This is a genomic window from Streptomyces corynorhini (assembly GCF_003346515.1).
GTDB lineage: Bacteria > Actinomycetota > Actinomycetes > Streptomycetales > Streptomycetaceae > Streptomyces > Streptomyces corynorhini.
The window spans coordinates 1-48483 of record NZ_QQNA01000084.1 but is presented as its reverse complement, the minus strand read 5'-3'; the positions used below and the strand labels follow the sequence as shown (position 1 = coordinate 48483).

General features: G+C 71.5%; 31 protein-coding genes, 1 tRNA gene, 1 other RNA gene and 2 pseudogenes. 10 read left to right on the top strand and 25 right to left on the bottom strand.

Annotation, left to right across the window (positions count from 1 at the left end; genetic code table 11):
* Positions 1-334 precede the first annotated feature (334 nt).
* Positions 335-1000 carry a TetR/AcrR family transcriptional regulator gene (locus DVH02_RS12430; RefSeq protein ID WP_114623842.1) on the top strand — a complete coding sequence of 222 codons (666 nt, stop codon included), beginning with the start codon at positions 335-337 and terminating at the stop codon, positions 998-1000.
* 101 nt (positions 1001-1101) lie between these two features.
* The gene (locus DVH02_RS12425) at positions 1102-2175 is read left to right on the top strand and encodes an MASE1 domain-containing protein (RefSeq protein ID WP_114623847.1); all 1074 of its coding nucleotides are present in this window, start codon (positions 1102-1104) and stop codon (positions 2173-2175) included.
* A gap of 19 nt (positions 2176-2194) precedes the next feature.
* Here the strand turns inward: DVH02_RS12425 and DVH02_RS12420 are convergent, their stop codons facing one another.
* The 12 genes from DVH02_RS12420 to DVH02_RS12365 all read right to left on the bottom strand — a co-directional run bounded on the left by DVH02_RS12420 (position 2195) and on the right by DVH02_RS12365 (position 26163).
* Entirely contained in the window at positions 2195-3037 is an 843-nt protein-coding gene (locus DVH02_RS12420) for a triphosphoribosyl-dephospho-CoA synthase (protein WP_114623846.1), read from the bottom strand.
* Positions 3038-3590: 553 nt separating this feature from the next.
* Positions 3591-6914: a glycoside hydrolase family 2 TIM barrel-domain containing protein gene (locus DVH02_RS12415; RefSeq protein ID WP_114623841.1), complete on the bottom strand. Its 3324-nt coding sequence runs from the start codon at positions 6912-6914 to the stop codon at positions 3591-3593.
* Positions 6915-7036: 122 nt separating this feature from the next.
* Positions 7037-8965, bottom strand: coding sequence for a hypothetical protein (locus DVH02_RS12410; RefSeq protein ID WP_114623840.1), 1929 nt, complete (start codon positions 8963-8965; stop codon positions 7037-7039).
* Positions 8962-11088: a protein kinase family protein gene (locus DVH02_RS12405; protein WP_233518185.1), complete on the bottom strand. Its 2127-nt coding sequence runs from the start codon at positions 11086-11088 to the stop codon at positions 8962-8964. The genes DVH02_RS12410 and DVH02_RS12405 overlap by 4 nt, the downstream gene beginning before the upstream one ends.
* A 23-nt stretch (positions 11089-11111) precedes the next feature.
* Entirely contained in the window at positions 11112-13871 is a 2760-nt protein-coding gene (locus DVH02_RS12400; protein ID WP_114623839.1) for a hypothetical protein, read from the bottom strand.
* Positions 13868-17434, bottom strand: a complete 3567-nt coding sequence (locus DVH02_RS12395; RefSeq protein ID WP_114623838.1) for a tubulin-like doman-containing protein — start codon at positions 17432-17434, stop codon at positions 13868-13870. Before DVH02_RS12395 ends, DVH02_RS12400 begins: the two co-directional genes overlap by 4 nt.
* Before the next feature lie 145 nt (positions 17435-17579).
* Positions 17580-19853 carry a VWA domain-containing protein gene (locus tag DVH02_RS12390; protein ID WP_158575873.1) on the bottom strand — a complete coding sequence of 758 codons (2274 nt, stop codon included), beginning with the start codon at positions 19851-19853 and terminating at the stop codon, positions 17580-17582.
* A gap of 195 nt (positions 19854-20048) precedes the next feature.
* Positions 20049-20600: a Pycsar system effector family protein gene (locus DVH02_RS12385; protein WP_114623836.1), complete on the bottom strand. Its 552-nt coding sequence runs from the start codon at positions 20598-20600 to the stop codon at positions 20049-20051.
* Positions 20597-21760, bottom strand: a complete 1164-nt coding sequence (locus tag DVH02_RS12380; protein WP_114623835.1) for a hypothetical protein — start codon at positions 21758-21760, stop codon at positions 20597-20599. The genes DVH02_RS12385 and DVH02_RS12380 overlap by 4 nt, the downstream gene beginning before the upstream one ends.
* The gene (locus tag DVH02_RS35560) at positions 21753-24425 is read right to left on the bottom strand and encodes a hypothetical protein (RefSeq protein ID WP_199566255.1); all 2673 of its coding nucleotides are present in this window, start codon (positions 24423-24425) and stop codon (positions 21753-21755) included. Before DVH02_RS35560 ends, DVH02_RS12380 begins: the two co-directional genes overlap by 8 nt.
* A 5-nt stretch (positions 24426-24430) precedes the next feature.
* Positions 24431-25285 (bottom strand): nucleotidyl cyclase domain-containing protein, encoded by an 855-nt coding sequence (locus tag DVH02_RS12370; protein WP_114623834.1) that lies wholly within the window; start codon positions 25283-25285, stop codon positions 24431-24433.
* Positions 25286-25389: 104 nt separating this feature from the next.
* The gene (locus DVH02_RS12365; RefSeq protein WP_114623833.1) at positions 25390-26163 is read right to left on the bottom strand and encodes a Crp/Fnr family transcriptional regulator; all 774 of its coding nucleotides are present in this window, start codon (positions 26161-26163) and stop codon (positions 25390-25392) included.
* Positions 26164-27301: 1138 nt separating this feature from the next.
* On the opposite strand from DVH02_RS12365, the gene DVH02_RS12360 reads away from it, so the two are divergent.
* A complete protein-coding gene (locus tag DVH02_RS12360; protein ID WP_114623832.1) occupies positions 27302-28528 on the top strand; it encodes a DNA sulfur modification protein DndB in 1227 nt (408 codons plus the stop codon).
* A gap of 249 nt (positions 28529-28777) precedes the next feature.
* Here DVH02_RS12360 and DVH02_RS12355 read toward each other — a convergent pair whose 3' ends face one another.
* The 10 genes from DVH02_RS12355 to DVH02_RS37100 form a co-directional block, all read right to left on the bottom strand.
* Positions 28778-30073, bottom strand: coding sequence for a serine hydrolase domain-containing protein (locus tag DVH02_RS12355; protein WP_114623831.1), 1296 nt, complete (start codon positions 30071-30073; stop codon positions 28778-28780).
* Positions 30070-30981 (bottom strand): aKG-HExxH-type peptide beta-hydroxylase, encoded by a 912-nt coding sequence (locus DVH02_RS12350; protein WP_114623830.1) that lies wholly within the window; start codon positions 30979-30981, stop codon positions 30070-30072. The genes DVH02_RS12355 and DVH02_RS12350 overlap by 4 nt, the downstream gene beginning before the upstream one ends.
* 108 nt (positions 30982-31089) lie before the next feature.
* Positions 31090-31236, bottom strand: a complete 147-nt coding sequence (locus DVH02_RS35555; protein ID WP_199566254.1) for a hypothetical protein — start codon at positions 31234-31236, stop codon at positions 31090-31092.
* Between the two features lie 114 nt (positions 31237-31350).
* The gene (locus DVH02_RS12345) at positions 31351-32202 is read right to left on the bottom strand and encodes a protein kinase domain-containing protein (RefSeq protein ID WP_158575872.1); all 852 of its coding nucleotides are present in this window, start codon (positions 32200-32202) and stop codon (positions 31351-31353) included.
* Between the two features lie 11 nt (positions 32203-32213).
* Positions 32214-32861 carry a nucleoside/nucleotide kinase family protein gene (locus DVH02_RS12340; protein ID WP_158575871.1) on the bottom strand — a complete coding sequence of 216 codons (648 nt, stop codon included), beginning with the start codon at positions 32859-32861 and terminating at the stop codon, positions 32214-32216.
* A 4-nt stretch (positions 32862-32865) separates the two neighbouring features.
* Positions 32866-33516, bottom strand: a complete 651-nt coding sequence (locus DVH02_RS12335) for a hypothetical protein (protein WP_233518184.1) — start codon at positions 33514-33516, stop codon at positions 32866-32868.
* An 80-nt stretch (positions 33517-33596) separates the two neighbouring features.
* Positions 33597-34229, bottom strand: a complete 633-nt coding sequence (locus DVH02_RS12330) for a hypothetical protein (RefSeq protein ID WP_114623827.1) — start codon at positions 34227-34229, stop codon at positions 33597-33599.
* Complete coding sequence (locus tag DVH02_RS12325; protein ID WP_114623826.1) at positions 34226-36115, bottom strand: radical SAM/SPASM domain-containing protein; 1890 nt, start codon at positions 36113-36115, stop codon at positions 34226-34228. The genes DVH02_RS12330 and DVH02_RS12325 overlap by 4 nt, the downstream gene beginning before the upstream one ends.
* Positions 36116-36153: 38 nt before the next feature.
* On the bottom strand, positions 36154-36588 hold the full coding sequence (locus DVH02_RS12320; protein WP_114623825.1) for an NUDIX hydrolase: 435 nt from the start codon (positions 36586-36588) through the stop codon (positions 36154-36156).
* Between the two features lie 181 nt (positions 36589-36769).
* Positions 36770-37249, bottom strand: a complete 480-nt coding sequence (locus DVH02_RS37100) for an ATP-binding protein (RefSeq protein WP_114623824.1) — start codon at positions 37247-37249, stop codon at positions 36770-36772.
* A gap of 324 nt (positions 37250-37573) precedes the next feature.
* Here DVH02_RS37100 and DVH02_RS12310 point away from each other — a divergent pair, with 324 nt between their 5' ends.
* Both DVH02_RS12310 and DVH02_RS12305 read left to right on the top strand, forming a co-directional pair.
* Positions 37574-38791 carry a helix-turn-helix domain-containing protein gene (locus tag DVH02_RS12310; RefSeq protein WP_114623823.1) on the top strand — a complete coding sequence of 406 codons (1218 nt, stop codon included), beginning with the start codon at positions 37574-37576 and terminating at the stop codon, positions 38789-38791.
* Between the two features lie 28 nt (positions 38792-38819).
* Positions 38820-39302 (top strand): NUDIX domain-containing protein, encoded by a 483-nt coding sequence (locus DVH02_RS12305; protein ID WP_114623822.1) that lies wholly within the window; start codon positions 38820-38822, stop codon positions 39300-39302.
* Positions 39303-39406: 104 nt separating this feature from the next.
* Here DVH02_RS12305 and DVH02_RS12300 read toward each other — a convergent pair.
* Positions 39407-40111, bottom strand: a pseudogene (locus DVH02_RS12300) (mobilization protein); the annotation flags it as partial.
* On the opposite strand from DVH02_RS12300, the pseudogene DVH02_RS12295 reads away from it, so the two are divergent.
* Positions 40001-40579, top strand: a pseudogene (locus tag DVH02_RS12295) (tyrosine-type recombinase/integrase); the annotation flags it as partial. The pseudogenes DVH02_RS12300 and DVH02_RS12295 sit on opposite strands and share 111 nt — an antisense overlap.
* A gap of 125 nt (positions 40580-40704) precedes the next feature.
* Here the strand turns inward: DVH02_RS12295 and DVH02_RS12290 are convergent.
* Together DVH02_RS12290 and DVH02_RS12285 are read right to left on the bottom strand one after the other, a co-directional pair.
* Positions 40705-41643 (bottom strand): restriction endonuclease, encoded by a 939-nt coding sequence (locus DVH02_RS12290; RefSeq protein ID WP_233518182.1) that lies wholly within the window; start codon positions 41641-41643, stop codon positions 40705-40707.
* Between the two features lie 323 nt (positions 41644-41966).
* A tRNA-Ser gene (locus tag DVH02_RS12285) sits at positions 41967-42054 on the bottom strand.
* Between the two features lie 72 nt (positions 42055-42126).
* Between DVH02_RS12285 and ffs the strand changes: the two genes are divergently transcribed.
* The 4 genes from ffs (at position 42127) to DVH02_RS12265 (ending at position 48131) form a co-directional block, all read left to right on the top strand.
* Positions 42127-42225, top strand: an RNA gene (ffs, locus tag DVH02_RS12280) — signal recognition particle sRNA small type.
* Between the two features lie 51 nt (positions 42226-42276).
* Positions 42277-44517 (top strand): DNA polymerase III subunit gamma and tau, encoded by a 2241-nt coding sequence (locus DVH02_RS12275; RefSeq protein WP_114623843.1) that lies wholly within the window; start codon positions 42277-42279, stop codon positions 44515-44517.
* 72 nt (positions 44518-44589) lie between these two features.
* Positions 44590-45849: a phosphoribosylamine--glycine ligase gene (gene purD, locus DVH02_RS12270; protein ID WP_114623821.1), complete on the top strand. Its 1260-nt coding sequence runs from the start codon at positions 44590-44592 to the stop codon at positions 45847-45849.
* A 437-nt stretch (positions 45850-46286) separates the two neighbouring features.
* Positions 46287-48131 carry a M48 family metalloprotease gene (locus tag DVH02_RS12265; protein ID WP_114623820.1) on the top strand — a complete coding sequence of 615 codons (1845 nt, stop codon included), beginning with the start codon at positions 46287-46289 and terminating at the stop codon, positions 48129-48131.
* The last annotated feature ends 352 nt before the right edge of the window (positions 48132-48483 follow it).

Here is a 48483-nt window from a genome sequence, read left to right as displayed (position 1 = left end):
CACCCGTACCGGCACCCGTACCCGTACCCGCACCCGTACCGGCACTCGTACCTGTACCGGCACCCGCATCCGCACCCGTACCGGCACCCGCATCCGTACGAGCACCCGCATCCGTACCGGCGCCGGACGGGGGCGCGGCGCCGGGGGCCGCTTCGTTCTGGGGACCTGTTGTGCTCATGGGTGTGCCTTCCGGGCCGTCGGCGACGTAAGTTGAGGAGGTACCTCCGATTGCCGGATTCTAGGGAACGGCGAGGCAAAAGTTGAGATGCCCTCTCCACTTTGTGGTGCGGGTCACTAAATTGAGATCCCTGCTCCACTTGTTAGGATCGCGGTCATGACGAGCGAACCGCCCTCCCGCCCGCTGCGTCGCGACGCGCGGCTGAACCGCGAGCGCATCGTCGATTCGGCCCGCGAGGTGTTCGCCGTACGCGGTATCGCGGCGACCCTGGACGATGTCGCCCATCGCGCGGGCGTCGGCGTGGGAACCGTCTACCGTCGCTTCCCCACCAAGGAAGCCCTCCTGTGGGCCGCCTTCGAGGAGCACCTGGACCAGCACGCGAAGGACATCGAGGCGGCACTGCGGGCGCCCACCGGATGGATCGGACTGGTGCGCTTCCTGCACCGTGCCGCGGAGATCCACGCCGCCAACCGGGGAATCCGCGACATCGTCCTGGGAGCGGACCTCGGCCAGCGGCACTTCGAACAGATCCGCCGACGGATCTTCCCGCTGGTGGAGCAACTCGTCGAACGGGCCCGCGCGGAAGGGGCGCTCCGGCCCGATTTCACCGCGGGTGATGTCCCGATGCTGCTCATGATGGTCAGCGAGGTCGCCCACCACAGCCGCGACGTCCGCCCCGACGCCTACGCCCGCTACATGCAACTGCTCATCGACGGCCTGCGCCACGCACCGGACAACGGCGACCTCGGCGACCCCTTGTCGAGATCCGACGTCAACACCCTCACCGCCCAGTGGCTGCCCGGCACCCAGCCACGGGGCTGACACGGACCAGCGAGCCGCCCGTCCCGGCGGCGGGCGCGGCGACGGCCGCGACGGCCGCCCGGCAGCGTGTCACGGCCGAGTCGGGCGACGCGCGTTGTCTCATGGCCGGTGTGGAGCGCACCGAGGAACCCCGAGATCCGTCGTCCCGTTCGCCTCATGCCCGTGGTGACCGGCGTGGTGACCGGCGTGGTGACCGCCGTGCCGACCGCCGTGCCGACCGCGTCCGCCGTCTGCGCGCGGACGCGGTATGGATCCTCGCCGTCGCCGCCGCCTACTGGGCGGTCGGACAGCTGGGGCTGCTGCGCCAGGTGGTCATCGAGGGGACGGTCATCACCCCGCTGTGGCCGCCCACGGGCGTCGCGCTGAGCAGTCTGCTCCTGCTGGGCCTGCGGGTCTGGCCGGGCATCGCGCTCGGGGTGCTGCTCTCCATCGCGACGATCGGCCCGCTGCGCCTCACCGACCTCGGCATCATCGCGGGCAACACGCTCGCGCCCGTCTGCGCCTGCCTCCTGCTCCGGACGGTCGGCTTCCGGATCGCCCTCGACCGGTTGCGGGACGGGGTGGCGCTGGTGTTCCTGGGCGCGCTGGCCGGGATGCTGATCAGCGCGACGACCGGTACGGCGGTGATGGTGCTCAGCGGCAGGCTGCCGCCCGAGGGGCTCTGGCCGACCTGGTCGGCGTGGTGGACGGGCGACGCGATGGGCGTACTGATCGTCACCCCGCTGATCCTCGTCCTGCGCAGGGCCAGGCTCCCGCTGCCCCGCGATCCGCGCCGCTGGGCCGAGGCGGCGGCCCTGACGGTCGCCGCCGTCGCCGTCATCCCGTGGGCCACCAGAAGCCCTCTCTGCCTGCTCTTTCTCGTCTTCCCGCTCCTCGTCTGGGCCGCCCTGCGCTTCCAGCTGGCCGGCGCGGCGCCGTGCGCGCTGCTCGTCTCCGTCCTGGCCATCTCGGCGGCGATCGACCGCGTCGGCCCCTTCGCGCACCACACCTTCGTCGAGGTCATGGTCAGCCTCCAGGCCCTCAACGGCTCCGCCGCCCTGACAGCCCTGCTGCTCGCGGCGATCGTCACCGAGCAGCGCAACATCCGGCACAAGGTCGAGCAGGCGTGCCTGGAACTGGCGGAGGTGGTGGCGCGCCTGGCGCCGTCCGGGCCGAAGGACCGCCCGCGCGGGTAGGGCGACCGGCCCGGCCGTCTCAGGCCGCCAGGGCGGTGGGCCGGGCGGCCCGCGCGACGGATCTGTCGCGCAGGATGTCCAGGAACAGCGCTCCCGCCAGCAGGTGGGCGCTGCCCCGGGGCCGTAGCCCGTCGGCGCGCAGCCGTACGTCCAGGGCGTGCAGGGCCGCGCCGCCCCGCGCGCTGCCGACGCCGCCCGCTTCGAGCACCTCGCGGGCGCCGTTCTGCGCCTCGCGCAGCCCGTGCGGTCCCGCCGCGTGCAGCAGGCCGGTGTCCTGGAGGGTGCTCATGACGGTGAGCAGCGCGTCGAGCCGGGCCTCGGGTTCGCGGGCGCCCGCCGCTCTGGCCGTACGCAGCGCCGTCAACGCCCGTCGTACGTGCGGGAATCCGGCGCGCGCCTCGCCCCGCGCGCCCGCCGCGCCGTAACGGGACGCCGCCGCGGATCCGGGGGAGGGGATCCGCGGCGCCGCCCCGTCGGGGAGGGCGGCGAGCCGCCTGGCCTCGGTGGGAAGCCGGTCGGGGGCGAGCGTGGGGGCCAAGGCGGCGGCGGACACCAGCAGGCCGAGCGGCCAGACGGCGCCGTGGTGCAGCGCGCTGCCCGCGTTGGCGCGCGCCATGGTGCGCTCGGTGCAGCGGCCGATCGCGCCGAGTTCGCGGCGCAGCCCGCGGCCGGGCTCGCCGCCCGCGCGGCGGGCCGCCGCCGCCATCGCGGTGAGGCCGGGCGTCAGCGAGCGCGCCGACCAGCGCAGGGCGCCGAAGTCGGCCTCGCGGGCGTCCGGGAGGCCGGGCTTGGGGGTCAGCTCGGCCTCGGCCAGCAGGGCGTCGACCGCCACCTCCGCGAGCACCTCGTCCGCGCGGCTCATACAAGTCCCCTTACCGAGTGCGTAGTGACGAGTCAGGAGTCGTCGTGCGTGGCGATGTCCTACGACGACGAAGAGCGGACGACGAAGAGCGGACGGCGCGGCAGTGGACGACGAAGCAGCGGACGACGAAGCAGCGGATTGCGTCCCGTCCGCCTTCTGCCCGCCGGTGTGGACCCTGACGTGGATGTGGCGGGTGCGCGGGGTGTACCAGCCGGGCACGGTCGTCGTGAACGTGACGACGACGCCGTCTGTGTCGGCGACCTGGTGGCCGCGCGAATACGTCGCGTCGTCGGCGGTGGAGCCGAGCGCGGCCACCGCGGCCACCGTGGCCAGCGCGCCCGCGCCCGCCACGGCGCCGCCGCCGTCGATGGCGCGCGTCCGCCGCCCGCTCCCCCTCTTGACCACGTGTTTCGCTGTCATGTACTGGACGGTAGGGGGCGAGCCTGAGAGGAACCCGGCTCTGGGCTGTGCGCTTCCTGTGCGGCCGGGCGAGCCTCACAAGGCCCAGCCCGGCCGCCCGGCCGCCCGGCTCTCGCGCGGAGACCGCGGAGAGCTACGCGGGCCGCAGCCGGTATCCGTACGTATAGGTGCGGCCCGCGTGCAGCAGGTACGCCGCCAGCGGGGCCGCGCCCCACGAGTTGATGCCGCCGACCCCCGTCTGCCGGTGGTTGACGCCGAGTACGGTCTCGTCCCGGCGCTTCAGGTCGTGCGGGTGCCGGGGCCCGTCGAGGTCGAAGGGCGAGTAGTGCAGCGCGCTGGTCTCCAACAGGTCTGCGGCGCGCACCCGTTCGCCCTCCTGGGCCGGGTCGGCGGTCACCGACAGTCCGTCACCGAGCCGGTCGGTGAGGGACAGCCGCCGTACGTCCGTCATGTTGCCCGTCTGCTGCGGGCGGATGTACGGAGCGACCTGGTCGTCCACCGTCGAACGGTAACGGCCCACGAGGGCACCGGTGTTGCGGTCCCAGTAGTTCTCGTGCGGTCCCCGTCCGTGCCAGTCGAGCCGCTCCAGCCCCGCCGGTACGGTCAGCAGCGCGCCCACCACGGGCAGGTCCGGCAGACCGGCGGGCGCGGTGAGGGTGTGCCGTACGCGCACCTCGCCGCTGCCCAGGACCCGGAAGACGGTGTGCCAGGTGGCGGCGGTGGGCGCGGTGGGGAGGGTCGCCGCGACCTCGATCACCACCTCGCCGGGCGCGGGATGCGCGGTGGTCACCGAGGTGACCGTCCGGTCGGCGCCCGCGTCCCGCCAGGTGCGGGCGGTCTTCTCGAAGCCCCGGCCGATGTCGTTGTCCGTCGGCGCGCGCCAGAAGTTGGGCACGGGGCCGCCCGCCAGCAGCAGCCGCCCCCGGAAGCGGTACGAGTCGAGCGTGCCGGTCCGCCGGCCGAGGACCACCTCGACGTTCCGCCCGGTGACGCGGACGAGGGTGCCCGACGCGTCGAGCGTCAGGGCGGGCGGAGCGGGCGGGGCGGCCGGGGCCGGGGCGTCCCAGTCCAGGGCGAACTGCTCGGCGGCGACGGTGTGTCCGGCGTCGGCCCAGCGGGTCCTCGCGCGCAGGACGAGGGAGACGCTCAGCCCGTACTCCGCCCCCGGCGCGAGCGCGCCCGGCCTGCGGGAGGGGATCCGTACGGTGGCCTCCCCGCCCGGCGCGGCCTTCGGCGCGGGCAGTGTGCCGCGCTGCACGGGATCGCCGTCCCGGGTGAGCGCCCAGCGCAGCTCGTACGCGTCGAGCCCGCTGAACAGGTGCTTGTTGCGTACGGTGAGGACCGGCTGCCCGGCCGCCGCGTCCCGCACGGTGACGGCCACCGGCTCGTACACCTTCTTGAGTTCGAGGAGTCCCGGATGGACCCGCCGGTCGGCGTCCACCAGGCCGTTGGCGCAGAAGTTGCCGTCGGAGGGCATCCCGGGGTGCCAGTCGCCGCCGTACGACAGATAGGTGCGGCGGGGGTCGCCGGGCACCGGGAGCCGCACCGACTGGTCGGCCCAGTCCCACACGAAGGCGCCGTGCAGATTCGGATAGCGCTCGAAGGCGTCCCAGTACTCGCGCAGATTGCCGCCGCTGTTGCCCATCGAGTGGGTGTACTCGCACAGCAGATACGGCTTCGGGTTGCCCGACTTCCCGTACGCCTCGACGCCCGCGGGGCTGGTGTACATCTCGCTGTGGATGTCGGTGACGGCGTTCATGCCCTCGTAGTGCACCGGCCGGGAGGCGTCGCGCGCGTGCGTCCAGTCGGCCATGGCACGGAAGTTGTCGCCCTGGCCGGCCTCGTTGCCGAGCGACCAGGCGACGACGCAGGGATGGTTCTTGTCGCGCTCGACGAGCGAACGCATCCGGTCCACGCAGGCGTCGGTCCACTCGGGGAGCGAGGCGGGCACGCGGTCGCGCACGCCGTGCGTTTCGAGGTTGGCCTCGTCGATGACGTACAGGCCGTACTCGTCGCAGAGTTCCAGCCAGCGCGGGTGGTTGGGGTAGTGGGAGGTGCGCACGGCGTTGATGTTGTGCCGCTTCATCAGCCGGATGTCCTCGACCATCCGGTCCTCGCGGACCGCCTGGCCGTGGTCGGGGTCGTTCTCGTGGCGGTTGGTGCCGCGCAGCATGATCGGCCGGCCGTTGATGGTGTACGTACCGGGGCCGTACGCGATCTCCCGGAAGCCGAACCGGGCCCGCTGGATGTCGACGGCCCGGCCGGAGCCGTCGGTGAGGGTGACGACGAGGGTGTAGAGGTGCGGGGACTCGGCCGACCAGAGGGCCGGGGCGGGGACCTCGGCGGTGAGGGTGAGGGCGGCGTCGCCGGACGGCGGGAGGGTGACCGGGCCGGTGAGGGGGCGCTTGAGGACGCGCCGCCCGTCGGCGTCGTACAGCACGGCCTCGACCCGGTGGCCGCGCGGTGCTCGGCCGCTGGATGCCCGCGCCTCGGCCGCCGCGCCGCCCCGGTCGCGGACGTCCAGCGTGACGCTGAGGGTGGCGTCGCGGTGGGCGGCGTCCAACTCGGTGCGTACGAAGAGGTCCTGGAGGTGCGTCGGCGCGATCGCGTACAGATAGACATCCCGGAAGATGCCCGCCAGGTCGATGAGGTCCTGGTCCTCCAGCCAACTCCCGTCGGACCACCGGAAGACCTCGACGGCCAGCGTGTTGTGCCCCGGCCTGACGTACGCGGAGATGTCGAACTCGGCCGGTGTGTAACTGTCCTCGCTGTAGCCGACGCGCTCGCCGTTCACCCACACGAAGAACGCGGACTTCACGCCCTGGAACGAGATCAGCGTGCGCCGTCCCTGCCAGTCGCGGGGCACGGTGAAGTCCCGGCGGTAGGAGCCGACCGGGTTGAACGTGTGCGGCGCGTCGGGGGGTTCGGGCGTCTCGTAGCCGACCCACGGGTACTTGATGTTGAGGTAGATCGGCTCCGGATAGCCCAGCATCTCCCAGTTCGAGGGCACGGGGATCTGGTCCCAGGCGCTGTCGTCGTAGTCCACCGCGTGGAAACCGACGGGCCGCCGCTCCGGATTCTCCGACCAGCGGAAGCGCCAACTGCCATTGAGGGAACGGTAGTACGGCGACTGCTCCAGCCGCCCGCGCAGCGCCTCGGCGGCGCTCGCGTACGGTACGAGCCGGGTGCGCGCCTCTTCCCGGTTGACCTGGAACACCTGCGGCCGGCCGTCCCACTCCGGACGCTCCTCGGCGGCACCCCCGGCGGCACCTCCGGCGCCGGCGGCGCGCCCGGCGGCACCCCCGGCCCCGGCGGCGCGCCCGCCGCCGGGACCCGCGTCCGCCGCGAAGGCGCTCTTCTGCCCGACGAAGGCGGCCCATCCCGCGAGGGCGGCCCCGGAGACCAGGAGCGAACGGCGGCGCGGATGTTGGTTGTTGCTCGGACTTTCTCCACTCATGCGGCGACTCCGAACCGAAGGCAACAAGAACAACCAGCATCGGACGTAACCGAGCACCACACAAGACTCCCGACGCCCCGCGCGGCTCCCGCGTCCCGCCGTGGCCGACGGGCTGCGCGCCCTCAGAGGAGCAGAAGCGCGGTCGTGATGAAGATGACGATGAGACTCCCCGCCACCCCGAGCACACAGCCCGGACTGTTGCTGAAGTCGGAGAGGCGCGCCGCGAGGGTGAGCGGGGGCATCCGGGCGGGAGGCGGGGCCGGGCGGACGTTGACCGGTGGGCGTGATGCCGTCGGCGCGGCGCTGGGTCCGGCGGTCGGCGCGGCGGTCGGTGTGGCGGATCGCACGGTGGCCGCCGACGGCTTCTGGCTGATCACGTCGCGCAGGATCTGCTGCCACAACGCCGGCGGGAGATCCGGGACCACGCCGTCGGCGGGTTGGATGATGGCCTGCCGCAGCCAGTTGACCGCGGTGGGAGGGCGGTCCCGGCTCATACGGTGCAACAGCTCACCGAGATCCCGCAGGTAGCGTTCGTCCCTGGCCAGCGGGGCGACGGCCCAGGCGAAGAGGTCGGCGGCCCGCTGGGTCGATTCCGTGCGGGAGAGCAGCCCGTTGCCCGGTCGGTGCAGGTCGTCGGGGCCGTGAGGGCCGTTCGGGGTGAGGTAGAGGTCGTTACGGAGCACCTCGGCGCACAGCCTGTGCCGTACCTCGTCCCGGCGTGCGTGGCGGCGGCCGTGGCCGCCCAGCTCCCGCAGCAGCAGCTCCACGGCGTCCGAAGACGGAACGCCGGAGCACAGTTCGTTCACGAGGTGTTCGTCGGGCAGGTCGCGCAGTCGCTCCGACAGGTTCTCGGCCGACCGGTCCCGCCGTGTGGGGTCGTTGTGCCGATAGGAGCGCAGTACCTCGTGGAGCGTTCGGTCGTCGTGCGCGACCGGCGCCGGGGAGGCGACGGGCGACGGCGATGGTGATGATGGCTGCCACGTCTCCTGCCGTGGTTCCGTGCGCCGTTCCGGCCTCGGTTCCGACCTCGGTTCCGGCCTCGGCGGTGGCGCCTGGGAACGGGCCGGGGCCGTCGGCCGGCGGTCCGCGGACAGGATCCGCGTCAGCAGGTCGCGCCGCCGCGTCCAGTCCAGCGCCGCACCGTCCGGTAGCTCCTCGACCAGGTGCGGTACGCCGGGCGGGGCTGCCGGGTGCGCGAGCACGTGGTCGACGAGCCTGACCGCCATTTTGTGCTCGTACCGAGGCGTGGCCGACATCCGGCCGATGACCCGGGCCAGCGGCCCCGACTCGCCCGTGTCCGGTTCCCAGCGCGGTACGCACGTCAGCCGCAGGGGGTGCGTGTCGAGGGTGTCGTAGGTGGCGAAGGTCCACTCCCGGCCCAGCCACGGGCCGAAGAGCATGAAGAGGCCGAGATAGACCAGCGGCGCCGCGTCCTGGTCCGGCCGGTCGGGCAGCCTTACCTCGTCGGTCAGCAGCGAGATCCGCTGTGCCGGATCGCGCAGCCATTCGGCCGTGACCAGCATCAGGGTGTCCCTGACGGTCGGCAGCAGCTCCAGCATCGCGGGCAGTCGCTTGCCGGCGAGGTCCTGTAGTTCCCTTACTGTCAGCTGCCGTTGTGTCCCCGCCGCACCCTCCACCTTTTCCCGGTTTTCCCAGCCGCCGTGCGTGAGCCCGAGACACAGCCGGGTCTTGAGGATGTTCGAGTCACCGATCAGGACATGGCTGACCGTGCTGGGCCGGCCGCTCCGGTCGGTGGTGGGCCAGCGCTGGGCGAGCATGATGTCGCCGTCGCGGGAGAGGGTACGGACGAAACTGGGCCTGCGCGGGCCCTCCGTACCGGATACCCAGAGCAACGGCCCCAGTTCACGGCCCAGTTGCTCGGCACGTTCGGCCGAGCACGAGTGGGAGACGGCTGTCATGCCGGTGCTCTGGCGGCCGTGGTTGCCGTCCCACCGGAAGACCACCTGGTGCACCACGCCACTGACGCCCGTACCGGCAGGGGTCCCCTGGCCCGGCCGGCCGCACCCTTCGCTGTCCTGGAAACCCGTCATCTCGCTTTACCTCCTACTGATCCACGGAATCCCCCGGCCTCCGTCGTCGGCATCGCCTCGATCGCCGGCCCCGGGTCCGCCCCCGGGTCCAGGGAGAGCGACCGCGCGCCGTCCCGTACCTCGATCACCCCCCGCATCGCCAGCAGCGACACCAGCGGTTCGAGCACCCGCCGGGGCCGTGCCCCGGCCGGGAAGCGCCCCCTGTCCTCCTGGCCGCCGGTGGCCGACGCCACATGCAGGGTGCAGTGGCGGATCGCGTCGAACGGGCGCAGCCACGCCGGACCGGCGTGGTGGCGCAGCAGCCCGTACACGTCCTGGCTCTCCTCGCGCAGCCACGCCGTGTCGAGCGCGCCGGCCGGAGGCGGTGGCTCGCTCAGCCAGCGGTCGACCGGCGGCCGGAACCGCAGGAGGTCCGCCTTGGCAAGCACCACCGCCGCCGCGACATCCAGATACGGGCCGTTTCTCGGCAGCCGGTCGAGTACGGTGCCGAACGCCAGATCGCCGTCCCGGTTCACCTCAAGGCCCCAGCGCTCCCTGGCCCGGTCCAGCTCCGGCAGCGGGAGCGCGAGCGCCGGGTCGACGACGAAGACCATGGCGTCGACGCCCAGCAGGAAGCGGAGCGCCGCGTCCGTCCGTACGAGATCCTCGCCGCCGAGATCGAAGAAGGCGACCGGCCGCACCCGGCCGTGGGCGTCGGTGATCAGCAGGGACTCCACGAAGCGGGCGAAGCCGTCCAGCCGCAGCCCGCCGGTGTGGTCGAGCACCCGGCCGCTGCGCAGGGGCTGCACCCGCTCGCGCACGAACCGGGCGTGCTGCTCGGGGTTGACGGACTGCCAGGTCAGCCCGAACGGTTCCAGGCCGCCGTCGGTGATCTCGGCGATCATCTGGGTCAGCAGATGACTCTTGCCGGTGGAGGACTGGCCGATCATCGCGACGGTCAGCGGTCGGCCGTACATCAGATAGGGCACGGGGATGAAGTGTTCGGGGAAATCCGGGTCCGCCGCGCACTTCTGGACGGCGCCGCGCATGAGGTCCTGGCGGCGCAGCGGGTTGCCGATGGCCGCGAGGTCCAGTGGCTGGTACTGCATCTTGCTGTCGGGGACGAACAGGGCGGAGAGGTCGAGCTGGATCGTTTCCAGGCAGTACGGGCACAGCACGTGACCGCCGTCATCCTCGGCGGTCACGGGTGCGGCTGTCAGGTCGTACGTCTCCCGGCCTGGAGGCTCCTGGCTCTGTGCCTTCAGCCGCAGCGCCTGCGCGAACGCCTCCCGGTGCGGGCCCGTCTCGTCGGCGGCCACGGTCAGGGCGACGCGCCGGGCCGCGCCCGGGGCCAGCAGGTCCAGCAGCCGGTCGGGCGTCGGGCGGTCCACGGCCAGCGGGGCGAAGGCGCCGCGCAGCGTCTCGGCCAGCATCCGGTGCTGGCCGAGGTCGGCGGGGGCCCGGTCGGCGGCGCCCGGTCGGCCGGTGGCCAACTGGTAGAGCACCTGGGCCGCGCTCCACACCGCGTCCCTGGAGTCCACGAGCCCCTCGCCGCGGCGCTGTTCGGGCGAGCAGTACGGCGCCCGGCCCCACGGGGTCCTCGGCCGGCCGGTGCGGGCGATTCCGTCCAGCCCCCAGAGCTGGAGCGACGTGCCGTCCCACCGTACCGAGGCGGGCGAGATCCCGCGCGGCACCAGGCCCTGACCGGCCAGCAGGCACAGGGCCAGCAGCAGATCGCGGGCGAGGACGCGCTGGTCGGCCGCGCCCATCACATGCCTACGGGCGGCAGCGGTGCCGCGCGGCGCCTCGTAGAGCAGGAACGGCTCGGCGCTGTCCAGGTCGTGGCCGATGACCCGGGGGAAGAGCGCCGCGTACTCGGTGGAGTCGAGGATCCGGTGCAGTCGCAGCGCGGTGCCGGCCTCGGTGTCGAGCAGGGCACGCGCCGCGGGGTTGGCCGCGTCGGCGGCGCTCAGGCGCACCTGGACGCACTGCTGCCCCTCGTCGTCGAGCAGGGCGTTCCGGGCCTGTTGGGGCAGCAGCGGATCGCGGCGTGAAGCGCGTCCGAGGCGGGCGGGGGCACTGCGGTGGCCCCCCGAGGGCGTGGTGAAGGCGAGCGTGGCACGCTGCGGCCCGCCCGGTGTCACGGGCCCGGAATACGAGATGTCGCTTACCACCGGTCACTGTCCCTTCGCGCGTCATAGCCGTCCGGCTCGTGGACGCCCTGTTCGGGGACGCCCGGGTGGGACGGGTCGTGCGGGTGGTGTGTGTCGTAGGGGCCGTCGGCGCCCGTACGGTCCGGCTCGGTGCTCCGGCGTGACCGCACGGTGTCCACCACGCCCATCCGCAGCGGAGTGAGCCGGATCAGTCCGGCGTACCGTCCCGACGAGGTCCACAGCGCCTCCTCGGGCGGGATCGAACCGCTCGCCTGCCACGCGTTCTCGACCTCGGCCCGCACGGCCTCGGGGGCGAACCGGACCCACACCGCCGCCGCCGGGTCGCGGCTGAGCAGCGCGCCCTGTTCGGGCGAGGAGAGCTGTACGACGGCCTGCCGGTCGGCCTCGGCACCGACCAGTTCGGCCGGCCGGTGCGGGTCGGTGCCCAGCAGGTTCGCCGAGGAGGTACGGGGGCGGTCGCCTGCCGTGAACGGCGGTGGGGCGAGCACGCCGTTGTGCCGCAGATGCCGGCGTGCCGTGGACAGCAGGTCGTGGACCCGTTCCTCGGTGCGGTGGAGTGCGTGGGCGCCTGCCTGGCCGCGTTCGACGGCACCCCAGTAGGGCTTCATCGCGACCATGGCGGCGTCCGTCAGGTCGCGGACCAGGGTGGCGACCAGCTCCGGCCCGCCCTCGCCGCTCTCGCGTTCCAGCCAGCGCGGGGCGCCGGCGGGCGCGGTGGATCGGGCGGTGGCCGTCACCGGCGCGGGCGGGGCCGCGGGCGAGTCCTGCCCCCCGTACACGTGCGCCCACGCGTCGGCTCCGCCGTCCCCGCCGCCCCTGCCGGTGCCGTTCCCCGTTGCACCCCCCGGCACTCCGCCGGGCTCCGGTCCGTACGCGGCGAAGGCGTCCAGCTCCAGGGCCGACGCCCCGGCCAGCCAGCCGTCCGCGTCGAACGGCTCGGCATCCGGCGCGTCGGCGGCCGTTCCGCCGGTCTCCATGGCGGGCACCGACACCGTCTCGGGCACCGCCTCGGCGTCGGCGGCCGCCGCCGTCGCGCGCAGCATCCCGGCGACGGAGCGGGCCGCGTCGGCGCAGTGCAGGCGTTCCTCGGCGGCCCAGTGCTCCCGTACCGCCTCGGCCAGCAGATCGTCCAGCCCCGCCAGGGCCCGGCGCAGCGCGGCCGTGCCCCGGTCCGTTGCCCACACTCCGGCGGCCTGCCGCCACAGCCGGCGCGCCGTCTCCAGCGCGAGACCGGCACCGAGCAGCAGCCCGACGGCGGACAGCCAGAGCGGATGCTCGGCCGGATACGCCAGCGCCGCACCGGCCGCGGCCCCACCGACTGCCGCGATCCGCAGAGCGAGGGCGTGCTCCGTGAGGAGCGCGCCCGACACACCCCCCGTGGCCCGGCCGCCCCGGCCGCCTCCGCCGGGCAGTCGCGCCGCGCCGAGCGCGAGCAGCCCGATGAACACCAGCGGTACGACGGTGGCCAGCGGCAGCAAAGCCCCCCGCCACGCCCCGCCGAGCAGCGCCGCGACGGCCACTGCCGTCGTCGCCCACGCCACCGGTCCTGCGGACGGGCCGGACAGCCCGTCCCTCTCGTCCACCGAGGGGGACGCGCCGGCTGTGTGCGCGTCCAGTCTCGGCACCAGGGCCGAGCCCGGCACCGGCTCCACCCGCCCGGCGAGCCCGGTGAAGCGCCGGGCCACCACGCGCAGGGACAGCCCCTGTTCCAGCAGCCGCTTGGCGAAGTCCCGCAAGCCCTCACCGATTCGCTCGCCCACGCCCTCCGCCGACGGCACCCGCAGCCCGAGCGCCGACAGCCTGGCGGCCGCCTCCGCGGCGGACGCGGGCGTACCGGCACCGGCGCCACCGCGCAGCGCCGTACCGACCAGCTCCCGGTACTCGTCGAGCGCCTGCCGTGCCGCTCCGAGATCCGCGTCGAACGCGGCCGCGCGGCCCGGACTCAGCAGCCCGGGTAGGGAGCGCAGTTCGGCCAGCGTGTACTCGGCGGAGTCGAGCGCCTCCGCGCACGCGTGGTACGCCCCGTCCGCCACCCCGTCCGGCTCCCGGTGCGGCTGGTCACGGCCGCCTCTTTCCTCCACCAACGCCCTGAGTCCGGGAGGAAGTTCGGTACCGGACCAGAAAGCCTCCGGCAGCACGGGTACCAGCTCGGTGTCCTCACCGGCGAAGCGGGTGAGTGCGTCGCGCCAGGCCCGCTCGCGTACCTCCGGCGGCAGATCCTGCTCCAGCAGCCGCACGCCGGGCGCGCCGACCGCTCCGGGCAGCGTTCCGAGCGTGTCGAGCACCTTCCGGAATACGTCGGGGACCGACAGCAGGTCCACCAGGACCGCGAGCGCCGCCGGGTCGTCGGGCGCCGCCTGCTCCAGCGCCGTACGGGCCGAGCGCAGGTCGCCCGCCCACAGCAGGGCGGTCCCGGAGGCCCGCAGCGTCGCGGGACGCACCAGCCGCCGGTCCGGCTGGAACGCCTCGTCCTCGCCCGCGTACGAGCCGGGCGAGCTGCCCAGCAGCAGGACCAGGATCCTGACCTCGCCCACGGCCCGGTAGGCGGTGAGGAGTTCGTACTGGCGCTGGTGGTCGGTCAGCCCGGCCGGGGTGTCGACCACCAGGAACCGCGGATGATCGGGCTCCGGCAGGCCGGCCTGGCCGAGCTGCTGGGCGACCCGGTGGCGCAGCGCGGGGGCGGTGGCGAGTTCCGCCGCCCCGAACCGCAGGTCCAGATGGACGACGGTGTCGGTCTCCTCGGGGGTGATCATTCCGCGTCACCGTCCCAGGGGTTGTGGCGGTCGGCGGCGCGGTCCCAGTCCTGGTTCCGGTCGAGGGCGTCGGAGGAGTCGCGGCGGCTGTCGCCCGGGTCGTCCCAGGGCGCCGCCGGGCGCTGGGCGCCGTGCCGCGGAGTGCCGTGCCGCTCCGTGCCGAACTGCTCCGCGCCGTGCCGTCCGGCGTCGTGCCGTTCTGCGCCGTACCGTTCCGCGCCGTGCCGTCCGGCGTCGTGCCGCTCCCCGGCGGACCGCTCCCCGGCGGTGGTCCGGCCACCGTCGCCCGCGTACCCCTCACCGCCCGTGCCCACCGGCACCAGCGGCTCCGTACCCCAGTCGTCCTCGTCGGCCACGGAGCGCCGCGGCTCCGGTAGCTCCTTGCGCGGGCGCGGCTCCGGCGATCCGCCGCGCACGTGCTCCAGCAGTGTGCGCAGAGTCGGCTGGACCGCGCCCTTGTCCCCGAACTCGGTGTCGAGCGCGGCCGGCAGGGTCACCGCCCAGAACTCCCACCGGGGCCGCACCCATCCCTCGGCTCGTTCCCCACCGCTCTGTCGGCGGGCCGCCAGCAGTTCCAGCTGGCGCGGCGCGATCTTCTCGACCAGTTCGACGAAGAGCGGATGCGGCTCCACGCCCTCCCCGGTGAGATCGAGCGGCTGGGCGATCATCAGGCCGTGGCAGTAGTCCTCGACGGTCCGTTCGTCGTCGAGGACGGTCCAGCGCTCGTACGAGCGCAGCAGCTCGGACCAGCTCGACAGACCGCCGTTCGATCCGGCTCCCCGGGCGTCCCCCAACCGCAGCCGGACACCCGGCACATGGCTGCCCTTCTCCGGGAAGAGCCGCAGACGTACCCGGGCCGGTGACGCGGCGTCGCCGTCGAGCACGTCCACCTGGCCGTTCCACAGGCAGCACAGCAGCCGGTGCAGGATAACGCGGCGGTCGTCCTCGCAGCTCACCATCCAGTCGTCCTTGTACCCCAGCCGCTGGCGCCACCGCAGCACGTCCTTGGCCTGCTCGGAGTCCTTCGCCCTGGCCCATTGGCGGAGCACCTTGCGGGCCTCGGGCACCTGGGTGAGGCTCATCTCGCTGCGGAACAGGACCACGGTGATGGAGTCGCTCTCCACCGGCCGGTACTCCACGGAATTCTTGCCGTCGGACGGGAGCCCCAGCGTCTTGCCGAGGAACTCCTCGACCTCGTCGACGCCCTGCACCCGCGGGTAGGTGACGAGGATCCGCAGCAGCCCGGTGCCCTCCGGGGTGAAGCCGACCGGCAGCAGCCCGGCCAGTTTGCGGCCGAACATCTCAAGTGCCTCCCTGCTGACCTGGTCGGTGGCCTCCGCATCACCCGCGGCGGCGGCCAGGAGAGTACCCATGGACGGCAGCAGCGGGCGCTCCTCGAACTGTTCGCCGCTCTCGGTGAACAGCCGGGTGACGCGGGCTTCCAACCGCGCCTTGACGGTCGCGACGGCGCTGTCCGGGTTGCGACGGCTGAGCCCGTGGACCGTGCGCCAGGTGTCCCCGTCGATCAGCTTGAGCAGGAGGGCGGCCTCGGTGTCGCCCTCGCCGAGGTCCTCGCGGCGGATCAACCGGGCGACCAGATCCTCGTAGAAGTAGTTGAGGGTGCGCTGCGGCGGCAGAAGGTACGAGATGCCGGTGCGGTCCTCGTACAGTTCGAGGCCCTTCTGCGCGGACACCTTCTTCTCCAGCTCCGCATGCTTGTGGAAGGCGTTCAGCAGGCGGGCGAGGTCGGCCCCCGCGGCATCGGCCTGCGGCTGCCAGCGCCGCTGCTGCTCCCGCCACGCCTCGTGCCATACGGCGCGGCTGCGCCACTGATACCAGTCGTCCTGCTCCTGGAGGGCCGCCTGGACGTCGTCGTCGCCCCACCGGGCCGGGGACATGCCGGCAAGCCGGCCCTTGATCCTCGGCACCTTGGGCGGCTGTGCGGTCACCCCGGGCGGGCGCTGGGGAGTGCGGGCCCGGCTGCCGAGCATGCCGAGGAAGCCGTCCCGGGCGATCGAGTCGTCGCTGTTCGGAACGCCCCTGACGACGCGTTCGGCGAGGAAGGGATCGACGGTCTGGAGGAGCTTCTCGACGGCGGGGCGGGGCGAGAACCGCTCGGCCATCGAGGCGGCCTTCCGGTCGGCGCCGGACTGGAGCACGGACAGCTGCCGCTGCATGTCCCCGAGGCGCTCGCCGAGCGCCACCTCGATGACCCGGCCGCCGCGCGGCAGCTGCTCGGGGTCCGGAACGGGCAACTGCTCCCGCTCCCACAGCTCTTCGAGGTGGGAGTCGGCGAAGAGCTGCCGGATCAGCGGCACGATTCCGCGCGCGGGCGTACGGGGCTGGTCCACCAGGTCGGAGACCGCCTCGCGCAGCAACCGGCCGGCGACCAGGTCCGCGAGCTGGTCCATCGGGGCGGTCATGGAGGCGACGAGACTGGTGGAGACGCCCTGGCGGCCGATGCCGGTGGGGGAGGGGGCACTGCGGTGGACGCCCCGGTTGATGAAGCTCGCCGCGAAGGTCTGGAAGTCGTCGGAGGCCATCGTGCGGCCCCGGGCGCCGCCCGGGGCGCGGCCGTCGCCCAGCTCCGTACCGATCAGGGACAGCACCAGGGAGACGATGGAGCGGCGCAGGTCGTCCTGGCGGATTCCTGCCGTCGGGCTGAACAGGAAGGCGGTGGGCAGGATGCCGGTGCCGAGACGGATCGGCGGGGTGCCGCCCGGGTAGCGGATGCCGTGCTGGTCGTCGGAGTCCAGATCGGCTCCCTCGGTCGGCGCGTTCTGCCCGTCCACCAGCCGGAAGAGATCGACGAGGGCGCGGGCCGCGTTGAGGTCGGCCTCCTGGCCGCCGCCGGTGGCCGAGGAGAACGAGGACGGCATGACGACGAGCGGGTAGACCTTCACCCCTTTGAAGCGGCGGATCCGGAACGCTTCGTTGATCAGGTGCAGATAGTCCAGGAAGATCCCGGCGCCGGTGCCGCCGGCCACCGAGAAGGCGACGAACACGTCGCAGCCGTTGACCTTGCTGCCGCCCAACTGGCTCAGCTCACCACCGGCCTTGGCCATCGCGTCGATCGCCTGGAGCAGGGGTTCAAGAACCGGTTGGAGGCCGTGCCGCAGGGTGGCGAACAGGGCAGCCCGCCCGACGGTGGGCAGCTGGCCCGCGCCGTCGCGCAGCGGGGTGACCTCCGGCTCGTCGGCGCGCGGTGGCAGCCAGCCGGCCACCTCGTCGCGCAGGCTCGCCCGGAGCATCTTGGTCACTTCCGGTGAACTGTCGAAGTTCGGCAGCAGGTTGTGCGTGGCGCGGGAGGTACGGGCGTACGCGGCGCGCTGTGAGGGAGGCACGTTGTACAGCGGGAGCCGCTGGAGATCGGACTCGCTGTAGTCGGCGTACACGAACTGCAGACAGTCGGGCAGTTGGTAGGGGGCATGACCACTCAGCTGGCTGAGGGCGGTGCCGTCCGGGCCGCACAGCTCGCCGCGCAGTCTGCGTTCCAGTTCGGCGCCCACCAGACCACCGGTGCCGCCCAGGCCGACGAAAAGCATCGGCTGGAAGAGTTTCATGATGTGTTTCCTCCCGCTTTCGGCCGTATCGGTGGCCGACTTGTCCTCGGTGCGTCTGGGTGCCCCGTTCGGCATGGCTGCCGGAAGGCGCTGTACGGGGCCGATGCGGTGACGGTCTCCGGGGCCGGGCGGGCCGCCCGGCCGGTCACCGGTACATGTCGTAGGCGCTGTCGCCGCCCTGACCGGTGGAGAGGGGGGTGGTCGTGTCGCCGGTGCCGGTGCCGGTTCCGGACCGGGGGCTCGTGCGGATGCGGGAGCGGATCCGGGAGCGGGACGGACTCGCGGGGGCGCCCGGCCTGGGGCCGCCCCTGGTGTCCTCGCCCAGGGACAGGCTCAGCGAGTCCGTGAGCGGCACCTGCCCGCGCGCGGGCAGCCGGGTCTGGCCGCCGCCCCGCTTCCGCAGCACGGCGCCGCCCTCGGGGCTGCGCCGTACGGCGTAGGGCCCGTTGGCGCGCCGCTCGATGCGCGGGCTTCGATGCGGCTCGACGACGGCGAACTCGTACCACTGCTTCGTCCCGTGCCCGGCCGGGTGCCGGCCCAGGATCTCCCCCTCCGCGGAGACCAGTTGGAGTACGAGCCCGAACGGATCCCGCCGGATACGGCGCTGCCGAAGCCAGGCCGCGACCATCGCCCCGACCACCGCGGCCAGGACGGCCGCGGTCGGCAGCACCCACCAGTACCGTGCCCAGACGCCGGGTTTCGGTGTCACCCGTACCGAGAGCGAGGAACGCACCAGGGGGCGGTCGCCGTCGGTGGTGTCGATGACGGTGGCGACCCCGCCGAGCCGCAGGCCCCCGTTGTCGAGCCGTCCTCCGAAGGCGCCCGCCCCGGCGACCTCGACCGTCACCTCGGGGCGCGCCGACTCGCCCGGCTTCACCACGATCTCGGACGGCGTGACGGTGAGCAGGCCAGGCGCGAGGTCGGTGACGGACAGCCGCAGGGTGTGGGGGGTGTCGCTGGTGTTGTGGACGGCGAGGGAACCGGTGACCCGGTCGCCGGGATGCGCGTCCGCGTCGGACAGGGACAGCGCAGAGGTGACGGCCGGCACGGCGGGGGCCACCCGGCCGCTCTCGCTGCGGGTGTCGGCGCGCAGTCCCGAGGCGGTCAGGGTGCCGCTCACCTTCAGCGCCCCGCCGGCGCGCTCCGGAATCCGTACCGAGCCGGTGAACGCCCCGTCACCCGCCGCCCGGTCGGGGCCCTCGCCGTCGTCGGTGAAGCGCAGCGGCACCGGCGTGAAGCCCTCCCCGGTCAGCTCGCCGCGGACCCGCAGCCCCGCGTAGTCCTTCGGGTCCGCGATCTCGTACCCCTCGCGGGTCTGCAACCGCATGGTGACGGTGGTCCGCCGGCCGGGCTCCGGCGACGGCGGGTCCATGGTGATCGAGCCGCGCAGCTCGCCCTGCCACAGCACGCTCACCCCGACCGGCAGCGAGCGGTGCCCGTCGGGTGCCTCGGCCTTCACCTTCCAGACGCCGGGCACCGGGTCGACGATCTTCAGGGCCTCCACGTTGTCACCGGCGCCGGCCAGCTCGAACCGCGATTTCTCGTACGTGCCCGAGGAGGGCACCCGGTGCCCGAGCGGATCGATATAGCTGATGGTCACCTTGGGGTCGCCCTTGTCGACGACGATGCTGCCCACGGTCGCCAGCGGCGAGATGGCGACTTCGAGGGTGGCGGGTGGCCGCTTGCTCTCACCGCGCTGGTAGCGCAGGCAGTGGGCGGCGGCGAACGCCTGCTCCAGCATCGGGCCGACGTCCTTCGCACCGGAGACCTTGCGGGCCTTGGGGCGGGCGGAGGGCAGCTCGACACAGCCCTTCTGATAGCCACCGGCGGCCATCCGGTCGAGCTGCGCCTTGTCCGGGGCAGGGCCGAAGCCCAGGGGCCAGATCTGGACCCGCTGGTCGGCGGCGTCCTTCAACGCCTGCTTCAGCTGCCGTTCGCCCTCCTCGGCGCGGTGCGAGGCGGCGCCGTACTTGGGGCTGTCGGTGACGTCCAGCACCCCGTCGGTCAGCAGAAACAGCACGCGAGGCACCGACTCGTCGGTGCCTTTGCTCAGTTCGTGCACCCCCTGCCGGATCGCGGCCGGAAAGTCGGTCCCGGTGCCCTCGCTCTTGCGGCGGCCACGCAGCTTGCCGACACAGGCACCGATCGTCTCGCGTCCCGCCGCGTCCAGCGTGGTGCGTGGGCAGACCGGGTCCACCGCGCTCTGGTCGTCGGACTCGGCGGCGGCGAACCCGAAGACCGTGACGTTCGACGCCGCCGAGACGTCGCCCAGCGCGATCCGCGCGGCGGCGGCCTTCTCCGCCCTCATGTCCTCGGGTGCGAGGCTGGCGGACTCGTCCACGGCGACCACGTAGTCGACCGCGGCGAAAGATGGTTCGGACGCGGCCACCGGCACCGGCCGATGTCCGTCCGAAGCCACCGGGGCCAGGAGTATCGCTGCGGCGCCCAGCATGCTCAGTACGCCCGGCATACCGCGCGTGCGGCGGCGCCCCCGGCCTCCTCCTGCCTTCCGTCTACTGCTGGCTCTTTCCACGGTCGTCCCCTCGACTTCGCTTCGGTACAGGTGGGTTGCGCATGCGGATGGGCTCCGCGCGCAGGTGGTGTGTGCGTGCGGTCAGAACGCGGTCAGGCCCCAGATCAGCACCAGCGCCGCCGAAGGGGCCAGGGCGCTCACTCCCCAGCGGATGGCCCGGTATTTGACGGAGAGGATCGTGCTGACGTCCACGGCCTGTATGAGCAGCCAGCCGGCCGGGTCCCGCCCGGCGTCCGCTATCTCGGCGGTCAGCCGCGCGTGGTCGAAGGGCGGCACCAGATCGGCGAAGAACGTCACTCCGTCCCGGTCGCGCACCGTCCCCGTACGGGGCATGAGCGCTCGCACGAGAGCGATCACGGCGAGCGCCCAGAGCACCCCCGCCAGGACCAGCGTGAGGTCGGCGGGGCCGTGCCACTCGGGCGCGCCGTGCCGGCCGATCAGAAACGCGGGCAGTGCCAGCGCCGCGGAGAGCAGGATGCCGGCCTTCGCGTCGGCCCGGCCCAGGTCCTCCCTGACCGTGGTCAGCAATCGGTCGGCGATGCGCTCCCCCGCCCGGTCGTGTCCGTGCAGACCCCCGTCCGGCACCGGCACGATCGGGTCGGGGGCGGCGCGTACGGTCGCGTCGTCGGTCATTGGTCCTCCTCGGCCCAGGACCAGCCGTCGTCCCGGCTCCGGCGGCGCGGCGGCCGCGATGTCGCGTCCTGGATGTCGTCCACACCGTCGAAGCGGTCGACGTGGCCGGTGTCGTCGATGTCGTCGGCCGGGCCGGGCCGTCGGTCCTCCTTGGGCAGCGGTTCGTCCGCCACCCACTCCGGGGTGAACGGCGCTCCGGGCGCCGGATCGAGGGACGGAGTGTCGCGGCGGGCGGGCAGCGAGCCGATGGGTCCCTGGATCGCGGGACGGCCCTGTACCGAGCGATGGCCCCCGTTGAGGAGGTCGAGCGCCTGCGTCTCCACGTCGGTGGAGTGGAGCTGGCCACCGGCGACCATGGCGAAGAGCCGGTCGACCCGGTCCTTCTCGTCCTGTCTGCCCTCCTGGCGGATCTTCTCCAGGAAGTCCCTGGTCACCGAGTCGGTCGCCATCATGTAGCTGAGCTGGGAGAGTTCCCCGCCCTGCAACATGGCCCGGATTCTGGTCTGGCGCACCTGAGTCAGCTCGGCCGACGCGTGCGCGTCCCGGATGCCCTCCACGTGGTGGATCGTTCTGTCGTCCACCCGCAGGCGCGTGTACAGCCGCACACGCAGACCGAGTTCGTCGCCCAGATCGTCCCAGCGTCCACCGGCGCAGTGCCGGGTGATGGCACGGTTGGCCTCCTCGGCCCGGTTCACCGGGAAGTCGGCCGACACTTCACGCAGCCGTTCCAGCGTGGGCGCGGTGAGCCGCTGGGCGACATCGGTCACCACGGCGACGGCGGCCAGATGGGGATCGACCACGGTCCAGTGGATGTCCACCTCGGCCTTGAAGAATGTGGCGCCGCCGGCGGCGGGCAACTCCATCTGGAGGGTGGTCCCGAAGGTGCCGAGCGCGATCTCGCAGACGGTGAGCGGCCTTGCCAGGGCCCGCTTGTCGTAGTGCTGGACACCGGAGACGGTGGCCACGCTGTGGCCGCCGTTCCGGTAGAACAGCACCAGGGCCGTACGGGCGCTCGGCGGTCGGACCGGGCCCGCCGGTCCGTAGTCCCGCAGATACGGACCCGCCGGCGTGGGGCTGTTGGCGGTGTCGCTTCCGACGGCGGCGCCGTCCTCCTCGGCCGCGCCGTTCGCCCGCGCGGCCCGGTACCGGTCCTCAACCATGCCTGTCCTCCTCGCCCGTCCGCTCCCGGGGCGGGGTGGCGAGCCACCACAAGGAGCGCGCCTGCGCGTCGGGGAGCGGATTGTCCGGATCGTTCATCATTCGGCGCAGCAGCCAGTCCAGCCGCCGTCTGTCGTGGTCCTGGTTCATCAGCGCGGGCAGCAGCGCTGCCAGCCCCGGCCGCGTCCACTCCGAACCGTCCGCGCGAACCGCGGAGCGCAGCAGTCCGGCCAGTGCCTCCATGGCCACGTCCTTCGACCGGGGGGTGTTGAGCGCGGTCCAGAGCAGGTCGGCCATGTCGGGGACGAGGCCGGGGCGGGCAGCCGCCAGAGCGAGCGGCAGCGGCCAGTCCGCCCGCTCGCCCAGCGCCGAGCCGATGTCGTCGTCCAGTACCTCCGCCACCACGGTCGTCGCGAACCGGACCGTGGTCACCAGACCGAGATCCTGGTAGGTCTCCTGCCGGTGGTGGGTCCAGTCGGACATGGCCCGCAGCACCGCCGCGCTGTCGGGGAGGGGCAGCAGCCGTACGACATTGAGCGAGACGATCGCCAGCTGATCGCCCTTGTCCCGGACGCCGATCCGGGCCAGCGCGGCCAGGGTGCCGTCCGTCGAGGCGGCGGCGTTCCCGTACCCCAGCGTCATCGCCGCCGTCCAGCGCAGCGGCTTCGACCCGTACCGGCTCCAGTCGTCGACCAGCTTCCGTACCGCTTTCCTGTGCGAGGCGTGGCCCGCCGCCTGGTCGAGTGCGGTGGCGGCGTAGATGCGCCGACGCGGGGTGGCCGCCTCCGCGAGCGGCCGGATCAGCTCGGCGTATCCGTGGTCGAAGTCCCGTACACACAGCTCCCCGGTGGCCACCGCGGCACGGATCCACACCTGGGGCCGGGGATCGTCCGCCAGCAGCCGCAGCCAGCGCACGACCGGCGCCCTCACGGGGAAGTGCTGGTCCCAGATCTCGGACAGAACGACGGCGGGCAGCGCGGAGCCCCGGTAGCGGATCAGCCGGGCGGGCACTTCGGCGCCCGCCACCTCGATCCGTCCCTCGGTCAGCTCTGCCCGGGAGAGCATCGCGTCGGCGGCGGGGTCGTCGCAGAACAGCGGGCGTGCGGGGGTGTGGTCCGGATCGCTCTGTACGGACAGCTCCCAGGTCAGCAGATGCGCGGCGGCGGCGACGGCGCTGTGCGGGGCCCCGCCGAGCACGGCGAGCGCGATACGGAATGCCACCGGGTGGAAGAGCACGGCCGCCCGGGGGCGCGCGGCGCCGCTCAGACCGCCGTCGCTCCCGTCCGGGCCGGCGGCGGCCGGAACGGTGAGCGCGCGGTCCACTCCGGCGAACCACTCACGTGCCTGCCCGGCCGCGAGGCTGCGGCAGCCGGCCAGGAGTTCGTCGTCGCTGACGGCCGCCAGAAGGCGCCCGGCCAGCAGGGACGCGAGCAACTCGGCCTCGACGGGGCGCAGATCCGTGAGCCCGACGGCGTCCCGGACGTCCTGGCGGTCCGCCAGCTCCTCGGCGCGGCGCAGCAGCTCCGCGACGCGGGTGCCGCTGTCCGGGGCACCGGGGTCGGCGTCGGCGTCGGCGTCGGCGGGGGAGCCGACCGGGGCGTCGGCCCAGGACCGGGTGTCCGTCCGGGCCTGGGCGTCTGTCCGGGCCTGGGCGTCTGTCCCCGAGGTACCTGCACCGGCCGGGGCGAGATGGTCCTCCACGTACTCGCGCAGCCGCGCGGCGAGCAGTTCCGATGTCGGCACGGGCGGGCAGAGCATGCCGTACCGCCCGGCGAGCAGCGGGTTCGCCGCCGCTCCCGCCGTCACGACGATCACTGCGAAGGCCAGGCAACTGTCCAGTTCTGCGGCCAGCCCGTCCAGGTCGAGCGCATCGGGCGGCGGCGAACCCGGCTGGCCGATCGGGAGTTCGAGGAGATATCCGGTGCCGTGCCGTTTCCGCGCGTCGGACCCGTCCCGCGGGCCCGAGTTGGTCAGCTCACCCCGCAACTTCCGCACTCCGTCGACCGGATCGACCCGCGACACACGGGCGCGTGCGCCGGTGCCGCTGCCGGACTCCGGGTCCGCACCGGTGTCCACCGCGTCTGCGGGCGCGAGGAGCGTGACCTCGTCGAGGAGGGAGAGGGCGGTGCTGGCACGCCCCGTGCCGGGGGCGCCGGCCAGCACCAGCAGCCGGCGCGTGCTGAGCGCCTGGCGCAGTTGCACGTACCCCTTCGGCTCCACGTGGATCCGGCGGATCCGGCGCAGCTCGTCCTCGGGAACGCGCCCGGTGCGCGTCTCCGCACCGGTGCGGCGGCCGTCCAGCCGTAAGTGGATGTCGCCGATATGGGCGCTCCCGATGAAAGAGCGGTCGATGGACGTAAGGTCCCGGCCGGTGCTGTACACGTTGCGGGTGGAGCGGCGGGCCCGTGAGGCGGCGGCGAGATCGGTGTGCCCGTCCTCGCCCTGCTCCTCGGCCAGCGGATCGCGGGTGTGCTCCCTGAACCGGCCTGCGGCGTGGGCGCGTTCGCGCTCCTGCTCCTGCTCCCTCTCCCGATCCCGCTCGGCGGATTCGGCGGATTCTGCCGTCTTCCTGTCGTCCGGGCCCGCTTCGCCGTGGTCGCGGCCCGCCTGCGGGTCCCCGGCGCCGGGCTCGGGGGCGGCGGCGCCGGCCCGCTCTTCGTCGCTCATGGCGCTCAGCTCTTCCGGCGATCGGCGGCGTCTGTCGTCCGGCCGATGTGCACGGGATGGTGGTAGACGTTGCCCCGGTGCTGGGACATGTCGCCCTGTACCGAGTAGCGAGCGCCGTCGTAGTCGTCGATGTCGATGTCGTCGTCGTCGTCGTGGTCGTGGTCGTGGAGAGCGTCGGGCGCCGCCCGGTACGCGGTCGCGGAGGCGCCCGAGGATGCCGGACCGGAGGACCCCGTCGGCTCCACCGGACCCACCGCGACCTCCGGAGCGGGCCGCCCGGGAAGGTGGAACCAGGCCGTGACCTCGCCTTCGCCCGGCTTGAGCGCCAGCAGGGCCGACGTGTAGCGCGAGGGCTCGATGAACTTGCCGCCCCCGCTGACCACGTCCGCGTACAGCGACTCCGACACCACCAGGACGAGATCGGCCCCGTCGGCCTTCAGGAGCCGCCGCGCGGCGTCGGAGTCGGCGAGTCGACAGGCGAGGTCGACCGCGCGCCCGCTGATGCCGTTGTCGTCGTGGCGTACCGGCCCGACGTGCATGCCGATCCGCAGCCCCAGCGGCAGGCGCAGCGCACGGTTCTCGTCCCGCAGCTTCTCGTGCAGCTCGATCAGCCACAGGCCGAGCAGCCGGGTCACGGGGATCCGTGAGGGCACGGACAGCAGCACCCCGTCACCGCGGTCCTCCAGGTGGAAGCTGCTCCGCGCCACCTTGGCGTGGTTGAAGGCCGTTTCGAGCACCCGATAGATGCGGGCCCGCAGCTGCGGCCGCTCCACGTCGTCGTACCGCCCGGAACTCCGCGCGTCGATGTTGATCACCAACTCGTAGCGCGCCTCGTCGACGTCCATCGCGTCGTGGTCCACCCCGTACTCCTTCTTGCTTGTTCGGTCGCCGCCCGTCCTCCTCAGCGTCGGGCGCGGGGCGGGGGCTGTCTGTAGCCGTTTACACATGCCGGAGTGGGGGATCTCTACCTCTGCTGCTCCGGTGTCCCCTGCTGACTGTTGCGGCGGTCGAGCCTGTTGTGGCCGTCATGACCGTCGTGGCCGTCCGCGAGCAGTGCGAGCAACTCCGGGTCGAGGATCTCCACCATGCGGTTGCCGGTCCGAACGATCCGCTGGGCACGCAGCAGCCGCAGCGCCTTGGCCACGGCCTCCCGGGTGGCTCCGACGGTGGCGGCCAACTCGTCCTGGGCGAGATGCACGGAGGCGCCGGTGTACGCGGTGCTCAGCACGGGAGGGGTGTACGGGCCCGCAGGCTCGGCGCGGGACAGCTCGGTGAGCCGGCGGGCGAGCCGCTGGAGGACGGTGAGGGAGGCGAGCGAGTAGCGCTCCTGGTCGGCGCTGCGGAGCCGGAAGGTGAGCTGTCGTATGACCAGGCCGCTGACCCGCGGGTGCTGGGCCAGGAAGCGCCGGAACGCGTCCCCCGGGATGACCAGGGCCTCCACCGGGCCGAGAGCGCGCACGGTGGCGCTGCGCGGATGACTGTCCAGCGCGGCCATCTCGCCGAGCAGCTCACCGGGGCCGCGCAAGCCGAGTATGAGCCGGGTCGCGCCGCGGTCCGTCGCCACGGAAACGGTCACCCAGCCGTGCAGCATGATCATGACGTGCCTGGACCGGTCGCCCTCGGTCAGCAAATGGGCGTCGGCCTGATAGTGCTTGCGGTTTCCGAGGGCCGCAACGCTCTCGTTCTCTTGAGTGGTCAGAGCGCGTGCGAACGCCGTCTCATCGCCAAGCAGCCCCATGTCCACTCCCCCCGTGGCAGTTCGGACGGCTGAATTGCATTGGCGTTTTTTCGTTGGCGTTGATGGTGACAGAGCGACGTTCCCTGGCGCCCTGATTGCGCCACTTTTGCGCTACCGACCGGTAGACGCCGAACTGCCAGGTAGACGACCCAGGACCGCCGAGCCCGAACCACACCCAGAACATCCGCAACACTGGCATCAACGACCCCTCCGTCCGGTCTCTCCGCTCCTGTCCCCTGCCGTCAGCCAAACCTGAGGTCAGCCCGTTTTGCTGGGGGGATCGGGCGCGCAGGAGGTCGAAACGGTCAGGCAGGGGGACTTGGCGCAAAGTGTGGTTTCCGCCGAGGGGCAGTGAGTCACTGTGACGGAAGTGCCTCACCGGCTGCCGATATTCCTGTAATGGAGGTGTTTCCGCCGGTCTCTGCTCCCCGGCCGACACGGGCACGTGCAGCGGCGCTCTCGGCCGCGCCCCGTCCCGAACGCTGCCCGCCGCGGGCCCGGTTGTCCCCACGGTGGTGTGCCGGAAGCGGCCATGCTGCTCTCGGCCCGAAAGGGCGATGCCGACTGCGGTATCGGCAGTGTGATCGCTGCACGACTCCGGCCGGGAGCTGCCCGGCCACGCTGTACGTGTCACCGGCCTTCGGTGCGACGAGATCGTGCCGACCGCGGCGAGTCGATCGTCACGAAGCAGGCGGATTGGGCCGTGCACGCCTGCTCCACCGGTACAACAGGCCCTTGGCCCTTGGCTCCCGGCTCCTGGCTCCTGGTGGGTGAGTGTGGCGGCCCGACGGTCCGGGTGATCGATCCGGAAAAGGATCCGCTGGTGCCCCTCGCGGCTGGAGGGGTCCGACAGGCCGGAAGCGCTGAGGGCGCGGGACGACCGGGCTGGGTGCGAGGTCGGAGACGTGCCACCGGAGACGTCTCCGTCGCCTCCGCGGACGGTCGTATGAACGAATAATGCTCGCCGCGGTTGCGTGTATGGGGGACTTTTCTCTGCCGCAGTCGAAAATAATCAGCTGCGGCATGAAGTGTGGGGGATTCCGGTCACCTCAGTTGACCCTCTGGCGGCGTGTCCGATAGCGTCCTTAAATGTGACGGTGCGTCAAATAGACGTCCGTGAGGGGGAGGGGATCCAACCATGCCCACGTCTTTGAAGCCGGTGACCACCGGTCTGCCCGCCGATCTCAGGGAGATTCGCAAGGGGGTCATGGCGAACGGCGTCATCGACTGCGAGAACCTGCTGGCCATCGTCAACGACCCTCAGGAGGTCGAGGACGCGGCCAAGCGTGCCCAGAAGGCCGGACAGCCGATCGGCGAGTACGCCCGCACGCGCGCCGAGATCCAGCGGCTCCTCGGCACTGCGAGCAGCAAGAAGGCCAAGAACGTCGGAGAGTACGCCGACTACATTGCGGCCGGTCTGCGGGGGGACCTCGATGACCATTGGTCGCTGCCGCAGATCACCCTGTGGTCGCCGCGCCCGCTGGTCATCTCAGAGGACGGCTCGTCGGCCCTGCCGATCAAAGACGGCCTCTACGCTCTCGACAGCGAGACACAGGTCACCGCCTGGCATCGGATCAAGAGAAACCCGGCCGCGTACGACCTGGAGGAGTGCGACTTCGGTGCGATCCCGTTGTCGTTCGAGATCTTCCACGGCATCAGCGTCATGGCCGCCCGCCAGATCTTCCATGACCGCAACTTGAAGGGCGTTCCGGTCGACAAGTCCTTGGCGATGTCCATGGACGGCCGCGATTTCGGCACCACCGTGACGCGCAAGCTGATGGAGTCGCTGACGGTGCCGGCCGGTGAGACGCCGGTTCCTCTGTCCAGCCTGATCCTCACCGGTAAGCGCCAGGTGTCGGACAAGGCTGTGGAGTGGATGACGATGTCGGTCCTGCGGACCCTCGTCGCCACGGCCATGCTGGGCAAGGCCGGTATCCATGCTGCGTCGACCGGTATCGAGTACGAGGACATCCCCGCCGACACGAGTGGTGACCGTCCGGACAAGGCCGTTGTCCAGCGCGAGGTCATGGAGACGGTGGGCGCGTTCCTCCAGGAGAACGCCGCGCTCTTCCACGCCAAGACTGCCGTCACTGCCCCCGCCGTCGTGGCCGGTCTCGGCGCGACCATGAACCGCAGCATGTCCTGGAGCGCCGACCCCATGCCCGAGGGGGTGACCCTGGAGCGCGTGCTGGAAGGTATCGAGTGGGAGCGCGAGGCGAAGTACTGGGGTGGTGTCGCAGCCAAGGTGACCGACCGGGGGGCCGTCTCCTGGGCCGGCGGCGCGCGTGACTCCGGCCACAAGGTCTACGAGGCGCTGAACCACCCGGAGAGCGACACGGGTAAGCAGATCCGTGGACGGTTCTGACTTCGCTGTCGCGCCAAACCTGAAGTACGTCGCAGTCTGACCGGGTTCGAGGCCCGACATTTTCAGGCGAGTAGGGATCCCCTGGCCGGTCCGTTCGGTCAGGGGTGATTCCGTTTGGGCCCGCTGTTCGTTGGCTGTTCTAACAGCGCACTGGTCCGAATCCCCATCGGTCGAGGGAGGTCAGATGCATCGCGCTCTGCCCTGGATGGGGATTGTGCTCCGAGGAGGGAGCGGCATCGTGGTCGGTAGTTATCGGCGGGTGTACGCCAGACCGGGGGCTCGGTCGAGGTCGAGGGTGAATCGATCCGCTTGGTCCGCGGCGCTGTTCAGGGTGAGGGTGTAGCCGTTGCCGGTGTACGTCGTCTGGCCGGTTTGGGTGAGGTGGTCTGCAGTTCCTCGGCGCCACAGCTGGAGGGTGCCGACGCTGCGGGTGAGCCGGAGGCTTCCGGGTGCCTGGTCGCAGGTGTAGGTGCCGAGTTCGATGTAGGCGCTCTCGACGCTGACTGCGTCCTGCCCGCAGGCGACGGCCTTGGGGTCTCGTTGTGCGGCTGCCACACGGGGGAGGAGGTCCCTCGGGTCCAGGTCCGGGTGTTCCCGCAGTTCCCGCAGGAGCGCAGCCGTGGTGTGGTCGGCTGCGGTGCCGGCGTTGTTGGACAGGCAGATCAGTCGAAGTCCTGTCGCGTCCAGGTGAGTCGTGGCGGAGAAGCCCTGTTCGTGGCCGTAGTGGAAGACGGCCGTTCGTCCGGGGCGGGCGTCGGCGTAGAGGCCGGGGCCGTAGAGGTAGGGCTGGTGGTCGCTGGGCTGGTAGCTGAGGGCGTCCTGCCACGGGAGCCGGTGTTCGCGCTGCCATTCCTGGTGGAGGTGCGCGAGCCATCGGTCGAGGTCGCCGACAGTGGTCCACAGGCTTCCGGGGCCGGGCAGGGTGACCGGGGCTTCAGTGTGCTGCCAGCCGTGCGGGGTGGCCTGGTAGGCGGCTGCGGCTCCGGGGATGACGTGGCGGGGGTCGGCCTTGAAGTAGGTGTCGTTCATGCCGAGCGGGCCGAACAGGTGGAGCCTGGCAAGGTCGTCCAGCGTGGTGCGGTGAATGGTTTCGAAGATCTCGGCGAGGAGGAGGTAGTTGGTGTTGCTGTAGAGGAAGTGGCCTTTGGGAACGGCACGCTGGGTCTGGCGGTAGGCGAGGGTTCGCAGGTCAGTGGCGGTGTAGTGGTCGAGGTCGCGGAAGCCGGTGAGCGAGAGCAGGGACTCGGCGTCGCGGATGCCCGACTGGTGGGTGACCAGTTCCGCGACGGTGACATCGCTGATCTCCAGCTTGGGCAGCAGCTCTGCGGCCTTCTGGCTGAGCGCGAAGAGACCGTCCCGGGCGGCGAGCAGGACCAGGTGTGCGGTGATCTGTTTGGCGGCGGATCCGGTGTTGAAGGTGGTGTGCGGTCCGATGGCCAGTCCGTGTTCGAGGCTGGCCAGGCCGGTGTGCAGCAGGGCAGGGTCTTCGCCGGGCCTGCGGATCAGGACGGACAGACCCGGGGCGTCGTGGGCGTCGGCGTTCATAGGTCGAGCGCCTGCTGGTGGACGGCGGCCAGACGGAGGCGCAGGCCATCGTCGCTGATCAGGTTCAGAGCGTGTGTGTGGTCGGTGGCGGTTTCGGCGAGGAGGCTTCGCTGCTGGTCGAGGTAGGCGGTCAGGAAGCGGTGCAGGTCCCCAGTGGTGCCTCTCAGCGCGTGGGCGGTGTAGAGCATGGTCAGGGGGAATGCCCAGCAGGCGTGGAGAAAGCCGAAGGCCGGCCGCATCGTCTTTTTCCAGGGTGAGCGGAAGTGCGCCTGGGTGTCGATCTTGCAGCCGGTGGCAGTGAGGGCGTCGTTGAGCCAGTTGTGCCCGGCCTCGTGGATGAGGTCGCGGGCCAGGACGACCGGGTCACCGACGTGGTCCATGAACACGGTGCCGGGTAGGCGTGTGATGGTCCAACTGTCGAGGGTGTCGCCGAGGTTCTTGGCCCGCAGCAGGCACACGACGACGGCGTGCGCGGCGAGCAGCTCGCTGAAGCCCGCGTCCGCGGCTGTGGCGTATGAGACGGCCGCGAGGTTGCGCACATCCGGCGGGGCAGGTTCGGTGCCTGGGCCGAGCACATAGTAAGGGGTCTCGGAGATCGGGGATCGGGGCAGTTCGGCGAGATCCGGAGCGACGACGACGCGTGCTCCGACGGCGGTGGGGGTGGTGCGGGTGGTGGCTTCCGCGTCGGGGTGGTTGGTGTACCAGCCGAAAGTGGCGATGTTGCCGACGCGCGCGGCGGCTTCGGCTCCTTCGAGGGTGTGGTGGGCCAGGCAGTAGTCGGCGGCTGGGCTGATGTCGGACTGAGTCGGCTGTGTGCCGGGGCGGATGACCGCGTGGATACGGCGGGTGCGGTCGTGGTGCAGGCGGGTGATCGGTGGGAAGCCGAAGATGTCGGCGAGGCTGTCCACGAAGCGACTCCTGTTCGGTGGTCGGGCCTGGGGCCGGGGCGCGATGCTGCGGCCCGGCCCCAGGTGGCTTCACCGGCGGCGCTCAGGGCGCCGTCCGGCTGTGATTGTTCAGGCGGTGGTGGTGGTGTTTGCCTCGGCGGCCGGCCAGCCCTCGGCCGAGACGCTGGAGGTGTGGGCGGTGGTACGGACGGTCTCGTCCTCGCCGCGCAGGTCCTCGACGTCGGCGAGGAAGTCGGCGATGCGGTCGTTGCTCATGGTTGTTCCGCCTTTCGGTCTCGATGACTTCGGCTGTTTTCCTGGGCACCGGCGCTTGGTTCGGGGAGTGGCGGTGATCTCGCCCTGGGCATGCGCGGGCCTCCCTTGCGTCGGTCAGCGCTGGTGGGCGTTGGCGGCGGTGCGGAGCGCGTCACGCAGGTCGTCCATACGGGGGCGGTCGGCCGCTTGGTCGGAGAGCGCGGCGGCGACGGAGATGCGCAACGGCTCGGGGACGAGAGTGAGGTTCGTGCCGCCGCCGAGGCGGGGGATATCGGCGCACAGGTAGCGGTAGATCAGGACGCCGAGGCTGAAGACATCGGCGGCCGGGGTCGCTTGGTGGTAGCTGGTGAGGTACTCGGGCGGCCAGTGGACCTCGGGTCCGCGGTGGTCGGGTCCGCGCGGGGTTGTGAGGCGCCGGGCGGCTCCCAGGTCCGTGATCAGGCCCCGGCCCTCGACTATGAGGATGTTCTCCTGATAGACGTCGCGATGGACGATGCCGCGCTGGTGAAGGCTTCCCAGCCCGTCCGCGACGTCAGCGAGGATGCTCAGGCCCTTGCCCGTGTCCTTTGAGGAAGGCATGAAGGCCCGGAAGTTTCCGCTGTCGCAGTGCGGCATCGTGTACCAGTCGAACCGCTCCGAGCTGCCCTGTTCCAGCAGAGGGACGACATGGTCGGCTCCACCGGCAACGGCGGTGAGCTCTGCTTCGTGGCGGAAATCCTCCCGGGCCAGGGCCCGTTCCGCCTCGCTCATCTGCGCGTACCAGTAGAAGCCGTACGCGGCGGGCCGCTCCGTGGGCCCCAGCTCGGCCAAGACATGGTTGCTGCCGAAGCCGGCTTTCAGGACGACGTCGTCCTGACCGGGGCGGCTCACTTTGACCAGGGTGCTGGCGCGGGTGAACGCGAGGAGGCCGCTGATGTGCCAGCCGTCCGAGCGGAGCTGATCGAGGACCCAGGCTGCGGGATGCATCGGGTGGAGGCTCATCGACTCACTTCCGTGGTCGGGAATGTGGGGCCGCTGGCCGCGCGGAGATAGTCCATGCAGGCGGCGGCCAGGGTGTCGAGGTCGGCGCGGGTCGTGCAGGGGTGGTGCAGCACCGGTAGGCCGGTGGTCTTCGTCCAGGCGTTGGCGGCCTCGTGGTAGAGGTCGGTCAGTCGGCCGGCGGCCTCGGGGTACTCGTTGAAGCGCCGAGCGGTTGCCCGTCTGCTGACGCGGGCTTGGCAGATGTCCGACGCGGTGGTCAGCAGCAACGTCAACTGCGGTCGAGCAGAATCCAGTTCGACGAGGTGATGGACGTACTTGTCCACAGGCTGCTGGTGGAGCAGAGCGAGCAGGCAGACGGTGGAGAGGGTGAATCGGTCGGCGAGTACCGGGCCCTGGGCGAGGGCGGGGGCGAGGTTGAAGCGGGCGTGGAGGACCAGGTCCTGGCGGGCCGCCTCGACAGCCTGGTCGGCGTTGCCCGCGTGACCGGCTCGCAGGCGGATCAAGGTATGGGTGGCGGGGCGGGAGAGCCAGGAGAACTGGCCGATGTGGCTGAGGGCGATGCCCTCAGTGGGGGTGTCTTTCAGGAGTCGGTCCCGGAGCGTGCTCTTTCCGGCGCCGGCTATGCCTTCCAGGGCCAGGAGCACGTACTCACCCCGCGCCGGTCGGTTCAGCGACCAGCCAGCTGATGAACTTGGCGACTCTGCCGGCGGTGACCGGGAGGGTGCCGTGGGAGAGCTGGGAGCCGTAGAGCAGGGCTGTGCCGGGAGATGGAGCAACGCTCCAACGGGTACGGGGGAGCTGCTGGAACCAGGTGGCGGAGTTGTCGGCTCCGTCGTGGGCTAGCCACATGCCGTCTGCGTAGCCGTTCGCGACGGCGTCCGGTGTCTGCCCGTTCCAGAGGCGGTCGCTGGAGGCGGTCTCCACGTAGAAGCCGCCTCCCGCGTCGGCCTGGGTGATGACGACGCTGATGCCGGCGATCTGGCGGGGCCAGGCGAGTGGGTCGGGGGCGATGCCGTCGAGGTGGCTGGTGATGTGCTGGCCCACCCCGTATTCCACGTATGTCCAGGGACGGCACAGGGTGATGGAAGGCATGACGCGGGACAGGGCGGGGCGGGCGCGTTCGAAGGCGTCGCCCAGGAGCTTGTCTGCTGCCTCGGGGATGGTGGGGATCTCGATGCGCCCGGCGGGCTCGTAGACAGCCATGGCCTGTTCGGCGCTGTGGCCGGGGATCTCATGGATAGAGGTACGACGATCTCCACCGAAGTGGGCAGCCTCCTCGGTGATAAGAACGTCGTTCATAAGCTCGGAGAGGTGAGTTCGCTCATCGGCGCTGAGGAAATTCTCGATGCTGCCGACGCCGACGGTCTCGGCGATGTGGATCACTTCGTGGTCCCCCTTTGCTGGAGCACACGGTGGATGTCATTGAGGTCCGTGCAGTGGTTGAGCCAGCTCACGACCGGGCTGCCAGTTGCGGCCAGCGGGTCCTGCCACAGCGCGAGGAGTTCTCCGGTCAATGGCAGCTCGCTGCTCTTCGGCAGCGAGTAGGCGTCGGCCGCCTCAGCTTTGGCCAGGGCATGGCAATTCATGCCGTACTGCCATGCGAAGACGTGGGCAAGGCGGGCGGTGGCCGTGGTGCGGCATGCCTGCCGGAGCCGGTTTTCGGGCGGAGGCCGGTGGTAGGCATGGTGCTCGGTGGCCATCCACGCCTGGGCGATGGCAGCGCCCGAGGCCGCGACGCGGCAGGTCGCACAGCAGCGGGCGTCGGCCTTCGGACAGGGCCGCAGGTGCTTGCCGAGGGTGCGGGCGATCTCGTCGAGGACCGTCCACGCGGTGTCGCCCAGCAGGGTGCCGACGTCGGGTTGTCCGGGCTCCGTGGTGTCCTGGTGGTTGCAGCATGTCTCGCCCGAGACGGGCGGGCCGACCGAGACGAGCGTGGGTTCGACGAACAACGTGTGGAAGTAGGTGATACGCCCCAGTAACTGGTGGATGGTTGCTTCGGCACCGGGCTTCACCGCAACACCGATTTCTTCTTGTCTGCGGCCGGGGCCGGAAGGGGACAGGCGCACGGGGTGCCCGTGTCTGGGTGCTCGGCGGCGAGGGCTGCGGTCAACATGGCGCCGGCCTTGTCCAGGCGGGCGAAGTAGATGTTCCAACTCTGGCCCGGGCCGGGGTCCAGGCTCAGGTCGAGCACTGGGGTCGTGGTGCCCGAAGTCTCACAAGTGAGTTCCGAGCGCTTGACGTTGACCTCGACGCCAGCGGGCAGCTCGCTGCTCACCGCTGTGGTGGCTCGGCACAGAGCCGCAGCTGTGCGGGCGTACTCCTCGCGGTCGCGGGCGAGGATACCGATCCGCAGACCTGTGGGCGGCAGGTCCAGGCCGGTGTAATGGTGACCCTGGCAACTGTCGTACGTGATCAGGCCCCAGACGCGGGTGACGGCGTCGACCAACGGCCAGACGCCCGGTTCGATCGCTGCTCGCCACTTCGTGTGGGCAGGGTCGAGGTCGTCGGCCTCGTGGACGCCGGTGAGTCCGACTGTATTGATGTTGCCGTGCTCGCTGGTGTGCAGCCTCACCTCGCTGCGGGCGATGGACGGGTTGTCCCAGCGGGCGAGGAAGGAGTTCACGTCGCGCATGCTGTTCGGGGTACGCGGGTGCCAGCGCAGGCTCTGGCACCAAGCGCCGACGGGGTGAGCGGGCTGGGCAAGCAGGGCAGCGACTCCGTCGATCATCCGTATCCGGTGGTCGCAGTACGCGTCGTGATCACCGGCCGGGTCCTGGCGCCAGCGGGTGGCGACGCAGCCACCGCCGCACGTGTCGCGGTAGTCGCAGGTCATGCACTTGGCCATCAGGGCCTTGCCCTGGTTCAGCAGACGGGAGCCCCGCTGGGCGAGGATTACCTCGTGCTGGTCGGCGACCGACTCCATTTCGGCCAGGCGGGCCTGGGGCCAGGGCAGTTCGTCGCAGCTCCCGAAGCGGCCATCGGGGTAGAGGGTGAAGACGTGGTCGCACTTCAGATCGGAGAAATGGCAGAAGCCGGTCTGAAGGCCCCGTAGTCGCCGGATCGTGGAGACAGCCGGTTCGAGCTTGATTCCGGCGAAGTGCCCCGCAGTGATCCAGTGGGCGGTGGTGGCGAGAACGAACTGCGCGTACTCGTCGGGGTGGATCGCCCAGGCGGGGCCGCCGGTGGCGTCCATGGCTCCCTGCTGGAGCAGGCGGCTGGCTGGTCTGTGCCGTCCAGGCAAGGCGGTGGAGCGGCGGATCGTGGAGTCGAAGCAGGGTACGAAACTGATCGCATTGACGGAACCGAAGCCGACCAGGTGGTCGAGAACCTCCTCGGCGCGGCCCAGTACCGCCGGGGTCACCGCGGCGATCACGCCGACTTTGCGGCCCCGTTCGGCCAGGAGATCCAGGGACGCGGCAACACGCGGGTAGACGGGGTGCCCGTCGTAGCCGACGCGCCAGGCGCTGCCCTGGGCGTCCCCGTCGAGGGAGACGCCGATCCGCAGCTCCGGGAAGAGGTCGTCGAACAAGTCGAGCCAGTCCCCGTCGAGCAGGACACCGTTGGTTTGTAGGGTGACGCGGACGACCTGGGGCAGGCCGGCCAGTTCCGTGAGGATTTCGGCGATGTGGTCGCGGCCTGCGGTCAGCGGCTCGCCGCCGTGGAGTTCGACGGCGAGTGGTCGACCCTTGAAGAGACCGGCCAGGCGCCTGATCTGGCCGGCGCCCACCCGGGCCCCTCCGGGAGCCTCTTTGCGTTTCTCGTAGCAGTAGAGGCAGTCGATGTCACAGGTCTCGCCGCGCGTCTTGACGATGACCGACACCGCGGTGCTGGTGTCGTCGACGTCCAGGCTCTGGTAGAGCCCCTTGATCGGATGGCGCTGTTCTGTGCTGAGGTTCATCGGCTGCCCCTCCTAAGCTGCTTTGACCGGACGAGTGACTAGTCGGACAGGTGTCCCAGCAGGGCGCCCTGGCCTGACTGGAGGATGTGGGCGGCCTCCAGTGGCATCCAGAAACACTCGAAGTGAGTGGGTTCCTGCTCGCCGTCGTGGTCCTCCTGGCTCATCCACCGCTCGGGGGTCGACTCGGTGAGCTCCAAGTGGAAGACGTGCCGGTGCTGGATCTCGAACCGATACGGGCTGATGTCGTACTCGGTCTCACCGAGCTTGCGTACGATCTTGAAGTCCGACAGGCCCGTCTCCTCACGGGCCTCGCGCAGGGCGGCGGCCTCAGGGGTCTCGCCCGGGCGGATGCTGCCCGCCGGGACCTGGATGCCTACCTCCTCGTAGGAGTAGTCGGTGTGACGGAACACCAGCAGCCGCCCGTCGTGCACGATGTAGCACAGCACCTTGGCCTTGGTGACCTTCTCGGGCATGAAGCCCTCCTCATTCATCGGAACCAGCTACGTCACGCAGTCGCACCCGGGACCATCAGTCCAGCGATGCCGACGCCGGGACGGCGTACGACGCTCTGCGTGAAGCGGCGAGTCTAGATCTTGCGACAGGGCGTCACGGGCGGGCTGATGACCCCCGAACTGCAGTTCTCCTGAAGCCACTTCATAGGTGCTCCCGAGGCGCAGAGGGTCGCGCGTGCTCATCGCGACTTGCAGCCGAAGGCGGTCCGTCAGCTCCGTTCCTGCAGTTGGAGCCGGTGCATGGGGCGTCTGTTGTCGGTACGTAGATCAAGGCCCATGTACTTTTCGTGCCGTCGCCGTGCGGCATCCAGCCCCAGTCGAGAGTCAGGGCGCGGACCAGGACCAAGCCGCGCCCGCTCTCGGCGCTGCCCGTTGATCCATGACGCAGGACCGGCGGGTCGACCGAGCCGTCATGGACCTGGATGAGGAGAAGCTTTTCGGCATACGTAGCGGTGAAGCCGATCTCGGGACATGGGACGTGCCGGACGGCGTTGGTGACGAGTTCGGAAGCAACGAGCTCGGCATCGTCGACGATCAGGGCATCGAGACCCCAAGCGTCCGCGACCCGTCTGACCGACGCCCGGATGAACGGCACGGATCGATCGGACTGGACGAGGTTCATCCGCACATGCGCATAGCGAAGATTTCGCCGCGTGCGCCAGGCGCCGCTGTGTTGGCGTCGCCCCGGCGGGGGCCGTCGGGTGCCTGCAGGGTGCGAAGTCGTTCAAAGCCGAGGCAGGGTGCGGTCTTCTCCTCGACGGTGGACGCACCGACCTCGTGGCCATGATGTCCCATCGACACTCGTCCCTCCTCGCCCCGTAACAGGCATCTCAACACGGCTGCTTGATGACAAGTCGGAACGCTAGGAGGATGAACAGAGGGGAACCCGGAAAATTCTTCCGGGGTGGGGAAACCAAGCAGCGCCAGGCTGGGGGTCATGCGAGGAATGACCGAGACGCTGAGCATCGGGGAGCGCGTCGCCTGGTATCGCCGCCGACGCGGCGTGCCGCAGGAGGTATTGGCCGGCCTCGTCGGGCGGACAGCCGATTGGCTGAGCAAAGTGGAGAACGGCCGCATCGAACTGGACCGGCTGTCCGTGATCAAGTCCCTGGCCGACGCTCTCGACGTGCAACTCGGGGACCTGCTCGCCGAGCCCTCACTACTTGACTGGACGCCCGACACCCTGGGCGGCACCGTGCCGAAACTGCGGGAAGCGCTCATGGACTACCAGCAGATGTCCCCACTGCTGGCTTCCGATTCCACCAGCCGGCCACCGGACCTGGAGATCCTGCGCACCGAAGTCGGCTCGACCTGGTCTGCTTATCAGGACGCGAGATACGCGCGAGCCACCCGTCTCACGCCCGGCATTCTTGCGGTTGCCCAGCACGCTGTCCGCGCTTACGAGGGCGAGCAACAGCGGGAGGCTCAGGCCCTGCTCGCCATGGCCTACCAGGGTGCCGCCATGGTGCTGACGAAGATAGGCGAAGCCGACCTCGCCTGGATGGCCGCCGATCGGGGGCTGGCCGCGGCGCAGGAGTCAGGGAACCTCGTCGTCACCGGCTCGCTCTTCAGGTCGGTTGCCCACTGCCTGCTCGCCAACGGCCGCCCCACTGCCGCCCGGGACCTTGTGGTGGCCTCCGTCGGCTACTTGGAAAACGATCTAGCAGACGCCTCGCCGACGTACCTGTCGATCTACGGCACGCTCTTCCTCGTCGGAGCGATGGCCGCGGCCCGGATCGAGGACCGGGCCATGGTGAACCAGTTCCTCGCAGAGGCCGAACAGACGGCCCAGCGTCTTGGACATGACGCCAACCACATGTGGACGGCGTTCGGCCCGACCAATGTCGCTATCCACCGCATCTCGACGGCCATGGAACTCGGCGACGTTCAGATCGCCGTCGACCAAGGGCCACGTGTGGACACCTCCACCCTGCCCTTGGAGCGTCGCGTCCGCCACACCCTCGAACTGGCCCGCGCGTACAGTGCTCAGAACCGCACGGACGAAGCTCTCGCCCTCGTCCTGGACGCGGAGGAGCTCGCGCCCGAGCAGGTCCGCCACCACTTCATCTCCCGCCACCTGGTGACCGTTTGGGTGCGGCAAAGGCACGGCAAGCCGAGCCATCTGCTGGTCGGCGTGGCTCAGCGGCTACGCGTCATCGGGTGATTCGCGTGCGACGACTAAAGTCGTTGCCATGAGCGACTCGGGAGCTTACGAAGCGGTAGCCCAGCCCCGCACCGCCGCCGGGGTGCTGTTCTTCGACGAGGCCGGGGGTGTGCTCCTGGTCAAGCCCACGTACAAGCCCGGCTGGGAGATCCCCGGCGGTTACCTCCACCCGGGTGAGACCCCGAGCGAGGGCGCGGCTCGGGAGGTCAAGGAGGAGATCGGCATCACCCCGCCCATCGGCGGCCTCCTCGTCGCAGACTGGGCACCTCACCCGACCGAGGGCGACAAGTTGCTGTTTGTCTTCGACGGAGGCATCCTCGCGGCTGACCAGCGAGCCCAGATCGTCCTGGACGGGGTGGAAGTCGACCAGTTCGCGTTCCACCGGGCCGAACAGGTCGACGGGCTGCTCATCCCCCGGCTGGCCCGCCGTGTCCACGCGGCGATCGGTGCCCGTGCGCGATCAGCAACCGCCTACCTTGAGAACGGGACGGCCCTCGGCGCCGAAGGCTGATCTGGCGGACAGAACCGTTGTGTACCTGGCGAGCAGAGGAGCCAACCTCCACTGTTGGTCAGGTCGGCCGAGGCTCATGAGCCGGTCCGTCTTCCTTGCTCCTCCTACCTACGGCGGTGCTGGTGTTCGTCGTTGGGGAGAACATGGCGTGGCGTTGCTATGCCGGTGGTGTTCCGCTGCTCTGTGGTCGTTCGCATGGTGGTGCGGCGGCGGGCTGCTTCGGCGCGGGGGTTGGGTGCGGGGTTGCGGCTGGTGTGGTGGATGCGGGTGATCAGGACGCGGGCGGGTTGGCGGGCTGTGGTGAGTTCGCGCCTGGCGGCGGCTTCCTTGAGGTGCTGGTGGGGTTGGTGGCCACGGGCTTCGGCGTCGACGAGGACGGTGGCGAGGGCCGGCCAGGTGGGGTCGGTGAGGATGCGTTCGGCGTGTTCGGGGACGGCTGCGTGTACGTCGTGGGCCAGGGTGCGGCGGGTCTCTTCCCTGGTTGGGCGGGCTGCGAGTTCCGTGAGCGCGGGGGTGAGAGCCTGGTCGGCTGCGGTCTGAAGGAGCTGGACGGTCCGACGGGCGGCGTCGGCCTGGTGGGCGTGGCCCTTGGCTTCGTGCCAGCGTGCGGCGAGGATGGCGGCCCAGAGCAGGGCGGCGACGAGCGCGGCGAGGACGCTGCCGTCGGGGCCGGTAGCGGTGGCGGCGATGTCGCGTGCGACCTCGAGCTCGGCGTCATCCGCGTCCGCCGAGGCCGTTTGCGGCCCCGCTACCAGCACGGCTGCGGCGACCGCTGCGGGCGCAAGCCCGGCTTCTGCCCGCAGAAGGTCAACATCCGGCGCGAGACCAAGAACGTGAAGTCACGCGCCGGGCCGCGGCCCATCGGCGCCCCGGACGAGCTGATGGATCTACTCCGTCGGCACAAGGAGGAGCAGGCCCGGGAGCGTGCCCTTGCCCGCGACCTCTGGACGGAGAAGGGATACGTCTTCACCTCGCCGATCGACGAGCCCCTGAACCCGAACACGGACTTCCACAAGTGGAAGGACCTCCTCAAGGCGGCCGGTCTGCGCGCGGGCCGCCTCCACGACGCCCGCCACACGGCCGCGACCGTCCTGCTAATCCTTGGCGTTCCCGACACGGTCGTAGACGCGATCATGGGCTGGGAGCCCGGCAAGTCCGCCCGGATGCGCCGCCGCTACCAGCACCTCACCAACCGGGTGCTCACGGACACCGCCGACAAGATCGGTAGCCTGCTCTGGCCGCTGCCGGAGGGGCCGCCTGCCAGTAGGTATCGGTAGCAGCGAGAGGCACCGAGTGCGAGGGGGAGGCCGTGGGGAAGCTCCTCGGCCTCCCCCTCGCGTGGGTTTCAGGTCACCCGCTGACGCAGCCATCTGCCCGGCATCGTCGATCTCTCGTGCGCTGGCTACTCGCTCAGAATCAGTGACGCAGGGAAGTAGCAGCTTCCGGTGTCGTTGGCATGTCTCTTCTTACGGCTGAGAAGTTCGTCGAGCGTGACGCGGCCATCCAGCACTACGAAGAGGTCCACTCCCTCCATCGTGATGAAGCAGGTGCCATCGGCGTAGCGCTCCCTAGCCCCCTTGGTAAAGCCATGGACGCTGATGTACAGCCCGAGCGTGTTCGTGGTCTTGTGCCGCACCTTCTCGACGAAGCTACCGAGGTAGTGGACCTCGACTGGTTCCTTGAGCCACTTCGCTTCTACGACATAGACGTCAGTGTCGTATGTGATGGATCCATCGATCTGCTCGTAGGGCAGGTTGTAGGACAGTCTTGGGTCCAGGTCGAACAGGCGGAACAGCCGGTTGAGGAAGGGCTCGAACTCGCGTCCAGCCTTCTGGCGGTTGGGTTCTGCCTCAAGGCGCAGGAACTCGCTCTTCAGCTCGCTCAGCCGCTCGGAGAAGCTGCGCCGGCTGTCCGTGACCGCTTGGTGAGCCGCGAGGTCGTTGGCGAACTTGGCATCGTCGGCGATCAGGCCGCGGTGGCGGTCGATGCACTTTTTCAGCTCGAAAACGGCTTCCCGCGCCTCGGCTATGAGTGAGTCGGCGTCCGATAGTCGCCGCAGCTTGGGGAAGCTGGTCATCTCTGAGACTTCAACCATGAGCCGTAGAGCAAGCTCCGTATAGCGCGTCTCATCTGCATGGAGACGATCTACGAAGTCCTCGGCCGTTTGCCACTTGTACCCGGAGAAGTTGATCCCGGCAACCAGCTCCGGGTGGCCCTTAGCCCACCGGCGGATGAAGCCCTCCAGGTCGTTCTTGTACCAGAAGATGTGCTTGAGGGCGGCCTCCAGCGCACCGTACGCAGCCGGACTGATTGGCTTCATGGACACGGGCTCGACTGCCACCTTCCACCCCTATGGCCCTGATGTGCTTGATGACCCGTCATATCGGTCAGATGATGCTACTCGGCGCCGCACCGTCTCGTGGGGTGACTGAGCGCCTCACATCGGTGGAGCGGTCGGACAGATGGCACCAGAGTCCACGGGTGGTGCCTCTCGGCTCGACATGGGGCGTAGCAGGTGATGGCACGCGGGGATCGTCTTCGCAGTGCGTGCAGCGGGCGTCGGATCGGCGGGGACCACGACTGCAACCCAAACTGCAACCCTCAACGTCGATGGCCCCCGCAGCGAGCTGCGGGGGCCATCGACGTATTGCCCGGTGAGAGCAATGGCGGAGGATACGAGATTCGAACTCGTGAGGGGTTGCCCCCAACACGCTTTCCAAGCGTGCGCCCTAGGCCACTAGGCGAATCCTCCGCCGCAAACAATACAAGACTCCGAGGGGTGCTCGCGACGTCGTTCCGGGGGGTCCGGATCGGGTACTGTGTGCGGAGCCCCTCACGTGGCGCTATCTGACTGAACTCCCCCAGGGCCGGAAGGCAGCAAGGGTAGGTTGGCTCTGGCGGGTGCGTGGGGGGCGCTTGCGTTGTGGGTGGTCTTACGGGCGCGATGTCCGAGGGGGCCGATATCGTCGTAGGTGTGTCGTCCCTTGCGCTGTACCGCCGTTATCGCCCCGAGTCATTCGCCGAGGTCATCGGGCAGGAGCATGTCACTGACCCGCTGCAGCAGGCCCTGCGGAACAACCGGGTCAACCACGCGTACCTGTTCAGCGGGCCGCGTGGCTGTGGGAAGACGACCAGTGCGCGCATTCTGGCGCGCTGTCTGAACTGTGAGCAGGGGCCCACGCCCACGCCCTGCGGGGAGTGCCAGTCCTGTCAGGACCTTGCCAGGAACGGGCCGGGGTCGATCGATGTCATCGAGATCGACGCCGCTTCGCACGGTGGCGTGGACGACGCCCGTGATCTGCGGGAGAAGGCGTTCTTCGGGCCGGCGAGCAGCCGTTACAAGATCTACATCATCGACGAGGCGCACATGGTCACCTCGGCGGGGTTCAACGCCCTGCTGAAGGTGGTCGAGGAGCCGCCGGAGCACCTCAAGTTCATCTTCGCGACGACCGAGCCCGAGAAGGTCATCGGTACGATCCGGTCGCGTACGCACCACTATCCGTTCCGGCTCGTGCCGCCGGGGACCCTGCGCGACTATCTCGCCGAGGTGTGCGCGAGGGAGGGCACGGCGATCGCGGACGGAGTGCTGCCGCTGGTCGTCCGGGCCGGTGCCGGGTCCGTGCGTGACTCGATGTCCGTGATGGACCAGTTGCTGGCGAGTACCGCCGGTGACGGTGTGACGTACGCCATGGCGACGGCGCTGCTCGGTTATACGGACGGTTCGCTGCTCGACGCGGTCGTGGACGCGTTCGCGGCGGGGGACGGGGCCGCGGCGTTCGAGATCGTGGATCAGGTCATCGAGGGCGGGAACGATCCGCGGAGGTTCGTGGCCGATCTTCTGGAGCGGCTGCGCGACCTCGTCATCCTCGCCGCCGTGCCCGACGCGGGGGAGAAGGGGCTGCTCGACGCGCCCGCCGATGTCGTCGAGCGGATGAGCGCCCAGGCGTCGGTGTTCGGCGCGGCCGAGCTGAGCCGGGCGGCCGATCTCGTCAATACGGGGCTGACGGAGATGCGGGGTGCCACCTCGCCCCGGCTGCAGCTGGAGCTGATCTGCGCGCGCGTCCTGCTGCCCGCGGCCTTCGACGACGAGCGTTCCGTACAGGCGCGGCTCGACCGCCTGGAGCGGGGTGCGGCGGCGAGTGCCGCGACCGCCGGGGCCGCGTTCTCGGCCGGAGGGCCCGCCCCCGCCATGGGGTACGTGCCGGAGCCCGGCGCGCACGCTTCCGCGGCGCCGCCCGCGCCCCCCGCCGCGGGACCGGCCGAGGCGGCGCGGGCGGCTCAGGCGGCGCAGGCCGCCGCTCAGGCGGCTCAAGCCGCGCCGCAGGCCGCTCAGACGCACGACGCGCAGGCCGCAGCCGTCGTGGCTCCGCCTGTCTCGCCCGCCGCCGGACCGGCCGCGCCGCCGCCGGGCGCCGCTCCCGCCGCCGCCGCGGCGAGCCCGGCGATGACGCAGGGCGCGGGGCAGGTACGGAACATGTGGCCCGACATCCTTGAAGCCGTGAAGAACCGCCGCCGCTTCACCTGGATCCTGCTCAGCCAGAACGCCCAGGTCGCCGGGTTCGACGGCACGACGCTCCAGGTCGGCTTCATCAACGCTGGTGCCCGGGACAACTTCACGAGCAGCGGCAGCGAGGCGGTCCTCAAGCAGGCGCTCTCCGAGCAGTTCCACGTGCAGTGGAAGATCGAAGCCATCGTCGACCCGTCGGGCGGCAGCGCACCGCCCCCGGCCGCCGGTGGCGGAGCCCCGGGAGGCGGCGGTTACGGAGGGGGAGCGGTCGGCGGCGGTTACGGAGCCCCCGGCGGCTCCGGCGGCTCCGGAGGCGGCGGATACGGCGGCGCCCCGGCCGGGTCGGCCCCCGGCGGCTACGGCGGCCGTCCCTCCGGCCCCCCGCCGGGCCAAGGGTCCGGCTCCGGCGCCGGGCAGCAGTTCGCCCCCGCCGCCCCGGGCCAGGGCGGCGGCCAGTCCGCCGGCCACGCGGGCTCCGGGGCATCCGGCGGTCCCGGCGGCTCCGGCCACGCCTCCGGGCGTCCGGAGACGTCGTCGCGGCCGGACCACGGGCCCAGTCGGTCCGCCCCGCCGCACCACTCGGTGGCGCCGGAGGACGACACTCCGGAAGAGGACGATCCGGACCTCGTGGACTCGGCGCTCTCCGGCCACGACCTCATCGTGCGCGAGCTGGGCGCGACCGTGGTGGAGGAATATACGAACGAGTGACGAGGTGCGTTTCGGCGTCCCCTCCAAGGCCCGCAGCCGGAGCGCCGTCCCGTCCGGGCTAGGCTGCCTCCCGTGAAGGTCCTTGTCATCGGCGGCGGCGCCCGCGAACACGCCCTGTGCCGCTCTCTGTCCCTCGACCCCCAGGTCACCGCTCTGCACTGCGCTCCCGGCAACGCGGGGATCGCCGAGGTGGCCGAGCTGCACCCGGTGGACGCGCTGGACGGCGCGGCCGTGGCCCGTCTCGCCACCGAGCTGGAGGCCGGCCTCGTCGTCGTCGGCCCGGAGGCGCCGCTGGTCGCCGGGGTCGCCGACGCCGTACGCGCCGCGGGCATCCCCTGCTTCGGCCCGTCCCGCGAGGCGGCCGAGCTGGAGGGCTCCAAGGCGTTCGCCAAGGACGTGATGGCCGCGGCCAACGTCCCGACGGCCCGTAGCTACGTCTGCACCACCCCGGAGCAGATCGACGACGCGCTCGACGCCTTCGGCCCGCCCTACGTCGTCAAGGACGACGGGCTCGCCGCGGGCAAGGGCGTCGTCGTGACCTCCGATCTCGCCGCGGCCCGCGCGCACGCCCTCGCCTGCGGCCGTGTCGTCATCGAGGAGTTCCTCGACGGCCCCGAGGTCTCGCTCTTCGCCATCACCGACGGCGAGACCGTCGTCCCGCTCCAGCCCGCGCAGGACTTCAAGCGCGCGCTCGACGGCGACGAGGGCCCCAACACCGGTGGCATGGGCGCCTACTCCCCGCTTCCGTGGGCCGACCCCAAACTGGTCGACGAGGTCATGGACAGCGTCCTCCAGCCCACCGTCGACGAACTGCGCCGTCGCGGTACGCCCTTCTCCGGGCTGCTGTACGCGGGTCTCGCGATCACCGGCCGGGGCGTACGGGTCATCGAGTTCAACGCCCGCTTCGGCGACCCGGAGACCCAGGTGGTCCTGGCCCGGCTCAGGACCCCGCTGGCCGGTGTCCTGCTGGCCGCCGCCGAGGGCGACCTCGCGGCCCTGCCCCCGCTGAACTGGCGCGACGACGCCGCCGTCACCGTGGTCGTCGCCTCGCACAACTACCCGGACACCCCCCGTACCGGCGACCCCATCGAGGGGCTCGCGGAGGTCGCGGCGCAGGATGCCCCCGACGCGTACGTCCTGCACGCCGGTACCCGGCTGGACGGCGGCAAGGTCGTCAGCGCGGGCGGCCGGGTGCTGTCCGTGACGGCCACCGGTACGGACCTGACGCGGGCCCGCGAGCGCGCGTACGCGGCGCTGGGCCGGATCCGGCTGGCGGACTCCCAGCACCGCACCGACATCGCCCGCGCCGCGGCGGAGGCCGCGCGCGACTGACCGACCCGCGTACCGCCGTCATACCGGTCGTACCGGTACAGCAGCATGAGGATCTGGCTCCGGGCCGGGCGTTCGACGCCCGGCCCGGAGCTGTACGCCCTGCCCCCCTGCCCTCGGCTCCGCCGCTCCTGCCGATGGCCTGTGCCGATGACCCCGCCGTTTCCGCGCGTCCGTTTCCGCGCGTCTGATTCCGATCCGCATCCGATCCGCATCCGATCGGAATCCGGAGCCCCCGAGCGCCGTCGCGTCAGCAGCTTTGACCAGAGCCATTCCATCGAGTGACGAATAGGCCATCCGGATGACGGGTCTCCGGGGCCCAACTAGGGTGCGGCCCAAGCGTTCCGGCACTTGGCCCACCGGCATTGCGATGTCAGTGGCGGGTGCCACAGTGGGGGAGTGAGCAACGCAGCCGCACGGCAGAGGGGGTGAGGTCCACCATGTCCGATTCCGGAATGGGTGAGGGTATGGGCGCGCAGGGCGCCCGTGTCCGGGCACTCGCTGTGCTGCGAGTGCGCAGCAGGGCGCTGGCCCTGGCGCTGCTGCCCACGGCCGCCGCCGTGGTGCTGCTCGTCGGCGGGGGTACGGGGCATCTGCGGGGCGCCGGGTGGGACGCGGCGCGCTGGGGTGTGACGGCCCTCGCCGTGGCCGTGCTGCTGCTGGCCGCCGCCGTGGCCGCTCTGGTCGCCCGCGCCAGGCCGGCCCTCAGCCCCACCGTCCCGGTGGCCGAGAAGGCCGCCCCCGATCTCTACCGGCTGGTCCGCGAACTCGCGGAGCGGCTCGACGTTCCCGCGCCCTCCGCGATAGCCCTGACGCCGGACTGCGACAGCTGGCTGGAGGACCGTACGCATCCGGGCCACGCGAAGCGGCCTTCCGCGTCGGGCCGCGGCCGGTACGGGCTGGGCGGCCCGTACCGGCGCCCTGGCCCGGCACGCGGTGCGGGTGCGGGCGGCGTGGCCGCTCCCGTCCTCGTCATCGGCTCGCCCTTCCTGTGGTGGATGCGCGTCGCCGAGCTGCGCGCCGTGCTCGCCCCGGTCGTCGCCGGTACGGGGCCCGCCGCGCACCCGGACATAGCCGCGGCCCGTCGCCTCGTACGGGGCCTGGACGCGGCCGTCGCGGTCACGTCCCGTCCCGGCACCGGGCCGATACGCCGCGTGGCACTCGCCCTGCCCGAGCGGCTCGCCCGCGTCCTGCTGCGCGCCTGCGGAGAGCACGCCGCGCTGATGGAGCGCGGGGTCGCGACGGCCGCGTCCGAGCGCGCCCAGGAGGTGGACTACGGTCTGCGGATCGTCGCCCAGGAGCAGGTGGGCCTGGCGTACGCGGGGTGGGACCGGTTGCTGACCCGGGTCGCGCTGCCCGCCTGGCGCATGGGCCGCTGGCCTTCCCGGCTGGACGCCGGTGTGGTCTCCGCCCTCACCGAGCTGTCGCGCCGCGACCGCCTCGCGGAGGGCTTCGCCTCCCGGCTCGGCGAGCGCCCCGCCTGCGATCTGCTCGAAGAGCCGGGCGCGGTGGACGAGGCGGCCTCCCTCCTCGCCGCCCGCCTCTTCCACGGCGGGCCGGCCGATGCCGGACCCGACTGGTCCCCGGTGGACTGGCAGCAGTATCCGGAAGAGGTGGTCGACCGTAAGTGGCGTACGGAAGCGGCCCGGCTGCACCGCGTCCTGGACGGGATGGGGGTACGGCCCGCCGCCCGGTCCGCGGGGACCGGCCGGTCCGGGGGGCCCGCGGGCTCCGCCGGGCCCGCCGACACCGTCGGACCCCTCGGTTCCGTCGGTTCCGTCGGTTCCGTCGGGTTCGCCGGGGCGGTGGACTCCCTCGAATCCACCCCCGATCCGGGTCCCAACCTGGCCCGCGTCATGGACCACCTCGCCGGACCCGAGGGCGGCGGCGGTGAGGTCGGCGACGCGCTGGCCGCCGGTATCAGCGCGGAGCTGGCCCGGGAGGAAGCGGTGGCCCCGCCGACCTCGGCCGAGGCCACCGGAGACGCCTTCGCGCTCTGGGGCGCCGACCCGCTGCCCCTCTTCCCCCTCCAGCCGCCCCGTACCGGCCGCGAGCTGCTCGCCGACCACGTGACGGCCATGGTCTGCTGCTCCGCCGTCGACACGGCCGGCGCGGCCCCCGGCCTCGACTGGCTGGACGGCCCGGCCCTCCTGATCGACGGCGAACGCCGCGCCGAGCTGCCCGGCCGGGTCCTCAGCCTGGTCGAGGACGGCGACGCGGAGCCGCTGCGCGCGTGGCTGGCGTCGCTGGGCGTCCGACCGGAGAAGCCCGTACGGCTCGTCTGACCCGAGCCCGCCGAGCCCGTACCCGAGCCGCCGCCCCTCCGCCTCGTACCCGAGCCGCCTCTCCGCGTCGTACCCGAGGCAGGGGCCCGAGCCACTCCGGGCCCGAACGCGTACCTGAGGCCACCGCCTCGCACCGGGCCCGGTCCCGCAGCCGAGGCCACCGCCTCGTACCTGAGGCCACCGCCTCGTACTCGGCCCGGTCCCGCAGCCCCGCACCCCGGCCCGAGTCCGGGGCCAGAACCCCGGCCCGAGCCCACCGCCTCGTACTCAGCCCGCAACCCGGCCGCCAACCCGGCCCCCAACCCGGCCCTGAACCCGGCCCGACCCCACCGCCTCGCACCCGGCCCCGACC

Coding starts and splice junctions, on each gene's coding strand:
- DVH02_RS12430 (WP_114623842.1), top strand. CDS start 335: ATGACGAGCGAACCGCCCTCCCGCCCGCTGCGTCGCGACGCGCGGCTG.
- DVH02_RS12425 (WP_114623847.1), top strand. CDS start 1,102: ATGGCCGGTGTGGAGCGCACCGAGGAACCCCGAGATCCGTCGTCCCGT.
- DVH02_RS12420 (WP_114623846.1), bottom strand. CDS start 3,037: ATGAGCCGCGCGGACGAGGTGCTCGCGGAGGTGGCGGTCGACGCCCTG.
- DVH02_RS12415 (WP_114623841.1), bottom strand. CDS start 6,914: ATGAGTGGAGAAAGTCCGAGCAACAACCAACATCCGCGCCGCCGTTCG.
- DVH02_RS12410 (WP_114623840.1), bottom strand. CDS start 8,965: ATGACGGGTTTCCAGGACAGCGAAGGGTGCGGCCGGCCGGGCCAGGGG.
- DVH02_RS12400 (WP_114623839.1), bottom strand. CDS start 13,871: ATGATCACCCCCGAGGAGACCGACACCGTCGTCCATCTGGACCTGCGG.
- DVH02_RS12395 (WP_114623838.1), bottom strand. CDS start 17,434: ATGAAACTCTTCCAGCCGATGCTTTTCGTCGGCCTGGGCGGCACCGGT.
- DVH02_RS12385 (WP_114623836.1), bottom strand. CDS start 20,600: ATGACCGACGACGCGACCGTACGCGCCGCCCCCGACCCGATCGTGCCG.
- DVH02_RS12380 (WP_114623835.1), bottom strand. CDS start 21,760: ATGGTTGAGGACCGGTACCGGGCCGCGCGGGCGAACGGCGCGGCCGAG.
- DVH02_RS35560 (WP_199566255.1), bottom strand. CDS start 24,425: ATGAGCGACGAAGAGCGGGCCGGCGCCGCCGCCCCCGAGCCCGGCGCC.
- DVH02_RS12365 (WP_114623833.1), bottom strand. CDS start 26,163: ATGGGGCTGCTTGGCGATGAGACGGCGTTCGCACGCGCTCTGACCACT.
- DVH02_RS12360 (WP_114623832.1), top strand. CDS start 27,302: ATGCCCACGTCTTTGAAGCCGGTGACCACCGGTCTGCCCGCCGATCTC.
- DVH02_RS12355 (WP_114623831.1), bottom strand. CDS start 30,073: ATGAACGCCGACGCCCACGACGCCCCGGGTCTGTCCGTCCTGATCCGC.
- DVH02_RS35555 (WP_199566254.1), bottom strand. CDS start 31,236: ATGAGCAACGACCGCATCGCCGACTTCCTCGCCGACGTCGAGGACCTG.
- DVH02_RS12345 (WP_158575872.1), bottom strand. CDS start 32,202: ATGCATCCCGCAGCCTGGGTCCTCGATCAGCTCCGCTCGGACGGCTGG.
- DVH02_RS12335 (WP_233518184.1), bottom strand. CDS start 33,516: ATGAACGACGTTCTTATCACCGAGGAGGCTGCCCACTTCGGTGGAGAT.
- DVH02_RS12325 (WP_114623826.1), bottom strand. CDS start 36,115: ATGAACCTCAGCACAGAACAGCGCCATCCGATCAAGGGGCTCTACCAG.
- DVH02_RS12320 (WP_114623825.1), bottom strand. CDS start 36,588: ATGCCCGAGAAGGTCACCAAGGCCAAGGTGCTGTGCTACATCGTGCAC.
- DVH02_RS37100 (WP_114623824.1), bottom strand. CDS start 37,249: ATGAACCTCGTCCAGTCCGATCGATCCGTGCCGTTCATCCGGGCGTCG.
- DVH02_RS12310 (WP_114623823.1), top strand. CDS start 37,574: ATGACCGAGACGCTGAGCATCGGGGAGCGCGTCGCCTGGTATCGCCGC.
- DVH02_RS12305 (WP_114623822.1), top strand. CDS start 38,820: ATGAGCGACTCGGGAGCTTACGAAGCGGTAGCCCAGCCCCGCACCGCC.
- DVH02_RS12265 (WP_114623820.1), top strand. CDS start 46,287: ATGTCCGATTCCGGAATGGGTGAGGGTATGGGCGCGCAGGGCGCCCGT.